A 57,671-nucleotide genomic window follows, 5' to 3' on the forward strand; every position below is an offset into this window, starting at 1 on the left:
ACCCTCCTTTCGGTTCCCTGATACTGTGGCATCCACCAGCGATTATCATCGTAGACTTGATTGAAATTAGTACTCAGGAGAAGTTCTCCGGCACATCCAGCTGATAAACAATTCAGATAAAGGTAGCGGCAATACACTCCTATGAAGTAGTCAGAGCTACAGGGGATAATAAAAAGTCCCACAGTATCTGAATGTATTGAACCACAGAATCAAAAAGAAAGGAAAATGTTGATTTAGCTTCTGGAATCATCATACAAGGAAGAAAAATGGACAGATTAAAAGGCAAAGTTGCGATCGTTACAGGCTCAACAAGTGGTATTGGTGTGGGAATTGCGAAGCTGTATGCGGCAGAGGGAGCGAAAGTTGTGATCTGCGGCAGAAGAGCGGAAAAAGGACAGGCCGTTGTGGATGAGATCGCAGCAGCAGGCGGAGAAGCTTATTATCACTTTATGGATATGACGCAGATGGACAGCATTGACAAGCTGTTTGCTGATACGGAAGAAAAGTACGGAAAAATCGATATCCTGGTAAACAATGCGGCAAACGTTGGATTAAAGGACGGACGTGTTGATGAACTGACACTGGAAATGTGGGATGCGATCTTCCAGAGCGATATGCGCGGTACATTCTATACAACGAAAGTTGCTCTTCCGTATCTGCAGAAGAATCCGGATGGAGGTTCCATTATCAATATCGGTTCCATGGCTTCCTGCGCCGGCGACCTCGGATCTACCGCGTATGCGTGCGCAAAGGCAGGCGTTAATATGCTGACTCAGGCTGTCGCAACTCAGTACGGAAAACAGAAAATCCGCTGCAACTGTGTTCGTCCGGGTCTGATCGTTACTCCGCAGAACGAGGCGCATGTTCCGCAGGCATTAAAGGATATCTTCCTGAGCAATATTATGGTAGACCGTTATGGCTGCCCGGAGGATATCGGACATCTTTGCGTATATCTTGCATCGGATGAGAGCTATTATGTGACAGGCCAGATCATCAACGTTGATGGCGGTCTGAACTCCCATGTACCGACCGTTGCCCAGTTCAGAGCGCTGAATTCCAGAACCTGGTAGGATTATCGCAGAAGCACCGGAGCGAAAGACAGATCAACAGAAAAACAATACCGTCGTGCAGACGGATATAATGCGGAGATTCCCGGAGACAGATGTGTTTTCGGGGATCTCTTTTGTGTCATAGGGAACTTTTTACCCATATGCTGTTCCGGTTCTGAGAAATGTCGTCAGATGTCGCGAAGACTGCGGGAAAAATTGTTCGGAACGCTAGGAATTTTCAGGAATATTTGTTATAACACTTCTAATCTGTGAATGAAATCGTGGACAATGCAGGGGAGAGGAAGGTGGTAAGACAGATGCCGTCATATAAGGCAGCAATGAATAAAATATATGAAGATTCTTATGGCAGATGGCGTAAAGCTGTCTTTGTCACCGGCATAATCAGCGCGGGAATTATCTTGAACATTGGGGCCAGGCCCCGGGAAGACATGCGGAGGAAGCTGTAAACAGACTTCGATACAATAAGGTAAATAATCAGGTATCATTTCACACACAAAAAGCACTGGAATATTTGAGATTTGTTGGGAGGGATCGGTATGAGTGAGATATATACCTTTAATGGGAAAGATATCACGATGAACGTGTTCATTCAGATCCGGGCAGTCGTTGATATTATTAAAGAAGCTAGGAAGATTGATTTCATAGAGGCATTGGGACAGTTTTATCATTCCGATACCTATAAGACACTGCAAAATACGGAAAACGGTCTCTGGGCAGAGTCTCCGGAATATATTGCGGACTGCTTCTTCGAAAACCGGTATTAAAGAGGGGCAGGAGGGGCCAGGCCACGGTAAGAAAGAATAAACAAATTCTAAAAAGTTTATAAACTCTGCGACGGAAATTTGGTGTGCTGATAATTGGATTGATTCGGAATGAGCATGATTTTAGGGGGTGCTGAGTAATGTGCTATCTGGTGGCAAAAGATCGTGATGCGCATGGTTGCTTTGCGCTGAAAACAACGCATGGAAAGCATCTGGTAGAATTAAAGAGGGAACTGAATCAGGTGGTTGGGTATCAGGGGGTACAGCTGGTAACGATCAGCAGACCAACGGCCTATGGGGAATATGCACCATATCACTTCGTGGATACGGAGCAGGAATTCCGGATGCTTGTAAAAGGGCTTCGGCCGTGATTTATGTAGACTGTGGGAGTCACTCTGTGGCTCTCTTTTTTTATTTTCAATATGCGTGTCGAATTTAAATGAAATCATTTACACAGTAATGTGTACAGACTATACTCTGTATGTCGAAAGTAAATGAGATGAATTGGGAGGGAGCTATGACAGAAAAGGATGAGTTGTTTTTTCGGTCGGTGGTAGATGCCTATCATGCCTGCCATGAGTCTCTTCGGGATACGGCGAAGGCGATGCAGCTTTCCAGGACGAAGGTCAGGAAGATTCTGATTACGATGGGAGCGCTCGAGTCAGACATTACGGAGAGGGCACTTCTGCTGCGAGAGAAGGGGTACGGCCGTGATGAGATTGCGGACGCGCTCGGTGTATCGGCGGCAACATTGTCCACGTATATGCCGTATGGAGAACGGGTATACAACCGGGAAGAGAAGACGAAGAACGCGATTCGGGTGAAGAACTGTCTGGCACGACAGGTGATAGCTGCGGAAAACCAGGTGGGCCGAGGCGTACAGAGAGAGGAAAAGGAAAGGATACGGGTTATGGAAGAGATGAGGGATGGGAAGGTGCTGAAGTTGCACCTGGAGCTGATGTACGAGCTGGAGGAAGCGCAGCGTGAGGTGTTGAGAAAATACGGGAAGGTTCGAGAGAGGATCAGCCGGGATATTCTGGTGCCGGCAGAGATGCCGCTTCATAATCTGCACTATGCGATCCAGAAGGCGTTCGGCTGGCAGAACAGCCATTTGCATCATTTTACATATGAAGATGAGCTTCTCGGGAACTTGTTTGGAGGAAAGTTTATATCCTGGGTGCCATTCTGTGGGCTGTATTTTCGTTTTCCGAGTGAAGACTTCGATGATCTTTACTGGGACGATGATTATGAAGAGGGCTATAGCGTGAAGTCGTGGCTAAGGTCGAAATATACCGGACCGTACTACTATGGTGGAAACAGCGAGCACTATCTGGCAGCACAGCTGGCGGCGAGATTCTTTCTGCAGGAGAACAGGACGGTGAAGGTCGGACCGAGCTTCGATGAGTATCGGAAGGGGAAGAAGGGGGCTACGAGTCATAAGATCGAAGACGTCTCCATGGATGCGATGAAGATGTATTTTGCCGCCGGTATGGATGAACTGCTGGAGCGAATCCCGGTCGGGCAGCTGATCGGACTGGAGCTGGCGGACAGCGAAGAGCTGATAGAGCTTGTGATATCCACGGCGAAGAACTTTGATGCAAATCTAAAAGAGTTAGATGATTGTCTGGGTAGAAAAGATGATAAGGCACGGTGGGGACTCATACAGAAAACGGATCTGCCGGTTCTGCCGCTCTCGGATACGCTGATTTATCGATATGATTACGGCGATGACTGGACGGTGAAGATCACCGTGGTCGAGGAAGTGGAGGGCGAACTGAAAGACCAGGTGCTGGAGACGGAGCGGCCGATCTGCGTGGCAGCGGATGGACTGCCGGTGATGGATGATGTAGGCGGGATACGCGGGTACTGTGAGCTGCTAAAGGTAGTAAAGGGAAAAGAAGAGAGCGAAGTGAGTGCGTTTGAAAGTAAAGAAGATGCGAAGGATTGGGCTCGCATGATGGGATGGACAGGACGGATGAGTAAGGCGGAGAATGTACTGTGATTCAGGTCCTGAAATGCTCTGAAAATTTGCAACATACATTGATTTACAATCAAATAAATGGTAAACTATCAATTGATAGTTAATGCGTTTGGAGGTGATGACATTTTTCTAAGTATGATATCTAAGGAATCTGAGGTCGGAGATTTCCTTGAGCGTTTAAAAGGGATTTTGGAAAAAGACGATTTTAATGTGGATCAAAATCTGATTTTAATTCAGAAGAAGAAACCGCATGATGAGGAACACTCAACACCATATACGCTTGTGGATTTGGAGTATGATTTAGAGGATGTTATTGCACGGCTAAAAGAGTTGACTATATCGGAATATTCAGAAACAAAAATTGATAAGGATAATTTGGATCCTCCGTTGCTATTCGTTTTTGGAAAGGATATTAACAGAAAGCTTGTATATGTGAAGTTGAAGATTAAGGAAAGTGATAATCAAGGGCGATGCATTCTATGCGTGTCATTCCATTATGCTAAAGATAAGATGAATTTCCCTTATGCATAGATGGAAATGAAAAGGAGGAGGAACGATGGAGGGCAGTACACTTATTAGGAAGATTCATATGGTTTGTCCATTATGCGATAGAACACATGAGGTTGAAGAAAGAAGAAGAATAGCGACGATTACCATCAAAGGCGATAAAGTGTCGTATGAAGAAAGATTTTTATACTGCGTAAATGCAGATGAAGCTGAAAATGAATTTGTGACTGGTTCAATGGCAAATGAAAATTTGCTGAATGCCAGAAATGGCTATAGAGTTAAACATGGTTTACTTACTTCTGATGAAATTGTAGCAATACGAGAAAACTATGGACTTTCGCAAGTGGACCTGGCGCGATTACTTGGATGGGGGGAAGCAACCATTTCCCGATACGAAAGCAAAGCTATACAGGATGAAGCTTATGACACGATGCTTCGGTTGATAAAAGATAATCCACTTGCTGCATTAGAGTTTTTAAAGAAAAATGCAGATAAGTTTTCTGCTATGAAAAGATTAGAAATTCGAAGCAAAATAGTTGAAAAGTTAGATACCTATGGAAAGGAATTTCTGTCTAGACAGGCCTTCGAAGCAGAATATGCTTCGTTTGACACCAAATGTGATTCAAATGGATTTGCATTACTTAATATAGATAAACTTGAAGCGATGATATCTTATATTGCCGAAAAAGTATCTCATCTATATAAAGTAAAACTCATGAAAATGCTGTGGTATGCGGATTCATTATCCTTTAAATCGAGCGGTCTGGCAATGTCAGGAATGGTATATCGGCATGAAACGATGGGGGCATTGCCTATAGGACACTATGCTTTGATGAACCTGGAACGCTTAAATGTTAAAGAAGAAGCTTGTGGCGATTACGACTATATGCTTCATATTTATCCGACTTTAGATATGGATTACTCGATTCTCACGAAGGCGGATAAAAAAATTCTGGATGCGGTGGTTGAAAAATTCAAGGATTATAAGTCAAAGGCCATCATTGATTATATGCATGAAGAAATAGCTTATACACAAACCGGACAGGGAGATATTATCCCATTTAGTCTTGCGAAAGAGATACGGGATTTTCTTTGAGCGTTAGTAAGAGTTTACGGTGACAACACAGTGAATCAATTGTGCGAAGTAATCATAAGGGCTTTTGATTTTGATAGTGATCATCTCTATGAATTCTGCATGCGGATGGCATGGAGACGGATACTCCGTGCATGGCTACGTGAAAGGAGCGACAGCGATGAGGATACTGAATATTCCTGTTGGGGTTTCGAATTTTGAAGAAATTCGTAAAAACGGGTATTACTACATCGATAAATCAGGGCTGATCGGAGAACTGCTCAGTAGAACCGGGACGAAAGTGACACTGATCACGCGTCCTCGGCGCTTCGGTAAGACGCTGGGCATGAGTATGCTGGAAAACTTTTTCGACATCCGTAAGGACAGTAGAGCGCTGTTTGAGGGGCTGGAGATTGCGAGGGATCAGGCGCTGTGCGATGCGTGGATGAATCAGTATCCGACGATTTTTGTTTCGTTTCGGCAGGTGGATGGTCTTGATTTCACCGGGGCATACGATATGCTCACCTGGGTCATCTCGGAACTGTATAAAAAGCATCGCTATCTGCTGGACAGCGACAGAATCGGTACCAGTGATAAGGAGATCGCGAAGCAGCTGGAATGGGGACAGGCTTCCTTGAAAGACACGAAAGGAAGTCTGCTGCTGCTTACCAGGATGATGCAGCAGCACTATGGTAAACCTGTGATCCTCCTGATCGATGAGTATGATGTTCCGGTGGCCAAGGCAAACAGTAACGGATACTATGCGGAAATGCTGGATGTCATGAAGGGCTTACTGCAGGCTCTGAAGGACAATCAGGCGCTTCAATTTGCAGTGGTGACAGGCTGCCTGAAGATTGCGAAAGAAAGCATCTTTACGGGCACCAATAATTTTGTGTCCGATACGATTACGAACTCTCGTCTGAATGAGTATTTCGGCTTCGTGCAGAGTGAAGTGGACCAGCTGCTGAAGGATGCGGGTGTGACGGAACAGGCGGACAGCATCCGGAGATGGTATGATGGCTATCATTTCGGAGACTTCGATGTCTACTGTCCGTGGGATGTGATGAATTACATGCTGGAGCTGCAGCGCGATCCGAAGGCGAAGCCGATCAGCTACTGGAAGAACACCAGTGACAATGCGATCATCCGTTCCTTTATCGACTATGCAGGGAGTACGATCACAAACAAGCTTGAAATCTTAATGGCTGGTGGCTGCATCGTTCAGCGAGTGGATGAAAACCTGACGTACGACTACCTGCACGCTTCAGAAGATAACCTCTGGAGCACACTCTACCTGACAGGTTACCTGACGCGGGCACGTGAAGCGGATTATAAGGGTGAAGTTCCAGATGGCATGGTTGCGCTGATGATTCCGAATGCAGAGATCCGGGAGATCTTCGAGACGACCGTCATCCGCTGGTTTGATGACAGCACGAAGAAGTGGAATCGAACTGCGCTGTTTGATGCCGTCTGGCGTGGTGACAGTGAGGGCATAACGAAAGAGATGAATGCCCTGCTCCGGCGCACCATCAGCTACCATGACTATCGGGAGGATTTCTACCATGCGTTCCTGGCGGGCATCTTCACAGGTGCAGGATACATGGTGGATTCGAATAAGGAGCATGGAGAAGGCCGCAGCGATGTGGTCGTCTATGATCCGGTGAATGCACGCGTCGCCATCTTTGAAGCGAAGTACACGAAGACCCTGGAAAATATGGAAAGAGAGTGCGATATGGCATTACAGCAGATCGATGATCGGATGTATGCTGCGGAGTACGAGGACGACTACGACCAGATTCTCTGCTATGGGATTTCATTCTTCCGGAAACGTTGCATGGTAAAGAAAAAGTGATGATCGGGGAGTCGGATGACCTTGTGAGTTGCCGGTGTGCCGTTGATTTTATGAACGTCATCGAGGCCATCCGCATCACCCGAAGATTGACAATTACCCTAGATGTGTTACTATAATCCCACACGTGAAATTGATAACTGTTTATTAGAGCCGTGCGTACAGCATGGCTCTCATTTTTTGTAGTATGCAAGTGAAAAACAGACCTTTCCTCCTGTCGCCGGCGGCCAAGGATTATATCTGGGGCGGTACGCGGCTGCGCGAGGAGTATAATAAACATATAGATGTGACGCCGCTGGCGGAGACCTGGGAGTGCTCGACGCATCCGGATGGGCCGTCGCGCGTGGCGAGTGGTGTATTTGCGGGGGAGAAGCTCGTGGATGTGCTTCGTGCGCATCCAGAGTTCATCGGGACGCATCCGAAGACGGACGGCGAGGGCGGCCTGCCGGTGCTGATCAAGTTTATCGATGCGGCGCGGGATCTGTCAGTGCAGGTGCATCCGAGTGACGAGTACGCGCGGACGCATGAGCACGGGCAGCTTGGGAAAACCGAGATGTGGTATGTGCTTGAAGCGGCGCCGGGGGCGAGCCTCGTCTATGGCTTCCGCCAGGACCTCACGAGGGCGATGCTGGCGGCTTTACTCGAGGACGACACGGTGGAGCAGTATCTCCAGAAGGTGGAAATCCATCGCGGCGATGTCTTTCTGATCGAGTCCGGCACGGTGCATGCCATCGGCGCGGGTGCGATGATCGTGGAGATCCAGGAGAGCTCGAACCTCACCTACCGGATGTATGACTATCATCGGCTCGGGAAGGACGGAAAACCACGGGAGCTGCACATCGCGAAGGCGCTGGACGTCGTGGATCTCCGGCGGAAACCGCTGCCGGAGCAGCTGCAGCGCGAGCGTGAGGAACACGACGGCTACAGCGTGGAGCTCCTCGAGCAGTGCAAGTACTTCCGGACGGAGCGGATCCACCTGGATACGATGTTAAAATCCGTCGTGTTTTCGACGGGCCCGGCGTCCTTCGAGGTGCTGCTCTGTGTGGATGGCAGCGGAACGCTCAGCGGCGAGGATGTGGAGCTTTCGTTCCGGAAAGGCGACTGCATCTTCGTGCCGGCTGACAGCATTGGCCTCGAGATCCGTGGACAGAGCGAGCTGCTGAAGGTGACGTGCTGAGACCTGGCCGGCAGCAGCTTCTGTGAAAACGCTAGACGGATGCCGGAGCGGGCGGACCGCGTGAAGGGATGCTTCCTGGCGCGTCCCCCGAGCGGGATGTTATAGATAAAAAGTGAATGAAACCATCGGAAGGAGAGCGGAATGGCGAAATATGATTATCTGGTAGTGGGTGCCGGTCTGTACGGCGCGGTGTTTGCGCAGGAGGCGCGGAAGGCGGGGAAGTCGGTGATGGTGATCGATAGGCGTCCGAACATCGCCGGCAATGTCTACACGGAGGATGTGGAGGGCATCCATGTGCATAAGTATGGCGCGCACATCTTCCACACGAACGACACGGAGGTCTGGAACTACGTGCAGCAGTTCGCGACCTTCAACCGCTTCACGAACTCGCCGGTGGCGAACTACCACGGCGAGCTGTATTCGCTGCCATTCAACATGTACACCTTCAATCGTATGTGGGGTGTGGTGACGCCGGAGGAGGCCGCGGCGAAGATCGATGAGCAGAAGCGGGACTACATCGCGCGGAAGCAGGCGGAGCGCGGGCTCGCGGCGGATGCGCCGTTTGAGCCGCAGAACCTCGAGGAGCAGGCGATTTCGCTGATCGGTGTGGATATTTACGAGAAGCTCATCAAGGGTTATACCGAGAAGCAGTGGGGCCGTCCGTGCACGGAGCTCCCGTCCTTCATCATTAAGCGCCTGCCGGTGCGTCTCACCTTCGACAACAACTATTTCAATGCACTCTACCAGGGCATTCCGGTCGGGGGCTATACGCAGATGGTGGCGAACATGCTGGACGGCATCGAGGTGGAGCTCGGCGTGGATTACCTCGCGGAGAAGGCGAAGTATGACGCGCTTGCGGAGAAGGTGGTCTATACCGGTGCGATCGACGCGTACTTCGGCTACCAGCTCGGCACGCTCGAGTACCGTTCGGTGCGCTTCGAGACGGAGCTGCTCGACCAGCCGAATTTCCAGGGCAATGCGGCTGTCAACTACACCGATCGCGAGACGCCATGGACCCGGATCATCGAGCACAAGTGGTTCGAGTTCGGCAAGGACGCGGAGGGCCGGGACCTTCCGAAGACCGTGATCTCCCGCGAATTCTCGAGCGAGTGGAAGCCGGGCGATGAGCCGTACTATCCGGTCAATGATGAGAAAAACGGCGCGCTCTATCAGGCGTATAAGAAGCTGGCAGACACCGAGACGCGCGTGATCTTCGGTGGTCGTCTCGGTGAGTACAAGTACTATGACATGGATAAGGTGATCGCATCGGCACTTGAGATGAGCCGGCGGGAACTGTAAAGGTTTTTGATTTCTAAGAGGAGGAAGAAGATATGAGCGAGAAATATGTGGCCGCAGCAGGCCGTTACAGCGAGGAGGAGAAGCTCTACCGGCGTTGTGGAAAGTCGGGACTGAAGCTTCCGAAGGTTTCCCTGGGTCTCTGGCATAACTTCGGCACGGAGGCCGACATGGACGTGATGAAGTCGATGCTGTTTACGGCATTTGACCACGGCATCACCCACTTCGATCTGGCGAACAACTACGGCCCGGAGCCGGGTGCGGCAGAGGAGAACTTCGGAAAAATCATGAGCGCAGATCTTCGTCCGTACCGTGATGAGATGATCATCTCCTCGAAGGCAGGTTTTACCATGTGGGACGGCCCTTACGGTGACTGGGGCTCCCGTAAGTATCTGATGGCATCACTCGATCAGTCGCTGAAGCGCATGCAGCTCGATTATGTGGATATCTTCTATCATCATCGGATGGACCCGGAGACCCCGCTCGAGGAGACCATCATGGCGCTCGATCAGATCGTACGCTCCGGGAAGGCGCTGTACGTCGGCATCTCAAATTACGACGGGCCGCACGCAGCCGAGGCGCGGAAGCTGGCCCGGGAGATCCACCTGCCGCTCATCATCAACCAGAATCGCTACTCGATTCTGGACCGCACCATCGAGAAGAACGGGCTCAAGGACTTCGCCCGCGAGGACGGCATGGGCGTCATCTGCTTCTCACCGCTCGCACAGGGCATGCTGTCCGAGAAGTACCTGAAGGGCATCCCGTCCGATTCCCGCATCGCGAAGGACGGTCGTTTCCTCCACGCAGACGACCTCAAGCCGGAGAAGATGGAGGGCATCCGTCGTCTCGATGAGATCGCGAAGCGCCGTGGCCAGACGCTTCCGCAGATGGCCCTCGCCTGGGACCTCCGCGATCCGGAGATCACCTCGGTGCTGATCGGCGCATCGAAGCCGCAGCAGATCCTCGAGAACCTCGGTGCCATCGAGAACACCAGCTTCTCCGCAGAAGAGCTGCGGGAGATCGACGAGATCCAGGCATCCATCGCCGGCGAACTCGACGCACGTAGACAGGTATAACAGCTTAGGCAGGGGGAACCCGGAGGGGGCGGCAACGGAGGCCATACGTAGAGACCGTGTAAAATCAAGCCGGGTCCCCTGGCTGAACTGAAAACGGCAGAGGGCTTCCCTCTGCCGTTTCGATCGTTTTATCGGTTTTCAGTGGTGACGCTGCCACCGCGGTTCGGGCCGTCGCTGTTTGTGATCACGGTCTGCGGGCCGCTCGCGCTCGAGGAGCTCGTGTTCTTCTTCGGGACGGATGGACCGAAGCCGCTGGTGGATGGTGCGGTCGTGCTCGGATCCACCCGCTCGGTGGTTGAAGCATTGGCGCTGGTACCTGTGCCGGTAGTGGTGCCATCGCCGTTTGCGTCCGTCTTACCGACGGTGATCTTATTCGTCACGAGATCCTTCTTCGACACACTCGCAGTGTTGCCGGCGTTCGGCTTATTGAGAACACTGCTGTTGTTCTTCGAGCTGGACGAAGTCGTCTTGTTCGTGGACGACGTCTTATCGTTCTTACTGCTTGAGCTGCTGTTGTTCTTTGACGACGACTTCGAACCCGTGCGACTCGTCACGAGACGCGTACCGTCCGAAGCGTAGCCATACTTCCGGAGCCCCTCGATCGGCGTCGGCGCGACATAGGTGCCGACCGGATACGTCCGGGTCACGGGCGTCACTCCGTCGAACCAGGCACCCGCCTCCCCGACGAGGTAGCCGTCCGGCGTCGTCTGATTCAGCATGAGATACCCGTTCTCGTCGAAGGCGAAGCACTGGTAGACCCCATCGCCGTCTCCGTCGATCCACTGCCACGCGTAGGTAGGATAGCTCCCATCATCATTTATGTACCAGAACCCCGTCGAGTTCGCCCTCCACTCGCCCGCAAGCGCAGGCGTGGACAGAAGTACCGCGCTGAGCAGCGCCGTGGCACCCGCGGCCAGTATGGACATCGCCCTCCCTTTCGTAACTCTTCTGAATAGCTCGAACTTACGCATAACACCTTCCCCCTCGTAGATATAGATGACCGGATGGCCGCAGGATCTCAGCATTGGCCCGCGCCCCATGAAAGAGGATAAAAAACGCAGCTGATGCATGTCTCGTGCGCATACCGGTACAACACACGTACTATAATGTATGAATAAATATACTATAGCATGCCGAGGGTGCAGAAATCCGCGGGATTCGATTGCGATTCGCTTACAGATTTTGACGAAAACGTTAAGAATTCGTCAGAAATTGAAGAAATATGAGGCGACGAGGAATTCTTGCCGCCTGAATTCTTTTCTTGTAGGCATGATCGCGAGTTAAAGCGCTTACAGTGCCTGCAATTGGAATTCTCCAGCAAATCTTAAGCAAATAACAAGAATTTAAGCGCTGTTCTTCATAATCCGCTGTGGTATAGTAGGATTATCAGCTGAATCGGTTTACCGATGGCGAGGCTGAAGCGGTTTGAAAACACCGCAGCTTCATCTGAAGCCTTTCAGAGAGTGATATGATCGTCGGGTGCCCGGCACCTCGAGTATCCTGCGGGACCTGCAGGGAAATGGAGAATGAATATGAGAAACTTCACGAAGAAAGTAGTCGCAACCACCACCGCTGTTCTGATGAGTGCATCTGTACTCGCAGGCACCGCACTCGCGGCCGGTACAGGCACCGCAAATACAGCATACCAGAGCCTGGTAGATACCGTCACCTCCACGAAGCAGGTGCGGAGCGCATTTAACGCGAAGTCCGTCGCAAGAAACGCAGCGAAGGGCACACAGAAGGCCGGCAGCACCTCTTCCCTCACAGCAAACCAGATCGTAACCAATGTCATCAAGATCAAGGGCGCAGGCGCCGCAGCAGCGAACGGAACCACCGTAAGCGATAAGGTCGCCGCATCGAAGGCGGCCGCTGCAGCCGCAAACGCAGCCTACACAAACGCTGCAAGTGCGATCGGCGAGCCGGATCTCACCCAGACCGCAGGCGCGATGTTCGGACCATCCGTACCGGCAGGCGCATACACGAACCAGATCGCACCGGTCATCGACTACACCATGATCAACGTACCGGGCCCGGACGGACAGATCTCTGACGGAAACGCCCAGGACTGGTAATCTGAAAGCTTACCGAAATCCAGATAAAATCGAGACAAAACTTTTGGAAGCTGTGCCACTTGGCACAGCTTCTTTTCGTATGCCTGCACCGCGCCTTTACACGTTATTTCCTTGATTTTATCATCCCCCTACTTTATAATGAGAAGGCTATAAAGGCCGCATTCTGCCTATTTTTCGGGTTAGAGGTCTGCAACCGGTCCACACCGGTTTATACTTATATATATTTTGAAGGAGAAAAGGCGCTTATGTTTAGAAAAGTTGATACAAACATGAACTTTGTAGAGCGCGAGGGCGAGGTCGAGGAGTTCTGGAGACAGAATCATATCTTCGAAGAGTCCATCAAGGAGCACGAGGGTGATCCATCCTACGTTTTCTACGATGGTCCGCCTACGGCGAATGGTAAGCCGCATATCGGCCATGTCGAGACGCGCGCGTTCAAGGACATGATTCCGAGATTCCACGCGATGAAGGGTGCGATGGTACCACGTAAGGCTGGCTGGGATACCCACGGTCTTCCGGTCGAGCTCGAGGTCGAGAAGCAGATCGGCATCAACGGTAAGGATCAGATCGAGAACTACGGTATCGCGCCTTTTATCGATCACTGTAAGGAAAACGTCTGGAAGTATAAGGGCATGTGGGAGGACTTCTCCTACAAGGTCGGCTTCTGGGCAGACATGGAGCACCCGTACGTTACCTACCATGACGACTATATCGAGTCCGAGTGGTGGGCACTGAAGGAGATCTTCAAGAAGAAGCTCCTGTACGAGGGCTTCAAGGTCGTACCGTACTGTCCGCGCTGCGGAACCCCGCTCTCCAGCCACGAGGTAGCACAGGGCTATAAGGAGCTGACCGAGCGTTCAGCGATCGTCCGCTTCAAGGCGAAGGATCAGGATTTCTACTTCCTCGCATGGACGACCACCCCATGGACCCTTCCATCGAACACCGGCCTCTGTGTAAATCCGGATCTGGACTACGCGAAGGTAAAGGCTGCCGACGGCTACACCTACGTGATGGCCTGCTCACTGCTGGATAAGGTACTCGGTCCGCTCGCGAAGGACGGCATGCCGGCCTACGAGATCCTCGAGACCTATAAGGGTACGGACCTCGTCGGGATCGACTACGAGCCACTCTATGCATGTGCAGCGGAGGCGGCTGCGAAGCAGCATAAGCGCGCACACTTCGTGATCGCAGACGGCTACGTAACGGCAGACGATGGTACTGGAATCGTACACATTGCCCCTGCATTCGGTGAGGATGATGCCCGTGTCGGCCGTGAGAATGGCTTCCCGCTCATCAAGTTCGTCGATGAGAAGGGTGTGATGACCGAGGAGACGCCGTTCGCCGGCATGCGCTGCAAGCCGACCGAGAAGGAGATGGCCGCGGGTGCGATCAGCGCGGATCCAGAGGTACTGAAGGATCTGTCCGCACGTAAGCTGCTCTTCGATGCGCCGAAGTTCACCCACTCCTATCCGCACTGCTGGAGATGTGATACGCCGCTTATTTACTATGCGAGAGAGTCCTGGTTCATCAAGATGAGTGCCGTAAAGGACGACCTCGTTCGCAACAACAACACCGTCAACTGGTTCCCGGCGACGATCGGTACCGGCCGTTTCGGTGCATGGATCGAGAATGTACAGGACTGGGGTCTTTCACGTAACCGCTACTGGGGCACCCCGCTCAACATCTGGACCTGCCCGTGCTGCGGTAAGCAGGAGGCCATCGGCTCCATCCAGGAGCTCCGCGAGCGTTCCACGAACTACGACGAACTCCTCGCACAGCTGAAGGCTGAGGGCAAGGGCGGCTACAGCTCCGACTATGTGGGCTACGAGCACATCGAACTCCACAAGCCGTATGTAGACCAGATCACCCTGCGCTGTCCGGATTGCGGCGGCGAGATGCACCGTGTACCGGAGGTGATCGACTGCTGGTTCGATTCCGGCGCGATGCCATATGCACAGCATCACTATCCGTTCGAGAATAAGGAGCTCTTCGAGTCCCAGTTCCCGGCACAGTTTATCTGTGAGGCCGTGGATCAGACCCGTGGATGGTTCTATTCCCTCCTCGCCGAGAGTACGATCCTCTTTAATAAGGCACCGTACCAGAACGTCCTCGTACTGGGCCATGTTCAGGACGAGAACGGACAGAAGATGAGTAAGTCGAAGGGCAATGCAGTCGACCCGATGGATGCGCTCCAGAAGCACGGTGCCGACGCCATCCGCTGGTTCTTCTACACGAACTCTGCACCATGGCTGCCAAACCGCTTCCATGATAAGGCCGTCGTCGAGGGACAGCGTAAGTTCCTGTCGACGCTCTGGAACACCTATGCATTCTTCGTTCTGTACGCCAACATTGACGACTTCGACCCGACGAAGTACAGCCTCGACTACGCGTCCCTCGGTGTCATGGATCGCTGGCTGCTCAGCAAGCTGAACACCGTGATCCGTGAAGTCGATGACGACCTCACGAACTTCCGTATCCCGGAGGCGGCGAACGCGATGCAGGATTTCGTCGATGACATGTCGAACTGGTATGTTCGTCGTTCGAGAGAGCGCTTCTGGGCGAAGGGCATGGAGCAGGATAAGATCAATGCTTACATGACGCTCTATACCGCACTGGTAACGTTCTCGAAGGTAGCGGCACCGATGGTTCCGTTCATCACCGAGTCCATCTACCGTAACCTGGTATGCAGCGTGGATCCGTCTGCGAAGAAATCCGTTCATCTCTGCAGCTTCCCGGAGGCGGACGCGTCGATGATCGACACGGCCCTCGAGGAGAACATGGATGAGGTGCTGCACATGGTACTGCTCGGTCGTGCAGCGAGAAACACCGCAGCTGTAAAGAATCGTCAGCCGATCGGTGACATGTATGTAAAGGCAGAGCACGTACTCGATCCTTTCTTCGTCGACATCGTCGAAGACGAGCTGAATGTCAAGAAGGTGACCTTCCAGGATGACCTTCGCGCATTCACTTCCTATACATTTAAGCCACAGCTGAAGACCGTCGGTCCGAAGTATGGCAAGCACTTAAACGCGATTCGTACACATCTCACCGAGATGGATGGCTCTGCAGCGATGGACGAGCTCGACCAGAACGGCGTACTGAAGTTCACCGTGGACGGTGACACCGAGGTCAGCCTCACGAAGGACGATCTCCTCATCGACGTCGCACAGAAGGGCGGCTTCGTGACCGAGGAGGACATGAGCCTCACCGTCGTGCTCGACACGAACCTGACGCCGGAACTCGAGGAAGAGGGCTTCGTCCGTGAGATCATCAGTAAGCTTCAGACCATGCGTAAGGAAGCCGGCTTCGAGGTTATGGACCACATCACGGTTTACGTGAAGGACAATGCAGAAGTCGCTGCACTTATGCAGAAGAATGAAGACGAAATCAAGCGAATCGTAATGGCCGACAGCATCGTATATGACATCATGAAGGGCTATGAAAAGGAGTGGGATATCAACGGTAAGCAGGTAAAGCTTGCGGTTGAGAAGCTGTAAAATCAGCGACCTGCAAAGGGGAAGAGCAATTCGGGGCTTTGCTTCGGCGAAGCCCTGGTAATGAAAGGATTAATATATGGTGGAAAAGTTTGACAAGGTTGCATTTAAGAAGGCTGTAGAGACCAATGCGCGTAAGCTCTACCGTAGATCTCTCGTAGATCTGAATACGAAGGAAGCATTTCACGCAGTGGCGTATGCTGTCGAGGACGTCATCATCGACGACTGGATGAAGACCCAGAAGGCTGCAGAGAAGCAGGACGCGAAGCGCGTGTACTACCTCTCCATGGAGTTCCTGATGGGCCGTGCACTCGGCAACAACATCCTGAATCTGACCTGTCATGAAGAGCTGAAGGAGGCGATCGAGGAGCTGGGACTGGATCTCAATGCACTCGAGGAGGCTGAGCCGGACTGGGCACTCGGAAACGGTGGCCTCGGTCGTCTTGCTGCCTGCTTCCTGGATTCCCTCGCAACGCTCAACTACTGGGCATGTGGCTGCGGTATCCGCTACAAGTATGGTATGTTCAAGCAGAAGATCGAGGATGGCTACCAGCGTGAGGTGCCGGACGACTGGCTGAGAGACGGTAACCCGTTCGAGCTTCGTCGTGCGGAGCTTCAGAAGGAAGTCAAGTTCGGCGGCTGGGTGGAGACACGTAACGAAAACGGCAAGCTGAAGTTCGTTCAGAAGGGCTATCAGTCCGTCATCGCGATTCCGTACGATACGCCGGTGGTCGGCTATGGTAATCATGTCGTCGATTCTCTCCGTGTATGGGATGCCGAGGCGAAGGAGACCTTCCGCCTCGAGGAGTTCGATAAGGGTAACTACCAGGCAGCCGTAGAGAACGAGAACATGGCGCGCAACATCGTCGAGGTCCTCTATCCGAACGATAACCACCTCGCAGGTAAGGAGCTTCGTCTGCGTCAGCAGTACTTCTTCATCTCCGCTTCTGTACAGACCGCCGTCAAGGAGTACTATGAGAAGCATGATGGAGACATTCACCATCTGTACGAGAAGGTCGCGTTCCAGCTGAATGATACGCACCCGACCGTAGCGGTTGCGGAGCTCATGCGTGTGCTCATGGACGACTATGGCCTCGAGTGGGATGAGGCATGGGAGATCACGAAGAAGACCTGTGCATATACGAACCACACCATCATGGCCGAGGCCCTCGAGAAGTGGCCGATTGAGCTCTTCTCGAAGCTGCTTCCGCGTATCTATCAGATCGTCGAGGAGATCAACCGTCGCTTCTGTGAGGAGATCCGTGCGAAGTATCCGAACAACGCAGAGTATAAGATCTCGAAGATGGCGATCATCTATGACGGTCAGGTGAAGATGGCGCACCTCGCGATCGTGGGCAGCCACGCCGTGAACGGTGTCGCACAGCTTCATACCGAGATTCTGAAGAAGGAGACCCTGAAGGACTTCTATGAGATGTTCCCGGAGATGTTCTCCAACAAGACGAACGGTATCACCCCGCGTAGATGGATGGTACATGCGAACCCGGAGCTTGCAGCCTGGGTAAGCAACAAGATCGGCGATGGCTGGATCACAGACCTTTCGAAGATCAAGAAGCTTGAGGTCTATGCGGATGATGAGAAGTGCCAGGCCGAGTTCATGGCGATCAAGCGTCACAACAAGGAGCGCCTCGCGAAGTACATCCTCGAGCATAACGGCATCCAGGTATCGACGGATGCGATCTTCGACGTCATGGTCAAGAGACTGCACGAGTACAAGCGTCAGCTGATGAACATCCTGCACGTGATGTACATGTACAACGAGCTGAAGGATCATCCGGATATGAACTTCTATCCGCATGTATACATCTTCGGTGCGAAGGCAGCAGCGGGCTATAAGACCGCGAAGCTGACCATCAAGCTGATCAACAGCGTGGCGAACGTCATCAATAACGACGAGTCCATCAACGGTAAGATCAAGGTGGTCTTCATCGAGGATTACCGTGTATCGAACGCCGAGATCATCATCCCGGCCGCGGATATCTCCGAGCAGATTTCGACCGCGTCCAAGGAAGCGTCCGGAACCTCCAACATGAAGCTCATGCTGAACGGTGCCCTGACCCTCGGAACCATGGATGGTGCGAACGTCGAGATCGTAAAGGAAGTCGGCGATGAGCATGCCTTCATCTTCGGTATGTCCGCAGAGGAGGTTATCGAGCTCGAGCACAACCATCAGTATGTACCGATGGAGATCTTCAACAACAACCAGAAGATCCGTCGCGTGCTGATGCAGCTCGTGAACGGCTACTATAGCCCGGAGAACCCGGAGCTGTTCCGTCCGCTCTACAACTCACTTCTGAACACCCAGGAGTCCGACGTCGCAGACCGTTACTTCATCCTGAAGGACCTCGAGTCCTATCACGACGCACAGGAGCGTGCCGTCGCGAAGTACCAGGACGAGGCATGGTGGGCGAGAGCCGCGATCCTCAACACCGCAAACGCCGGCAAGTTCTCCTCCGACCGTACCATCGAAGAGTACGTGAAGGACATCTGGGGACTCGACAAGCTGAAGGTGAAGTAAGCGAGTTTCAGATTGGAATTTCATAATGATCAAAGGAAGACCCCGGCTTTTTAGCCGGGGTCTTCGTGCGATTATTCTTTATTCAAAAAGTAGAGTACGCGCTCCGTCTCCTTATAGCCGAGGCTTTCGTAGAGGTGAACCGCGATATCATTATTGCTGGCAACCTGGAGAAGTACCTTCTTATATGGGCCGTCGGCCGGCGTGGCTTCGACCGCTTCCATCAGGGCGCGGCCATGCCCCTTCCCGAGATACGTATCATAGACGAGGAGGCCGTAGAGGTAGAGTGTGTCGGCGCTGAACGGCGTGAGATGCACTTCACCATAGCTGTTTGAGAGGCTGTCGCCCGGATCGGAGATCGGGCGCGCGAGCGTCTTCGCCATGAACAGCTCATCGTACTGATGTGTCGCCCCAAGGGCACGGAGTGTCTCGTAGCTGTCCGGTGCGACGAACGGCATCGCGGTCCGTAGCGGTCTGCCGGACATATCGGAATCACCCACTTCATGCTGGTCTTCGCAGGAGCTGCTTCCATCCCGAGCGTCCTGTGAATAATCCTCGTCCGAAAAAGATATTCGATCGTATACCGGTTCATCATCTGCGACGATCGGGCGCTTGATCATGAAACGGATGCGATAGCCGCGGAAGTCGTCGAGCAGGCTCTGGTAGCACATGCGGAACATGCCGATCTGGCGCATCCTCGGGTGGGTGAAGGCCTCGATCTCCAGCACCGGCTTCCCGTCGATGGTCTCGCCGAGAAGATAGCCGGAGAGTACGGCAAACAGTGCCTCCTCGACACCGCTCTCCTCCGGGTCATCATTTCGGATGATATAGTAGAAGTCACCGTCCAGGTCTGTGTCATACGAGGTGTGGTCGGCTGCATTGCACAGAGACACTAACGCGCTGACCGCATCCCAGGTTTCGTCATCCAGTTCTTTCAGTAATTCTGCTTCCATATCATTCATCTCCTGTATTCGCTGCTATGCAAAGCTGTATTCGTACGATGTCGGGCTGTGGGCATCCGGGTACACCTGCCCGGCACAGATCTGAGCCCGATTATACTAAACTTGCCATCATTTTTCCATTATGCTAAGATGTTGATGTTCAGAGGTCTGCAGATTTTGCATAAAAAGGCGCTTTCTATGGGGAAACGGCGTTCGAATCTGCTCGGAAGCGCGGCGCAGGGCGTCGGGCGAGGGACTCTGGAGATCTCTTAAAGATAGGAATGTATGATCGGAGATAATATGGAAAAAGTATATAAAACGATGCGAAATACGGGGGCGGGTTCGATCGCGCTCGGTGTGATCATCCTGGTGTCCGGCCTCATCATCGGCATCCTGTCGATCGTGAATGGTGCGCTGCTTCTGAAGCGGAAGAACGACATCACCTTCTAAACGGATGGCGAAGCACAGCACGAGAAACCAGCGACTGGGCTGGGTTCTTTTCGTCCTTTACCTGGGCGCGCTGTTCTACCTCATGTTCTTCGCGGACATGGCGGAGCGGGGCCTCGGCGTGAAGGAAAACTATACCTATAATCTGAAGCCGTTTGTGGAAATCAGACGGTATCTTTTTTGTGCATCGCAAATCGGATTCCGAGGCGTGTTCCTAAACCTTTACGGGAACATCCTCGGATTTATGCCGTTTGGCTTCATTCTCGGTGTGATCAGCTCACGCTGCCGGAAGTACTGGTACGACGCGGTGATCTGCACCTATCTCCTCAGCTACTCGATCGAGATGATTCAGCTGTTTTTCCGCGCCGGAAGCTGCGACGTCGACGACCTCATCCTGAACACCCTCGGCGGCACCCTCGGCTACATCGCCTTCCATATCGTCCAGCACGAACGCATCCGCCGCTACTTCCTGAAACACCCGAAGCAGTAGCGGAAGAGGACAATGCTCCCGACCTGGATGTATCCCGGGAAGCAACCGCAACCCGTCACAACCTCCCGCGAAGCCAGGGGGTCTGACCCCATCGAGGATAGAGCGACCACCTTTGGGATTTCATAATGGGGTCAGACCCCATAAACTACCGAGAAGCGACGGCGGCCCGTCACGATCTCCCGCGAAGCCAGGGGGTCTGACCCCATGGGGGATAGAGCGACCACCTTAAAAAAATCGTAATGGGGTCAGACCCCCACAAACTTCCGAGGAGGAACGAAACCTGACTATGGCCAAAAAGAAAAGATATAATTATATAAAGAAGAAGATCGCGCGTGGTACCTGGCCGTGCATCCTGACGATGCTGCTGGCGCTCGGGCTCCTGCTCGCGACCCTGGCCCTGGCGGTGCACTTCCAGGGCCAGGGACCGATGCTCCTGGGCGCGCTGGGTTTCAGCTCCATCGTGATGACCATCTTCTCGCTCTACTTCCTGATCCTGGCCCTCCACGACAGTGAGAAAAACTACGTCCCGGTTCGCATCGGTGGCATCATCGCCGCCTGCGTACTGCTGGTCTGGATCATTTTCATCGCCCTCGGCCTGAAGACGATGATCTGACGGTCCGCCACAACCTCCCGCGAAGCCAGGGGGTCTGACCCCATCGGGGATAGGGCACCCACCTTAAGAAAAACGTAATGGGGTCAGACCCCATAAACTACCGGGAAGTGACGGCGGCCCGCCACGACCTCCCGCGAAGCCAGGGGGTCTGACCCCCCCATCGAGGATAGGGCGACCACCTTAAGAAAATCGTAATGGGGTCAGACCCCATAAACTACCGGGAAGCGATGACGCCCCGTTACCACTACCAAGAAAGAAACACCATGGAACGATATGATGATGTGATTGAGCGGATCCGTAAGATCCCGGAGGAGCATGCGCTGAACGCCGCTTTCCAGGCATACTTCACGGCGGCCGCAGAATTTATTTTATTACTGGATGCGTTTATGAAAGCGCGCACAGAGGGCGAGCTGCCACTGCCAGAGCTTCAGCGCTGGAATGCGGCGCTGTACCGAGAAGCGGCGGAGCGCTACGAGGATTCCTACCTGAATCCGCGAGTGGCCGTGGCGAAGCTGGGGCCGGTCGGTGCCGAGCTGTCGGCACTGTACATGGAGCTGCAGGGGCTGATTCCGTCGGCGTACCAGCAGGATCTCGAGGACATCGTCTGTGTGCTCGAGACCTTCGTGCAGGTCTACTGCATGTTTACCTCGGCGTGGGAAGAGTATAGGTCAGCCTGTCCGCAGCCTGCAGCAGCGCCGTCGCCCGCCATGGCGGATGTGACCCCTGCCGTTTGTCGGAATTCGGCCACGAGTGACCAGACCCGAACGGACGATTGGATGGCCGGCATTCCGGAACCGAAGCAGCTCCGCGACGTTCTTTACAGCTACGCCCACGATTATTCCGAGGATTTCCTGCGTCGGAAGATGGATGCGATGTACATCCCGGCGCGTTCCTACGCGCGTCAGATTCTCCTTGACCACGATTTCCTGGAGCCGACCGACATCTGCCGCTTCGGCTACTATGTATCGGACACTGCCCTCCGGACGGCGGAATTTATCGCGAAGCTGCCAGACGACCGCATTGACCGCATGGCGCGGACCTGGTATCAGGGATTTAAGGATGGCTTCCGCATCCAGGGGAAGCCGTACGAGGAGAAGTCAGTCGTCGAGTTCAGCTACCCGGCAGGCTTCGAGCGCGTGGTGAAACGCACCGCGGCACTTTTCGCGGAGGATGGCTTCGATTTCACAATCCCGCTGCGCCCGCAGCATTTCCTGACGCGCACTCCGGGCCGGAGCCGCCAGCTCTATGAGAGCCCGAATCCGCAGATGGATTTCGATCACAGCTACGACCTCGCCCTCGTGATGGGGGACCGCATCTGCGCCCGCATGCTCGAGGAGCAGCGCCAGATTTTCCGTTCCTATGGGGACGAGATCGGCCGCTACGCGGGTCCGGTCGTGATGGAAAGCTTCGGCGCGCCTGCCTTCGAGCCGGTGGAGGAGCCTGCACGGCTTCGCTTCACGACGCACCAGTCTGAGGTGTACGGCCACTACCAGAACAGCGTGCAGCTGCTCGTGCATGAATTCGTGCTCGAGGAAGAGCGCTCGTTCACGATCATCGCCTGGCCGCTTCCGACGATCGGCCCGGATTTTGAGGCGATTTTCCGCGAGACGGAGGCGGTCAACACCCTGTCCTCTGCGGCGTACCGTCCCGTGCAGGAGTGTCTGATCGCCGCCCTGGACCAGGCGCGCACCGTTCATATCCAGGGGAAGGGCAATGCAACCGACCTGTACGTACAGCTCCACCCGCTGGCGAATCCTGCCCGCGAGACGAATTTCGAGAACTGCCTGTCGGATGTGAACATCCCGCTCGGTGAGGTCTTCACTTCGCCGCAGCTCGAAGGCACCTCCGGTATGCTGAACGTCCGCTCTGTGTTTATCGAGGGCTTCCAGTTCCGGGATCTTCGGATCCGCTTCGAGGATGGTCGCGTCGCGGACTACAGCTGTGCGAATTTCCTGGACCCGGAGCAGGGACGGGCACTCATGCGCAAGGTGATCTTCGGTGAGAAGGAGCGACTGCCGATGGGCGAGTTCGCGATCGGCACGAACACCCGCGCCTACCGGATGGCACAGCGCTACGGTATCGGTGCACTGATGCCGATTCTGATCGCAGAGAAGACCGGTCCGCACTTCGCGGTCGGCGACACCTGCTACTCCTTTATGGAGGACATGCAGCTCTATAATCCGGATGGAAAGGAACTCGTCGCGAAGGACAACAGCTGCTCGATCCTCCGGAAGACAGAGCCGGAGAAGGCTTACTTCGCCGTGCACACCGACATCACGATCCCGTATGACGAGCTCGACCGCATCACGGCGATCCGCGCCGACGGCTCCGAGATCCCGATCATTGCCGGCGGACGCTTCGTCCTCGCCGGAACCGGAGTGCTGAATGAATTTTTATGATTTTTTAGATAGGAACTTGTAAAATGTTTTATCATCATCACGGGCGATGGCGCCGAACCTGCGCTGCCGTCCTCATGACCCTTCTCATATGTACCCTGGGGACGCCGCTCCTCGCGATGCACGCGTACGCCGCGTGGAACTTCCCGTATACGGAGCTCACCGCGGGCGCCGGCGTCGTCCTCGACGCGGACACCGGGGCGGTCCTGTTTCAGAAGAACATGCACGAAAAGATGGCCCCGGCGTCGATCACGAAGGTGCTGACCGCGCTCGTGGTACTGGAGCACTGTGACCTCGACGAGCAGGTGACCTTCAGTCATGATGACGTGTACAATGTCGACGCCGGATCGTCGAATGCCCAGATCGAAGAGGGCGACGTCCTGACGGTACGGGACTGTCTCTACGCACTGCTGCTGAAATCTGCGAATGAGTGCGGCAATGCACTCGCCTGCCATGTGGCGGGTTCCCGCGAGGCCTTCGTCGACATGATGAATGCGGAGGCGACACGCCTCGGCTGCCAGGACAGCCACTTCGCAAATCCGTCCGGCCTCTATGCCGAGGACCACTACACCAGTGCCTATGATATGGCACTGATCGGTGCGGAAGCGATGAAGAACAGGGACTTCCTGGAGATCGAGTCCCATGCGTCCTACAAGATGGCGGGGACGATCCGAAATCCGGGCGGTCTGACCGTCTATATGGAGCATAAGATGCTTCGCAAGGACACTGCCTATTCGGATGCCCGTGTCATCGCCGGCAAGACCGGCTATACAAAGCTTGCCGGCAATACGCTGATTACCATGGCCGAGCAGGATGGCCGTCATCTGGTGGCGGTCGTGCTGCAGGATAAAAACCCGGCGCACTACGTCGATACGAAGGCGCTCCTGGATCTCGGCTTCAACCAGACGGAGAACCAGCCGGTTTCGGACGCGCTCTTTAATCGAGAGGAGCTTCGGAACCGTTTCGTCGCGGACACCATCGTCGACGAGAGCTGTAAGGCCTCCGATATCCATGTCGAGGGAAATGTGCTGCTGTCACTGCCGAAGGGCGCGAGCCAGGACGGCATCACATATAAGCTGAACTATAATCTTCCGTCGTCGGAGATCCCGACGCATACGATCGCGGAGATCGAGTATCTCGCGGATGGCGTGACGGTCGGCCGCTACTTCATCCAGAAGGAGCCGACCATCGAGGTTATCCTGCATGAGACCCCGACCAGTACGAAGGTCGCCGTCGCCACCTCGGTCAGTGTCCTGACCATCGTCGGCGTGATGGCCTTCTTCATCCTCGGCTCCGGCACCGCGGTCGGCCTGAAGAACGTCCATGACGACCGGAAGCTGAGTCGCCGCATGCAGGAGAAGCGCGCACAGCGCCTCCAGGAGATGGAGATGTCCGAGGAAGAGTTCCTCGCCCTCGTCGAGCGACGCCGCGAGCGGAAAGCGTCGTACAGCCGCGATGATGCATCGCGACTCAGCACCCGGCAGCGTGCCCGCATAGGGATGGATGAAGCTCCGTTGCGGGAGCAGAAGACCTCGCGCGTGAGAAGCGATGTTTCACAACGTAGCCTGAAGCAGCGCGCCCGCACGCACATGGAGGACGAGAAGCTTCGCGAGCATCAGGCCGCACACACTGTCCGCGCGGAGCGCAACCGCAGCCGCAGTCGACGAAGATAGTTGATTTTTGCAAATGACTGCGTTATTACTATGTAACATTGCTTGAGTTTGACACATTCGAACTTCTCCAGAAGTTTACATTGCCTTATTTTGACAATAGAATGATTTGAAGAAAAAAGACCAGCAAGGGAGCTGTCGCGTGAGCGGCAGCTCCCTTTTCTGTATCCCAGCCATAACCGGACGCTATGAAACGATGGATTTTATCAAACTTTAGTGAGAATTCCTCTTGCATTCATACACTGAAGTGATAAAATAAAGCAAATGTACGAGGCAAGCGGACAAACGTCCGCGACACCCGCACACGTCAAAGAAGAATGTCCAGACGGAGATGTACATCACCACTGGCACATTTCAGAGGAGGAGATTATGAAATCAGCAAAGCTCGTAGCACTTGGACTTGCAGCGGCGATGACCGCATCTCTGGCGGCATGTGGCGCATCTTCGACACCGGCAGCCGGATCGTCTTCCGGAAAGTCCGGTGGAAACGTCATCCGGATCGGTGTGTTTGAGCCGACGACCGGCGAGAACGGCGGTGGCGGATTCCAGGAGGTGCTCGGTATGCGTTACGCAAACGAGACCCATAAGACGGTGAAGATCGGCGACACCGAGTACACGATCGAGCTTGATGAGGTCGATAATAAGTCGGATAAGACCGAGGCTGTCAGCGCAGCAAACAAGCTGGTCGGCGATAAGGTCAGCGTCGTGCTCGGTTCCTATGGCTCCGGTGTTTCCATCGCAGCCGGCCAGATTTTCGCTGACGCGAAGATCCCGGCGATTGGCGCATCCTGCACGAACCCGCAGGTGACCCAGGGTAACGACTACTATTTCAGAGTCTGCTTCCTCGATCCGTTCCAGGGCACCGTTATGGCGAACTACGCCTACCAGAACGGCTATAAGAGCGCAGCTGTTCTGACACAGCTCGGTGATGACTACTCCTCTGGCTTAGGTTCCTTCTTCAAGACCGCATTTGAGAAGCTCGGCGGATCCGTCGTCGACGAGGAGCAGTTCCAGACGAACCAGACCGATTTTAAGGCAGTACTCACGAACATCAAGGCCGCGAACCCGGACATCATCTTCGCACCGTCTTCCATCACGACCGCACCGCTCATCATCAAGCAGGCGCGCGAGCTCGGTATCAAGTCCCTGATCGCCGCTGGTGATACCTGGGAGAACTCCACGATCATCGAGAATGCAGGCGCCTCTGCAGAGGGCATTGTTCTTTCCACCTTCTTCGATGAGTCCGAGCCGGCGAACGATGAGGCGAAGTCCTTCATCACCGGCTTCAAGGAGTATCTGACCGCAAACAAGCAGTCGGATGTCATCCCGGCCGTTTCTGCCCTTGGCTATGATGCGTACCTCGCAGCATACCATGCGATCGAAAAGGCGCAGTCCACCGATGGTGAGGCGATCAAGGAAGCCCTGAAGTCCGTTTCCTTCGACGGTGTGACCGGCTCCGGCATAAGCTTCGATGAGAATGGGGATGCAAACAAGGATATGGCCTTCATCAAGACCGTGAAGGACGGCAAGTTCGAGTTCCTGACCACCACAACCGTTCAGAACTGATGAAAGCTTCCGCTCCGGGCGGTGGCGTCTGTCGCCACTCCACCGGCAGCCGATGAATGCAGGAAGGACCGCTTCGAGCGACTCCTTCCTGCAATTCTGTTTATGCTCACGCATGTAACACACTCGATTCCACCCTCGCCCGAGGGCATCTTCAAAGGGGAAAAACCTATGTCTCTTACAACCTTCCTGCAGCAGTGTCTGACAGGTATCTCGCTCGGCGGTGCCTACGCACTGATCGCCATCGGCTACACGATGGTCTACGGCATCCTGCGCCTGATCAACTTCGCCCATGGAGATATCTTCATGATGGCCGGCTACTTCATGATTTTCGCCATGGCGTCACTGCCATGGTACATCGCCGTTCCGGTGACACTGATCACCACCACCGCACTTGGTGTAGGCATTGAACGCGTCGCCTATAAGCCGCTTCGTTCCGCTCCGCGTATGTCCGTCATGATCTCTGCGATCGGCGTGTCCTACCTGCTGCAGAACCTCGCGACCTACCTCTTCACCGCGCTCCCGATGGGCTATCCGGAGATCCCGGTGCTGAAGCACGTTTATAAGATCGGCGGCCTGTCGGCCTCCTTCGTCACCTTCCTGACGCCGGTGCTGACACTCGTGCTCGTGTATTTACTCATCACGCTGATCCAGCATACGAAGATGGGTATGGCGATGCGTGCAGTTTCGAAGGACTATGAGACCGCGTCCCTCATGGGTATCGATATCAATAAGACGATTTCCCTGACCTTCGCGATCGGGTCACTGCTCGCCGCGGTCGGCTCTATCCTGTATTTCACCGATCGTATGACCGTGTATCCGTATTCCGGATCCCTGCCGGGCATGAAGTGCTTCGTTGCAGCCGTATTCGGTGGGATCGGCTCGATCCCGGGTGCGGTCGTCGGAGGCTTCCTGATCGGACTCGGGGAGACGGCGCTCGTCGCCGCAGGCTACTCCACCTTCTCAGATGCCTTCACCTTCGTCATCCTGATCGTCGTGCTGCTCGTGCGGCCGACCGGACTCTTCGGTGAGAAGACCACGAACAAGGTATAAGGAGGAAGCAGCGATGAAAACAAAGGTAAACATGACGCCGGAGAAGCGCAGAAACACCATCCTGAGCCTCCTGCTGATCGTGGCGATCCTCGGGGCCTGCGCCTTCCTGGACGCGAACAAATACAGCTACAATTATGCGATTTCCATCATCGAGCGTTCGATGATCTATGCGGTCGTCGCTGTGTCCATGAACCTCGTGAACGGCTTCACGGGTCTGTTCTCGCTGGGCCAGGCCGGCTTTATGGCGCTCGGCGCGTATGTGACCGCGATCCTCACGATCCCGGTCGAGCAGCGTGCTTCCGTGTACTACATCTCCGGTATCCATCCGGCGATCGCGAACCTGCACGCACCGATCCTCGTGGCGCTGATCCTCGGCGGACTCGTAGCGGCGGCCTTTGCGGCCCTCATCGGTATCCCGGTGCTCCGTCTCAAGTCCGACTACCTCGCGATCGCGACCCTCGGCTTCGCGGAGATCATCCGTGCGCTGATCTCGGCTCCGCAGCTCGATACCATCACGAACGGCTCGTATGGCCTCAAGTCCATCCCGGGCTTCTCGAGTTTATTCCAGGTGCTTGCGCTTACGGTCGTCTGCATTGGCCTCATGGTACTCCTGATCAACTCGTCCTTCGGACGGATGTTCAAGGCGGTCCGCGAGGATGAGATCGCGGCTGAGGCGATGGGCATCAATCTGTTTAAGACGAAGGAGCTCAGCTTCGTGATTTCCTCCTTCTTCGCCGGCGTCAGTGGCGGCATGCTCGCGATGTTCATGCGCTCCATCGACAGTAAGACCTTCCAGGTGTCCCTCACCTACGACATCCTGCTGATCGTCGTTATCGGCGGGATCGGCTCTGTGACCGGCTCCGTGCTGGGGGCCTTCCTCGTGACCGCCGGCCGTGAGCTGCTCCGCTTCTTCGATGAGCCGCTCTACATCGGCAGTATCAACATCCCGCTGTTCCGTCCGGGCTTCCGAATGGTGATCTTCTCCATCCTCCTGATGGTGGTCGTGCTGTTCTACTCCCGCGGCCTCATGGGCACGAGTGAATTCAGCTGGAACGGGATCCTCGGCTTCTTCCGGGGACTCGGGAAGAAAAAAGTGAAGAAAGCGAGGGGAAAGGGATGAGTGAGATGAAAAAGCCGGACCTTCGTTTCGGCAGTGCGTATGCGTCTGCGCTTTATATAGGAAAGAAAACAGTGAAGGAAGTGGAGGAGCAGAGATGAGGGAAGTAAAAGAAAATGTCCTCCAGATGGAGAACGTCGTCATGCAGTTCGGTGGCGTACGCGCGATCGACGGCCTCTCACTCGAGGTCAACCGCGGTGAGATCGTCGCCCTGATCGGTCCGAACGGTGCCGGCAAGACGACGGCGTTTAACTGCATCACCGGTATCTATACCCCGACCTCCGGCTCCGTGAAGTTCGACGGCCGCGATCTCCGTGGCAACGCTCCGGATGCCATAACGAAGCTCGGCATCGCCCGGACCTTCCAGAACATCCGTCTCTTCTCGAATCTGACGGTCTTCGATAACGTCCTGATCGCCGAGCATCTCCGTGCGAAGGACAATGTCTTCAGCGCGACGCTGCGCCTGAACCGGAAGGAAGAGGAGCGCATGCGGGCAGAGACCGAGCAGCTTCTGCAGGAGCAGGGCCTCTATGCGTACAAGGATGATATCGCATCGAGCCTTCCGTACGGACTCCAGCGCCGCCTCGAGATCGCACGTGCGCTCGCGACGAAGCCGGAGCTGCTGCTGCTCGATGAGCCGGCGGCCGGCATGAACCCGCAGGAGACGCAGGAGCTGACCGACTTTATCGTGAAGATCCGTGACCAGTATCACCTGTCCATTTTCATGATCGAGCATCACATGGATCTCGTCATGCAGATCTCGGAGCGCATCTACGTTCTGAATTTCGGAAGGCTCATCGCACATGGCACACCGGAGGAGATCCAGAATAACCAGGAGGTTATCGACGCTTACTTAGGAGGTTCAGACGATGCGGAAGACTGAGATTTTTAAATCGTACATCCGAATCGACATCGTGGATCACTCCGGAAGAGCGGGAGAAGACATCCGTCTGCTCGCTGGGAATGTCGCAGACAGAGTGCGGATGAGAGAGAACAAGGGGGACACAACATGCTGAAAGTAGAGAATCTGAAAATTCATTACGGCGGCATCGAAGCCGTGAAGGGCATCAGCTTCGATGTACCGGATCACGCCATCGTCACCCTGATCGGTGCGAACGGTGCCGGCAAGTCCTCGACGCTGCGTACGATTTCCGGACTGGTGAAAGCGAGCGAAGGAAGCATCGTCTTCGATGGCGAGGATATCACGAGCATGCCGACCGCGAAGCGTGTGGAGAAGGGCATCGTGCTCTGCCCGGAAGGACGTCACGTCTTTCCGGATATGACCGTCCTCGAGAACATCAAAATCGGTGCATACCTCCGAAGCGACGCGCTCGACGCAGACATCGAGGAAATCTACGGCATGTTCCCGCGACTGAAGGAGCGCTCCTGGCAGCTCGCCGGCACCCTGTCCGGTGGTGAGCAGCAGATGCTCGCCGTCGCCCGCTCCCTCATGTCGAAGCCGAAGATCATGATGCTCGACGAGCCGTCCCTTGGCCTCGCTCCGATCATCGTTCGCGAGATCTTCTCCATCATCCAGCGCATCAATGAAACGCATGGCACCACGATCCTGCTCATCGAGCAGAACGCGAACATGGCGCTCAAGGTCGCACATCAGGCCTACGTCATGGAGACCGGCCGCATCACCCTCTCGGGCAGCGGTGCCGAGCTCCTCGCAAACGACGACATCCAGGCCGCCTACCTCGGAAAGAAGAAGTAAAAAGACAGGGCACAGGGAATCACCGGACTCCCTGCGCCTTGTTTTTTTCGTAAAACGGGGCTTGTATTGGGAGACCTATTTTGCTAATATAGTGAAAATTTGTGTATCGTTCAGAGCCATGCGGATTGATCGAAGACAATGTATCGTATGCTCGCATACAGCTACATTGCCTTCGATCAATCCATGTGGCGGATACGCCACACCGACGAACCATGTGTGGTTCGTCGGTTGCATGGCTCCTACACAATATATCTACAGGTTTTATTCTAAAAGGAAAAAAAGATGAAATTTACAAAGATGCAGGGTTGTGGAAACGACTATGTATATGTAAATTGCTTTTCCGAACAGGTTCAGGACCCTTCGGCGCTGGCGAAGCGCATCGCAGATCGGCACTACGGTGTCGGCGGCGACGGGTTGATCCTGATTGAGCCGTCAGACAGGGCAGATGCGTACATGCATATGTTTAACCTCGACGGATCGGAGGGCAATATGTGCGGCAACGGGATCCGTTGTGTCGCCAAATTTATCTATGATCACGGCATCATTCCCGCTGATCGAACAGAAGCAGTCATCGATACCAAATCGGGACTTAAGAACATAAAGCTTTATACAGAACATGGGGTTATGACCCGCGCGACGGTGGATATGGGCGTGGCGAAGCTGACATCAGAGCTTCCGGAAGATATCACTGTTCACGGGATGCATCTCCATTTCATCGGAATCGATGTTGGAAATCCGCATGCGGTATATTTCCTTTCAGATAATCCGGAGCTTCGTGTTTCTAAGGTCTCTGATTTGGATTTTCTTTTATATGGGCATGATTTTGAGACCCATCCGCGTTTTCCAGAGAAGGTAAACTCGGAGTTTATCCGGATCATCTCAGACACCGAGATCGACTTCCGTGTATGGGAGCGTGGTTCCGGAGAGACCCTCGCCTGCGGAACCGGTGCGACTGCGGCCGTCGCTGCGGGCTACCTCGCCGGGAAGCTTCGAAAGGATACCGAGGTCCTCGTCCACCTGGTGGGCGGCGACCTCACGATCCGCTACGACGCCGCAACCGGCCACGGCTTCATGACCGGCCCGGCCGTGGAGGTGTTCACCGGGGATTTCCCAGTGGCTTAGTGACTGTTTACGGACATAACTCGGATTCCTGCGCGGATATCGCTGAGATCGTGCGGATGACGTTCGTGCGCAGGAAATCCTCGCTATGCCCTGGCAAAGGTGCTTCGCACCTTGCCCACCCGTGGGTTTCAAGTCCAGATGAAGATATATCTTCATCTGGACTTGAAACCCACGGGTGTAAACAGATAATATATAAGAAGAAACTCAAGCAAGTAACTCAAGTTAGTAACCATTCACCATGTAATGATAGAAGGAGAAACAATGGACGCATTTTTGATTCTTGAAGATGGAACAGTGTTCAAGGGTACGTCAATTGGTGCAGAGAAGGAAGTGATCTCCGAGGTCGTATTCAACACCTCGATGACCGGCTACCTCGAAGTGCTGACGGACCCGTCCTACGCAGGACAGGCGGTCGTGATGACCTATCCACTGATCGGTAATTACGGTATCTGCTATGAAGATATGGAGTCCGCACAGCCATGGCCGGATGCCTTCATCGTGCGTGAGCTTTCCCGCATGCCGTCGAATTTCCGCTCCGAGAACACCATCCAGAATTTCCTGAAGAAGAACGAGGTTCCGGGCATCGCAGGCATCGATACCAGAGCGCTGACCAAGCGACTCCGTGACGAAGGAACCATGAACGGTATGATCACCACCCACCGTTATCATAAGGAAGAGATGCCGGCACTCCTCGAGCGCATCAAGGCCTATAAGGTCGAGGGCGTCGTAAAGAAGACCAGCACGAAGGAGGTCTATGTCGCACAGGCGGAGAATCCGGACGGCTCCCGCTACACCGGTGACCGCGAGCCGAAGCGCGTCGCTTTCCTCGACGTCGGTGCGAAGAGAAACATCATCCGCTCCCTGCAGCGGCACGGCTGTGATGTCACGGTATACCCGTCCGACACCAGCGCAGAGACCATCCTCAGCCAGAATCCGGACGGCATCATGATTTCGAACGGTCCTGGCGACCCGAAGGAGAACGTGGCGGTCATCGAGGAGATCAAGAAGCTCTACGCTTCCGAGACCCCGATCTTCGCGATCTGCCTCGGCCACCAGCTGATGGCCCTTGCGACCGGTGCGGACACTTACAAGCTGAAGTATGGTCATCGCGGTGGCAACCATCCGGTGAAGGACCTCTCGAACGGTCGTGTTTACATCACGTCCCAGAACCACGGCTATGCGGTCGATCCGAAGACGATCGATCCGGCGATCGCGGAAGAGGCGTTCGTCAATGTCAACGACGGTACGAATGAGGGCCTGCGCTATAAGGGCAAGAACATCGTGACGGTACAGTACCATCCGGAGGCCTGCCCGGGTCCACGTGACAGCGCATACCTGTTTGATCGCTTTATGAAGATGATGGAGGGCTGAACATGAGAGATACAAGTATTAAGAAGGTCCTGATGATCGGTTCCGGTCCGATCGTCATCGGTCAGGCTGCGGAGTTCGACTACGCCGGCACCCAGGCCTGCCGTTCACTGAAGGAAGAGGGCGTCGAGGTCGTACTGCTGAACTCGAACCCGGCGACCATCATGACGGATAAGGATATCGCGGATCATGTATACATTGAGCCGCTGACCGTAGATGTACTGGAGAAGCTGATCGAGAAGGAGAAGCCAGACTCCATCCTGCCGACCCTCGGTGGTCAGGCGGGACTGAACCTGGCGATGGCACTGGACGAGTCCGGTTACCTCGCCTCCCATAACGTGCGCCTCATCGGTACCACGGCCCTCACCATCAAGAAGGCCGAGGATCGTCTCATGTTCAAGGAGACCATGGAGAAGATCGGTGAGCCGGTAGCGAAGTCAGAGGTCGTTCATGATCTCGAGCGTGGTCTCGAGGTCGCTGAGGAGATCGGTTATCCGGTCGTGCTGCGTCCGGCCTACACCCTCGGCGGTTCCGGTGGTGGTATCGCAGAGAACCGTGAGCAGTGCCAGGAAATCCTCGAGAACGGTCTCCGTCTCAGCCGCGTACACGAGGTTCTGGTCGAGCGCTGCATCGCCGGCTGGAAGGAAATCGAGTACGAGGTGATGCGTGATTCTGCGGGCAATGTCATCACCGTATGTAATATGGAGAACCTCGACCCGGTTGGCGTCCACACAGGTGACTCCATCGTCGTGGCTCCGTCCCAGACGCTGTCGGATAAGGAGTACCAGATGCTCCGTACCTCCGCGCTCAACATCATCACTGAGCTCGGCATCACTGGCGGCTGTAATGTACAGTATGCTCTGAACCCGGAGAGCTTCGAGTACTGTGTCATCGAGGTAAACCCTCGTGTATCCAGATCCTCCGCCCTCGCATCGAAGGCGACCGGTTACCCGATCGCGAAGGTGGCCGCGAAGATCGCACTGGGCTACACCCTCGATGAAATCAAGAACGCCGTTACCGGTAAGACCTACGCATCCTTCGAGCCGATGCTCGATTACTGTGTCGTCAAGATGCCACGTCTTCCGTTCGACAAGTTCATCACCGCAGAGCACATCCTCGGTACCCAGATGAAGGCGACCGGTGAGGTGATGGCGATTGCAAACAACTTCGAGGGCGGCCTCATGAAGGCCATCCGCTCCCTCGAGCAGCACGTCGATTCGCTGATGTCCTATGACTTCACGGATCTCGACGACCATGATCTTCATAAGCTGCTTCACCGCATCGATGACCGTCGTATCTGGGTCATCGCCGAGGCACTCCGCCGTGGCTACAGCTACGAGGAGATCCACAGCATCACGAAGATCGATGAGTGGTTTATCGATAAGCTGAAGATCATCGTAGACATGGAAAACAGACTCCACAGCGAGTCCATGAACGAGACCCTGCTTCGTGAAGCGAAGCGCATCGAATTCCCGGACAACGTCATTGCCCGCCTCAGCGGCTACAGCGAGGACGAGATTCGCGAGATGCGTGATAAGTGGGACATCCACGCTGCGTTCAAGATGGTGGATACCTGCGCCGCAGAGTTCGAGGCCGAGACCCCGTACTACTACAGCGTATTCGGCTCAGAGAACGAGGCGACCGGTGCCTTCCGCGATCCGAACAAGAAAAAGAAGGTACTCGTCCTCGGCTCCGGCCCGATCCGTATCGGCCAGGGTATCGAGTTCGATTTCTGCTCTGTACACAGTACATGGCAGTTCGAGCGTGAGGGCTATGAGACCATCATCATCAACAATAACCCGGAGACCGTTTCCACGGACTTCGATATCGCGGATAAGCTCTACTTCGAGCCGCTGACACCGGAAGATGTACGGAACGTTGTAGATGTGGAGAAGCCGGACGGAGCGGTCGTTCAGTTCGGTGGACAGACCGCTATCAAGCTGGCCGATGCCCTCCAGAAGATGGGTGTACCGATCCTCGGAACCCAGCAGGACGACGTCGATGCCGCAGAGGACCGTGAGCGTTTCGATGAGATTCTCCAGGAGACCGGTTGCCAGCGTGCCGCAGGTCAGACCGTATTTACGGCAGAGGAAGCGAAGGAAGCGGCCCATGTGCTGGGCTACCCGGTACTGGTACGTCCTTCCTACGTACTCGGTGGTGCCGGCATGCGTATCGCGATCAGCGATCAGGATATCGACGAGTACATCGGCGAGATCAACCAGATCGCACAGGAGCACCCGATCCTCGTCGATAAGTACATCCGTGGTACCGAGCTCGAGGTCGATGCGATCTGCGACGGTCAGGACATCCTGATCCCGGGCATCATGGAGCATATCGAGCGTACCGGTATCCACTCCGGCGACTCCATCTCCGTATACCCGCAGCGCAGCCTGACCCCGAAGGCGAAGGAACGCGTCATCGAGTATACTGAGCGTCTCGCGAAGGCCCTGCACGTCATCGGTATGGTCAATGTTCAGTTCATCGCAGATGGTGACGAGGTGTACATCATCGAGGTCAACCCTCGTTCCTCACGTACCGTTCCGTACATTAGTAAGGTAACCGGTATTCCGATCGTGCCGCTCGCCACACAGATCATCTGCGGCCACACGATCCGTGAGCTCGGCTACGAGCCGGGTCTCCAGAAGGAAGCCGACTACTACGCAATCAAGATGCCGGTATTCTCCTTCGAGAAGATCAAGGGTGCCGACATCAGCCTCGGACCGGAGATGAAGTCGACCGGTGAGTGCCTCGGTATCGCAAAGAGCTTCAACGAAGCACTGTACAAGGCATTCCAGGGCGCTGGCATCCAGCTTCCGAAGTATAAGAACATGGTCATCACCGTACGTGATGAGGATAAGGAAGAGATCACCCCGATCGCGAAGCGCTTCGAGCAGCTCGGCTACCGTATCTTCGCGACCCACGGCACCTACCAGGCACTCACCGAGGGCGGCGTCAAGTGCTTCCAGGTACGGAAGGTAGAGCAGGAGTCTCCGAACATCCTCGACCTCGTACTCGGCCATGAGCTCGACATCGTCATCGACGTTCCGAAGGAGGGCGCAGAGGCCTCCAAGGACGGTTTCGTGATCCGTCGTAATGCGGTCGAGACCGGTGTAAATGTACTGACAGCAGTGGATACGGCAAGAGCGCTTGCCACATCCCTCGAAAATAAGTCATCCGAGCTGCATCTCATCGATATCGCAGCTCTCGATGAAGAGAAGAATTAAGAGGAGGTACAGCATGAGCAAAAAGCGAATGGTCATTGCGCTCGGACATAAGGATCTGGGCTTTACCCTTCCGGAGCAGAAGGCCGCCGTTGCACGTACCGCAACGATGATCGGCGATTTCGTTGAGGACGGATACCAGGTGGCCCTGGTATTCTCCAACGCACCGCAGGTAGGTATGATCCACACTGCGATGAAGAATCTTACGGAGTCGAATCCGGAGCAGTATGTAAACACGCCGCTTCATGTATGCTCCGCGATGAGCCAGGGCATGATCGGCTACGACCTGCAGAACGCAGTGGGTGCCGATCTCGTGAAGAGGGGCATCTATAAGACGGCATCCACCATCATCACCCAGGTGATGGTTGATCCGTATGACGAGAGCTTCTACAATCCGATCAAGTGTGTCGGTAAGCTGATGAATGCCGAGGAGGCACGGAAGGAAGAGGAGAACGGTAACCATGTGGAGATGATCTCCGACGGCGTATTCCAGCGTGTCGTTTCCTCCCCGACCCCGAAGTCCATCGTCGAGATCGACGCCATCAAGGCACTCCTTGACGCGGATCAGGTCGTCATCGCCTGCGGCGGTGGCGGTATTCCGGTGCTTCGTCAGGGCAATAACCTGAAGGGGGCAGCCGCCGTCATCGAGAAGGACCGCACCGCAGCCCTCCTCGCAAAGGACGTCGACGCCGACATCCTGCTGATTACGACCGCCGTGGATCATGTATCCCTGAACTACGGTCAGGCGGATGAGAAGGCGATCGAAACCATGTCGATCGAGGATGCGAAGCAGTACATCCGCGACGGCCACTTTGAGTTCAAGTCCATGCAGCCGAAGGTAGAGGCCGGTGTCGACTTCGTCGAGTCCGGGAAAGACCGCAAGGCCATCATCACCTCGATGGAGCTCGCAGAGAAGGCCGTAGACGGCCTCGCAGGCACTACCATCCGGTAACAAGTTCAGCTATGGGGCCTCCGTTGCCGTCCCTCCAGGTCCCTCTGCCTGAACTGCTACGACCACCAGGAGAAGTCCCAAGCGGGGCTTCTCTTTTCTGTTTGTCATGTTTTGCATGGCGTGGTAGAATGAGCTCAATTATGGGAACTGATGGATAGCTGCGGGAACGCGTCCGGTGATCGGAACTGCCGGGCGGTGCAGCAGCGATAGTACAGGATATCCTGCGATATCCTGAGAAAAGAGGAAACATGAAGCTTGTCAGCTTTGCTATACCATGCTATAACTCTGCCGCCTATATGCGGAAGTGTATCGAGTCGATCCTTCCGGGTGGGGACGAGGTGGAGATCATCGTCGTTGACGACGGCTCGCAGAAGGATGACACCTTCGAGATTGCGAAGGAGTACGAGGCGAAGTACCCGGGAATCGTGAAGGCGGTGCATCAGGAGAACGGCGGCCACGGGGAGGCGGTCAATACCGGTCTCCGCAACGCGAGCGGCCTCTTCTATAAGGTCGTCGATTCTGACGACTGGCTCGATGACGAAGCCCTCCCGAAGGTGCTGGAGAAGCTCCGGGAGCTCATCATGGCCGGTACCCCGGTCGATATGTTCATCTGTAATTTCATTTACGATAAGGTCGGCCAGACCCATAAGAAGGTTATGCGCTACGAGTCGGCGCTCCCGAAGGACCGCATCTTCGGTTGGGACGAGGTGAAGCACTTCCACCTCGGACAGTACATCCTGATGCACTCCGTCATCTACCGCACACAGATGCTGCGTGACTGCGGCCTCGTGCTGCCGAAGCACACCTTCTACGTCGACAACATCTTCGTATACCAGCCGATTCCGAGCGTAGAGAAGATGTACTACATGGACGTCAACCTCTATCACTACTTTATCGGCCGCGATGATCAGTCGGTCAATGAAAGCGTCATGATCGGGCGCATTGACCAGCAGCTGAAGGTCAACCGGATCATGATCGACTGCTGTGACCTCACGAGGCTGAAGAGCCGCAAGAAGCGCCACTATATGTTCAGCTACCTCGAGATCATCACCACCATCTCCTCCGTGCTGGCCATCAAGTCCGGTGACCCGGAGAACATGCAGAAGAAAAAGGAGCTCTGGGACTACCTGAAGACAAGCAGCTTCCAGACCTGGCTCAAGATGCGCTTCTCCTTCCTCGGACAGGGCTGCAACTTCCGCCTGAAGGCCGGCAACGAACTCACGATCCTCTGCTACAAGCTCGCGCAGAAGTTCTACGGATTCAACTGATACATAGCAGGACCGCTTCGGCGGTCCTGAACGGTTACGGCCTGAAAATTTCCTTCAAAAAAAGTTTGGAAAAGCTGTTGACAAAGTTTGGCCGATTTAGTAATATACAGAGGTCGCAAAACGAGCGACACACGAACGGGGTCTTAGCTCAGCTGGGAGAGCATCTGCCTTACAAGCAGAGGGTCACAGGTTCGAGCCCTGTAGGCCCCACGTCTTCGGTCTGGGCTGCGTGTATACGCGGTCTGGGTCGGACATATGGCGAGATAGCTCAGTTGGCTAGAGCACGCGGTTCATACCCGCGGTGTCGAGAGTTCAAGTCTCCCTCTCGCTATCATTAAGCATCATGCGTAAGCATGGTGCTTTTCTTTTTGTAGTCCTGCAGCATTCCATTCAACGGATGTGTTTGAAAAAAATATCGTTTCTTCGGACCCCGCGCTGGCATCTATGACGACGAGAACTATATTCTTAAGAAATAGTTTTATGAAAAGATGCTGCAATTGTGTCCTTTTTGTTAAATCTTCCGAAATTAAATCCATCCTATTGAATCCGATTTTTCACGGTGCTAGTATTTCTAAATTGATAAAGTGAAACTTTGCGTATTTCTGAATTCGCCCGTTTCGGTAGCTCTGCAGTCCGACGAGAGTGGGACCGTGGATATACTTGGATTCGAACGTAAAACGTTCCGGAGGCCAGTGGATGGATAAAATCAAAAAGTTTATACAGCGCTATCGTCACGCATGGATTCTGTCGTATGCGCTGATCTATATTACCTGGTTCAGCTACCTTGAAAAGACGATCAATCATCAGGTCAGCTTCCATGTCATGCATGCAGCGCTTGACGATAAAATCCCCTTCTGTGAGTATTTCATCATCCCGTACATGCTGTGGTTTGCTTATGTCGCCGTCGCGGTTCTGTACTTCATGTTTAAGAACAGGGATGATTTTTACCGCCTCTGTGCCTTCCTGTTCAGCGGCATGACGATCAGCCTGATCATCTGCTCGGTTTTCCCGAACGGCACGGATTTTCGCCCCATCCTCGACCCGGCGAAAAACATCTTCACGCGGATCGTCGCCTGGCTCTATCGTACCGACACCTGCACGAACGTCTTCCCGAGCATTCACTGCTATAACTCGATCGGCGTCGCCATCGCTGTTCTCCACTCGCAGGACATCGCGGCCTCGAAGCATGGGCGTCTGGTGAAGTTTGCGTCCACGATCCTCGCGATCCTGATCTGCATGAGCACCATGGCACTCAAACAGCACAGCGTGTATGACGTCGCCGGCGCCATCATCCTCGCCTCCATCGTGTTCGAGTTCACCTACGGCTACCCGCTTCTTCAGCGCAGCCCGCAGGACCGCCACGCACAGCGCGAGCATGCAACGGAACGTTACTGGCGCTGAATCTTGAATCCCTCGTGTGACGAAGTGGTCACGCGAGGGTTCTTTTTATGAAATGATAGGGTATAATCTGAGCATAGAAGAGAAGAGGTGAAGACGATGGAGAAGAATCATAAGACAGTGCAGACGGGCCTTCCGCGCTATCTCTGGAATGCGGTACATCACTTCCGAACGATCAACCGTCATAAGCGCGAAGTCATGAAAAACTGCTTCCGCGTAGGCCTCTATAAGCAGGGGCTGCTTCATGACCTCTCGAAGTACAGCTGGACCGAGTTTAAAACCGGTGTGAAGTACTATCAGGGCTATCGCAGCCCGAACACGGCAGAACGCCTCGAAACGGGCCTGTGTGAGGCCTGGCTCCATCATAAGGGTCGGAATAAGCATCACTTCGAGTACTGGGTCGATTACGACACGAAAAAGAAAGCCACGATGGTCGGCTGCCGCATGCCATACCGCTATGTCGCCGAGATGTTCTGCGACCGTGTCGCGGCCTCGAAGGTCTACAAAGGCGCGGATTATGACGACAGCTGTCCGTGGGCGTATTTCCAGCCGTGCAAGGATTCCCCGCTCCTCGAGCCGGAAACCCGGCGTGAAATCACCGAGCTTCTGTGGATGCTGAAAACCGAAGGCGAGGAAAAAACCTTCGCCTATCTGAAGAAGGAGATCGCCCGTCGCCGCCGCGAAAAGGACCATTTCTAATGAATATCACGTGGCGCGCCTGCAGGTGAGTGGGTCCCGGTGATGTCTTCGTGGCGAACGTATGTGAAGCTGTGCCTTAAGGCACAGCTTCTTTGAAATCAGGGGGCGTTCGGAGGGTTGCCCCTATCGCCTCGACTTGATTAAATTCTAGCTGCGTGGTAGGATTAATGAAGTATCGACAGAATGTAGAGACTTGAACAGTATGAGGTGAGAGGAACATGATGATTTCAACCAAGGGCCGCTATGCCCTGACAACCCTGATAGATATCGCGCAGAACTTCGACGGTGTGACTCCGGTCAGCATCAAGGAGATTTCAGATCGCCAGAAGATCTCGATGAAGTACCTCGAGCAGATCATCTCCCTGATGGTGAAGGGCGGCTTCCTGAAGTCCATCCGTGGTGCGAAGGGCGGATATCTTTTTACCCGTCCGATTGATCAGATCAAGGTCGGTGAGATCCTCGACGCCGCAGAAGGTACCCTCGCCCCGGTAGACTGCGTAAACGGTACGAGCACCTGTGCGAAATCCGCCAGCTGCCCAACCTTCCCCCTCTATAAGGAAATCGACAACGCCATCTACGAAGTCGTGAACCGCTACACCCTGAAGGACCTCGTCGACCAGTCGAGTGCTGAAAGCAGCTCCTGCACGACGTAAAAAAATTCAAATTTATGCTTGACATTTGCTCTTCTCTTCTGTAATATAACACTTGCGTTTGAGAGAAACGCTTATGCGCGCGTAGCTCAGCTGGATAGAGCGTCTGGCTACGGACCAGAAGGTCGCGAGTTCGAATCTTGTCGCACGCATGATCGTGTATGAGCACAAACGAAAGAGCCCGGAAACAAGTTTACTTGTTTCCGGGCTCTTTCGTTTGTGCTCATATAGGAGCATCGCTCCTAATCGGGGCACGACTGTGCCCCGATTGCACGATCAAGTGCGCCAAGAGTGTAGTGCGAAGCCGGGCATCGTTCCCGATCCACAGCCGGCCCGACGGGCGTCGTCACCGGCTTTCCGGGCCGTCTGCATTGTCCTCATGTTCTAATTAGAAAACATCGAAAATTTAATAGTTAAATCGTTGACGAATCTGCCCTCTATGCTTTATATTAGCACGCGTAAAGAGTATTGAATCCTGTATACAAAGACAACATGGTAGAAAGAGGAGAAGATATGAGAGAAGAATGGAGAGGCTTTAAAACCGGACATTGGGTAAAGGACGTCAATGTTCGTTCATTCATCCAGGAGAATTACACCGTTTATGATGGTGATTCCAGCTTCCTTGCTGGTCCGACCGAAGCGACAGAGAAGCTTTGGAACGAGGTACAGGCACTTCAGAAGGAAGAGCGTGCAAAGGGCGGCGTGCTCGATATGGAGACCAAGGTCGTTTCCGGCATCACCGCTTACGGCGCAGCATATATCAACGAGGCAGAGAAGGATCTCGAGCAGGTCGTAGGTCTTCAGACTGATAAGCCGCTGAAGAGAGCATTCATGCCATACGGTGGTATCAAGATGGCAGAGCAGGCCTGCTCCACCTATGGTTACACACCGGATCCTGAGCTTCACAAGATCTTCACCGAGTACCACAAGACCCACAACCAGGGCGTTTTCGATGCGTACACACCGGAGATGATGAAGGCTCGTCATAACAAGATTCTCACTGGTCTTCCAGATACCTACGGCCGTGGTCGTATCGTCGGCGACTACAGAAGAGTGGCGCTCTACGGTATCGATTTCCTGATCCAGGAGAAGATGGCTGATTATGCCAACACCGGTGACGGAACCATGACCGATAACGTCATCCGTCAGAGAGAGGAGATCTCCGATCAGGTGCGTGCCCTCAAGCAGATGAAGGAGATGGCACAGAGCTACGGTTATGACATTTCCGTACCTGCAAAGAACGCGAAGGAAGCCGTTCAGTGGCTCTACTTCGGTTACCTCGCAGCGATCAAGACCCAGAACGGTGCTGCGATGTCCGTTGGTCGTGTATCTACATTCCTTGATATCTATATCGAGCGTGATCTTAAGGAAGGTACACTTACCGAGAAGCAGGCACAGGAGCTCATCGACCACTTCGTTATGAAGCTTCGTATGGTCAAGTTCGCACGTATCCCGTCCTACAACCAGCTCTTCTCCGGTGACCCGGTTTGGGCTACCCTTGAGGTCGGTGGTATGGGCCAGGATGGCAGATCCATGGTTACGAAGAGTGACTACCGTTTCCTGCACACCCTCGAGAACATGGGCCCGGCTCCAGAGCCAAACCTTACGGTTCTTTACACGAAGAGACTTCCGGAGAACTTCAAGAAGTACGCTGCAGAGATTTCTGTTCGCACTTCCTCCATCCAGTACGAGAACGATGATGTCATGCGTCCGGTATGGGGCGACGACTACTCCATCTGCTGCTGCGTATCTGCGACACAGACCGGTAAGGAGATGCAGTTCTTTGGTGCACGTGCTAACCTTGCAAAGTGCCTTCTCTACGCAATCAACGGCGGTATCGATGAGAAGAGCAAGCAGCAGGTAGGTCCGGAGTACCGTCCGATCACTTCTGAGTACCTCGATTATGATGAGGTGATGGCGAAGTACGATCGTATGATGGACTGGCTCGCAGGCATCTACGTAAACGTTCTGAACCTGATTCAGTACATGCACGACAAGTATTACTATGAGGCAGCGGAGATGGCCCTCATCGACACTGATGTTCGTCGTACCTTCGCAACCGGTATCGCCGGCTTCTCACACGTGGTGGACTCTCTTTCCGCGATCAAGTATGCACGCGTAAAGACCGTACGTGATGAGGATGGTCTCGTAACCGATTATGTTGTAGAGGGCGATTTTCCTCGTTATGGCAATGATGACGACCGTGCCGATGATATCGCGGTTGATCTTCTTCGCACCTTCCTCACGAAGATCAAGAAGCACCACACCTACCGTGATTCCGAGCCGACCACATCCATCCTTACCATCACATCCAATGTCGTTTACGGTAAGGCAACCGGTGCTCTTCCGGATGGTCGTCCGGCAGGCGCTCCGCTTTCACCGGGAGCAAACCCAAGCTACGGTGCAGAGAAGTCCGGTCTTCTGGCTTCCCTGAACTCGGTTGCGAAGCTTCCATACGAGTATGCACTCGATGGTATCTCCAACACCCAGACCATCAACCCGAGCGCACTCGGCCATACCGAGGACGAGCAGTCGAACACCCTCGTTCGCGTTATGGATGGTTACTTCGCAAAGGGCGCACACCATGTGAATGTAAACGTCTTCGGCGTAGAGAAGCTGAAGGATGCGATGGAGCACCCGGAGAAGCCAGAGTACGCAAACTTCACGATCCGTGTATCCGGCTATGCGGTTAAGTTCATCGACCTTACGAGAGAGCAGCAGCTCGACGTAATCTCCAGAACAGAGCACAAGTCCCTGTAATACAGCACTATAAAGACAGGATGAGGGAGTGGACAGCACTCCCTCATGTTTTTTAAGGAGGAACTATGGCAGAATCCATCAAAGGTGCAATTCACTCCATCGAGACCTTCGGCGCCGTGGACGGTCCGGGCATCCGATATACGATCTTTCTGAAGGGCTGTCACATGCGCTGCCGCTACTGCCACAATCCGGACACCTGGACCCTGCAGAGCGACGACATGCGCACCGCGGACGAGCTCCTCGACCACGCAGAGCGCTACCGCGAGTACTGGGGCGAGCAGGGCGGCATCACGGTCAGCGGCGGCGACCCGCTCGTGCAGATCGACTTCGTGCTCGAGCTCTTCCAGAAGGCGAAGGCGCGCGGTATCAGCACCTGTCTCGACACCTCGGCGCAGCCGTTCACCCGCGAAGAGCCATTTATCTCGAAGTTTGAGGCATTGGCCCAAGTGACGGACACGGTCCTCTTCGACATCAAGGAAATCGACGACGAGAAACATAAGGCCCTGACCGGTTGGACGAACCGGAACATCCTCGACTGTGCGCATTATCTCAGCGACCACGGCGTCGCGATGTGGATCCGCCACGTCCTCGTGCCGGGCCTCACCGACTCGGATGAAGAGCTCATCGCGACCCGGAAGTTCATCGACGAACTGAAGACCGTGCAGAAGGTCGAAGTCCTGCCGTACCACACCCTCGGCACCTTCAAGTACGAAAAGCTCGGTATCCCATACACCCTCGAGGGCGTAAACCCGCCGACGAACGAAAGCGTACAGCACGCAAAGGAAATCCTCGGCGCGGTATGAAAGCATAAAAAAACAGCAGGGCGATGTCGTCGCCCCGCTGATTCTTCAGAGACGTCCTCACGGGCGTCTCTTTCGCTGTGCTGGATTTATAATCATGTAACATTTTATGAAAAAATAACCGTCCAGCCGGGTGGATGTAATCCTCCTGGCTGAACGGCCATTCCATCAAATAGAAATCAGGTCGGAACAGAGTTTATTTCCCAAACAGTGTATCGAGAATGCCACGACCGAGCGCTGCACCGACGTTGCCGCCGACGCGCTTTCCGAAGCTGCCCATGAAGCTTTTTCCGACGGCACCGCCGACTTCACGGCCGAGGGTGCCGGCGGTGGTGCGGCCGACGGATTTCACGATGCGTTCCTGATCCTTTTTCGCTTTTTCTTCGGCTCTCGCTTTTGCGAGGGCCTCTTTTTCTGCGAGCTTCGCCTGCTCCTTTGCTTCCTTCTCCGCGAGCTTTGCGGCTTCCGCTTCCTCCGCTGCGCGCGCAGCATTTGCAGTAGCTTCATCAGTCAGGCGCTTCAGGAATTCATAGGCCGAGTCGCGGTCGATGGTCTCGTCGTATTTTCCGCAGAGATCTGAGGAGACGATCGCAGCGAGACGCGCTGTCTCATCGATGGTGCCCATCCGGGAGGCCGGTGGGAGCACCGCACAGCGACGGACGACTTCCGGCTTGCCATCACGGTCGAGGAAGGAAATCAGCGCTTCACCGGTGCCGAGGCTCTGAAGCGCCTCGATGGTGTCGAAGCTCGGGTTTACACGGAAGGACGCTGCTGCGGCCTTCACCTTCTTCTCCTCGCTCGGGGTATACGCATGAAGTGCATGCTCTACCTTATGGCCGAGCTGCGCGAGCACAGCATCCGGGATGTCGCTCGGGTTCTGGGTGATAAAGTACACGCCGATGCCCTTCGAGCGGATGAGCTTCACCACCTGCTCGATCTTCTCGATGAGCGCCTTCGGTGCGCCATTAAAAAGAAGGTGCGCCTCATCGAAGAAGAAGACCATCTTCGGCTTCTCCGGGTCCCCGACCTCCGGCATCTGCTCGAAAAGCTCGCTCAGCATGAAGAGCATGAAGGTCGAGTAGATCAGTGGATTCTGAATCGTCGACTCCGCGTCGAGGATATTGATCATGCCACGGCCGACACTGTTCGTACGGAGGAAATCCGCGATGTCGATCGCCGGTTCACCGAAGAACGTATCACCACCGGCGGTTTCAAGCGCGACGACGGAACGCAGAATCGCATTCAGCGAGGCCGTCGCCATATTGCCATACTCGGATGAGTATTTCTTATTATTTTCTGCGACGTACTGTACCATCGCCCGAAGATCCTTCGTGTCGAGCAGAAGCAGATTCTCTTCATCCGCGATACGGAAGATGATCGTCAGGATATCGGTCTGCAGCTGTGTGAGGCCGAGGAGCCGTCCGAGCAGGGTCGGTCCGAACTCACTGATGGTCGTGCGAAGCGGAAGGCCCTTCTTCCCATCGATATCCCAGAACTGTGTCGGGTAGGCCTCGTACTGGAAGCCCGCCGGTGTGAGGCCGAAACGCGCGATGCGATTCTGCATGTTTTCAGAATCGACGCCCGGCAGGATCATACCAGCGAGGTCGCCCTTTACATCCGACAGAAAGACCGGCACACCCATGTCACTGAAGGACTCCGCCAGTACCTTCAGGGTGATGGTTTTACCTGTGCCGGTAGCACCCGCGATCAAGCCATGGCGGTTCGCCATCTTCGGCAGGATATAGACCTTCTCCTGCGTATCCATGTCCACTGCTGCCCAGACTTTTTCGTTATAAAACATAAAAAGAACCTCCTCCGGAGAATATTCAAAGCTGTTCGGCAGCGCTTTCGCCCACTGCCTGTCTGATGTCAGAACACCGTTCTGACATCAGACTATAATTAAATATATTCTACCATGGATGGGGGGTCTTTGGAATGATTTTCCATTGTTTGCCTTTTGCCCTGGTCTTTCCTAGTAACAGTTTAGCCGGGACTTCCTCACCCCCAGCTTGACGAAAAGCCTCCTCTGTGGTATACACATGGTATATACTAACAGAGGAGGTTTTATATGCAGGCACAAGTGAAGGCATGGGGAAACAGTCAGGGAATCAGAATTTCCAAAGACATTCTGAATGAAGCACATATATCCGTAAATGATATCCTGGAAGTGAAAGTCAGCGATGGACAAATTCTGTTGGCAAAGCCATTCCGTCATAGAACGCTCGAAGAGCGCGCGAAGGAATATGGCGGAAAACTAAATCTGGATGGTGAATTTGACTGGGGCGAGCCATTAGGAAGAGAGGCATGGTGATGGCGGAAACTGTTCATCAGGGAGATGTACTGAAAGTCGATAAGATCAAACTCCCCGTACTTGTCGTGAGCAAAGATTTCTTTAATCAGACGGGCGAAATAATAGCCTGTCCTGTCTACAATGCGGGAAGAGATGATGCTTTGCACATTCATATTCAAACCCAGAACATGGACGGATATGTTCACTGTGAAAAGCTGGCATTACTCGATCTTAACGCCAGAGGTTTTGTGAAGTTAAACAGTTTACATATGAATGACATCATGAATATTACAGATGCTATCCAGGGAATATTTGATTATATTTGAAATAGAAGATAAATATAGATACTGATATCAATGGGTTCATACGAGGATGCCCGGAGGGGCCGCGCCAGAAACCATACAGAGAGTTCGTGAATAAATCCAAATTGGGCCCTTAGAACCAGTTAGTTATAATTTCCTTAGCACCCTCTGCAACGCTGAGTTTTCATAAAGAAAACTCAGCGATTGCAGAGGGCTTACTGGTTCTTAGGGCCCAATTTGTGATTTTTCCGAACTCGGAGTACTGTGTTTCTGGCACGGCCCCTCCGGGCGTCCTCGCAGTTATTATAGTGTCTCACTCGAAAATACTGAGGATGGTGAGTCCGATGAAAAGCAGGTTAACGACGATGACAGCGGGTGTCGTGAACCAGGCCCTCACCATCGCTGGAAAGCTGTGTTCGCTTCGACAGAAGCTGCACAGCTTTTTAAAGTTTCGAAGCAGTGTTACGGCGGTCACGATCATCCCCCCGTAGATGAACACGAGATAAATGAGACTTACGAGCGTACTGTCCCCGCCGAGATTATTGAAGAAGAGCGCGAAGGCGTTGTTGCTGAGATGCATGAGGATCGCGCAGGCGAAGCCGTAGCGCTCCCGGATGAAGGCGAGCAGCGCCCCGACGAAGAGCGCTGTCAGAAGCTGCATCAGATTCCCGTGCATGAGCCCGAAGAGCAGCGCACTGATGACGATCGCGAAGAGCTGCCCACAGTGCCGGAGCTGATTATAGATGAGCCCGCGGAACAGGCACTCCTCCACGAAGGGCGCGACGACCACGGCATACAGAATCATCCAGAAGCCGGTCATCCGCCCACTCGCGACCTCCGTCGCATACTCCATCGTGAAGCCCTGCTGGTGCAGAAATGCCTCCACCGGAGTCAGCAGGATCGAGCTGAAGGCCTGCAGCCCGTAGATCATCATCAGCAGCCAGAGATACGTAAGTGGCCCGAAACGCGCATGCGTCGTCCGCGGGATCCCATCGCCTCCGAGCAGGAGCAGCACGAGCACCAGCCCGAACAGACTCACCGCGATCATCGTGAAGTCCTCCTGCTGATAGACCGCCGACCCATACTGGATCAGAAAACCACTGCCCACCTGGAACAGAAATTCATATAGAAGAAGCGCGAGCGCGACCTTCGTGAAACGCCGCTTCGCCGGATATTGAAAACTCATCTGTCTGCTAAACCCTTCTTTTATGCTATACTGATTAAGTTACGTAACAGTTCGGTTAAGGGGGCTCCCTGCCTGAACTGTAGCTAAATTACTAATATACACCAAAAACCTGAAGGACAACACATGAAAAAATGGTTCATCTATAACAAGAAGGCGGATTTCAAGGCGGTCGCGGCAGCACACCACATCGATCAGGTGACGGCGCGTATCCTCCGTAACCGTGAGATCAACTCGGATGCGCAGATCGAGCAGTACCTGCATGGCTCCCTCGAGGAGCTTCACTCGCCGCTCCTCCTGCCGGATGCGATCCGCTGCATGAATCATCTGAACCGCGCGATCCAGGAGGACCGCCATATCCGTATCGTCGGTGATTACGACGTCGATGGCGTGTGCGCGACCTACATCCTCTATACCGGCCTCCAGCGCCTCGGCGCGCAGGTCGACTACGTGCTGCCGGATCGCATCCGGGACGGTTACGGCATCAACGTGCACATCATCGACCAGGCGAAGGCGGACGGCGTCAGCGTGATCCTCACCTGCGACAACGGCATCAGCGCCATCGAGGAGATGAAGCATGCGCGTGACCTCGGCCTCACCGTGCTGATCACGGACCACCATGACATCCGCCAGCGGGACGACGAGGACTACGGCTGCGAGTCGCGGGATATCCTGCCGCCGGCGAGTGCGGTCGTCGACGCGAAGCGCGAGGACAGCCGCTACCCGTATACCGAGATCTGTGGCGCGGTCGTCGCCTGGAAGATCATCACCCTGCTCTACCAGAACCGCGGGCTTCCGCAGGACGCGTACCTCGATTTCCTCGAGTTTGCCGCCATCGCGACCGTCTGCGACGTCGTCGAGCTCCAGGATGAGAACCGCATCATCGTGAAGTTCGGCCTCCAGCAGATTCGGCAGACGACGAATCCGGGCCTCCGCGCACTGCTCGACGTGCAGGGCCTCCTCGAGAAGGAGCATATCACGAGTTACCACATCGGCTATATCATCGGCCCGTGTATCAATGCAGGCGGCCGGCTCCGCAGTGCCGAGATCGCACTGTCGCTCTTTACCACCACGGACCCGTCGGAGGCCCTTGCAAAGGCGGTGAAGCTGAAGGAGCTGAACGATGTCCGAAAGGATATGACGATCGAGGCGACGAAGGAAGCCTATGCGCAGGTAGAGCAGCAGTATATGTCCGATCCGGTACTCGTCATCTACCTTCCGAAGCTGCATGAGAGCCTCGCCGGCATCGTCGCCGGTCGCCTCCGCGAGAAGTATTACCGTCCGGCTTTCGTGGTCACCGACGCCGAGGATGGAGAAGACGGCACCCTCATGGCGAAGGGCTCCGGTCGAAGCATCGATGCCTATCCGATGTCGGAGCGCCTCGCCGAGGTGGCGGAGCTTCTCACGAAGTTCGGCGGCCATCCCCTTGCGGCCGGGTTCAGCCTCCCGCGCGACAACATTGACCGCTTCCGTACGGCTCTCAACGCGCGCTGCGGTCTTCAGCTCGACCAGCTCGTAGATAAGCTCTGGATCGATGTACCGATGCCGGTAAGCTATGTTACGGAGGAGCTGATCCATGAATTCGATCGCCTCGAGCCGTATGGAAAGGGCAACGAAAAACCGTGCTTCGCCGAAAAGAACCTCCGCATCCTCGAGGCCCGCGTGCTCGGTAAGGGGCGGAACGTCGTGCGCCTGCAGCTCCTCTCGCTGCAGGGAACCTCGATCTCCGGTATCCTCTTCACGGATGGCGATGCCTTCATGCGAAATAAGGGCACGAAATCCCTGATAGATGTGGTTTACTACCCGGAAGTGAATGAATATAATGGATTTAAAAGTCTGCAGATCGTCATCGAGGATTATCAGCTGAGGGCGTGAGCAGGCCGGCATGAAGACAGAAAGAGGAGGCAGATTATGATCAAGGAAGTAATGAACTACATCGCACAGGCAGATCCGGAAATCGGCGCGGCGATTCTTCGCGAGTATGACCGCCAGATGCACAACATCGAGCTCATCGCATCAGAGAATATCGTATCCGGCCCGGCCATGATGGCCATGGGCACCGTGCTGACCAACAAGTACGCCGAGGGTTACCCTGGCAAGCGCTACTACGGTGGCTGCGTCAATGTCGACGAAATCGAGACCATCGCGATCGAGCGTGCGAAGAAGCTGTTCGGCTGTGAGTATGCGAACGTGCAGCCACACTCCGGTGCACAGGCAAACATGGCCGTCACCATGGCGATCTGCGAGCCCGGTGACACGATCATGGGCATGTCCCTCGACGCCGGCGGACACCTCACCCACGGTTCACCAGCGAACTTCTCCGGCCGCTTTTATAACATCGTCCCGTACGGCATCAACGCCGACGGCTACATCGATTATGACGAGGTCGAGGCCCTCGCGATGAAGCATCATCCGAAGATGATCATCGCCGGTGCCTCCGCATATCCGCGTATCATCGACTTCAAGCGCTTCCGTGAAATCGCCGACAGGTGCGGTGCCGTGCTCTGGGTAGATATGGCCCACATCGCCGGACTCGTCGCAGCCGGCCTTCACCCGTCACCGATCCCATACGCGGACGTGACGACCACGACGACCCACAAGACCCTTCGTGGACCACGTGGCGGCCTCATCCTGTCCAGTGCAGAGACCGCTGAGCGCTTCAAGTTCAACAAGAATGTCTTCCCGGGCAGCCAGGGCGGCCCGCTCGAGCACGTCATCGCCGGTAAGGCCATCTGCTTCGGTGAAGCACTGAAGCCAGAGTTCAAGACCTATCAGGAGCAGATCGTGAAGAACTGTAAGGCACTCGCCGACGCCATGATGGCGAAGGGCTTCAAGCTCGTTTCCGGCGGTACCGACAACCACCTGATGCTGGTGGATCTCACAAACATCCCAGACCTCACCGGTAAGACCCTGCAGAACAACTGTGATGAAGTACACATCACCCTGAACCGCAACGCCATCCCGAACGACCCACGCTCCCCGTTCGTCACCTCCGGCGTCCGCATCGGTACCGCGGCTGTCACCACCCGTGGCTTCACCGAAGCCGACATGGCACCGATCGCCGACTGCATCTGGAACGTCGCTACAAACTTCGAAGCGACAAAGGACGACGTCACCGCAAAGGTACTTGAGCTCACAAAGGCACACCCGATCTACGAAGGATAAGCAAAAAGCCGAGGCAATTGCCTCGGCTTTTTGCTTACTTCGACTTTAAATTATTCTGCGCAACCGTCAGCATCAGCTTGATACGATTCAGCTGATTCACCTCCGACGCACCCGGATCGTAATCCACCGCGATGATGTTCGCATCCGGATGATGCCGCTTCAGCTCCTTGATGACGCCCTTCCCCACGATGTGGTTCGGGAGACAGCCGAACGGCTGCGTACAGATGATATTCTCGACACCCTCGCCGATCAGCTCGAGCATCTCACCCGTTAGGAACCAGCCCTCACCGGTCTGATTACCCAGCGACACATATTCCCGCGCCATCTTCGCGAACTCATGGATATCGCCAGGCGGCGTGAAGCGTGCAGACTGCGCAAACGCCTTCCGTGCGGTCTTCCGGAAGAACTCAAGCAGCGTGATCGCCGCATTGCAGAGCGTCTTGCCCTTCCAGCCGGCCCCCAGATTCTCGTACTTGAAATTCTGGTTGTAGAAGCAGTAGAGCAGGAAGTCCATGAGATCCGGCATGACGGCCTCCGCCCCCTCGCGCTCGAGCAGCTCCACGATATGGTTGTTCGCGAGCGGCGAGAACTTGACGAGGATCTCGCCGACGATCCCGACCTTCGGCTTCCGGAGGCCCTCCTGCAGCGGCAGCACATCGAAATCATGGATGATGCCGCGCACGTTCCGTGAGAACGCACTCATCGAGGAGGATTTCTTCTGGAATGATGTGATGCAGGTCTTCACCCACTTCTGGTGCAGCGCCTCGGCAGCACCCGGTGTCTGCTCATACGGCCGTGTCGCATAGAGACAGCGCATGAAGATGTCACCATAAACGACCGCCTGCATAGCCTTCGTCAGCAGCGGGAGTGTGATCTTGAAGCCCGGTGTAGTCTCCATGCCGTTCGCATTGAGCGAAATCACCGGAATCTGCGCCATACCGGCATGCTCGAGGGCACGTCGGATGAAGCCAATGTAGTTAGACGCACGGCAGCCGCCACCCGTCTGGGACATGATGACCGCAGTGTGATCGAGGTCGTACTTTCCAGAGTTCAGCGCATCCATGATCTGACCGACCACGATGATGGAAGGGTAGCAGGCATCGTTGTTCACGTACTTGAGACCCGTATCGATCGCTGTCCGGTTTGCGTTGTTCAGGACTTCGACCTTATAACCGCAGGCGCGGATGGCCGGCTCGATCAGCTCGAAGTGGATCGGGGACATCTGCGGGCAGAGGATGGTGTAGCCCTCGTCCTTCATGTCCTTCGTGAAGAGCTTACGATCATAGCTGGCCGGACGCAGCGTACGCTCGTAGTGCTTCTCCTCCCGGACACGGATTGCCGCGATCAGCGAACGCACACGGATACGTGCCGCGCCGAGGTTGTTGACCTCATCGATCTTCAGCACGGTGTAAATCTTATCAGAACCGTTCAGAATATCCCGTACCTGATCCACGGTGACGGCATCGAGGCCGCAGCCGAAGGAGTTCAGCTGGATGAGATCGAGGTCCTCACGGGTCTTCACGAAGGAAGCCGCGCGATAGAGGCGGGTATGGTACATCCACTGGTCGGTGACGATCAGCGGACGCTCCACCTCGCCGAGATGGGAGATGGAATCCTCGGTCAGCACCGCGAAGTTGTAGCTCGTGATCAGCTCCGGGATACCATGGTTGATTTCCGGATCCACGTGGTATGGACGACCCGCCAGCACGATGCCGCGGTGGCCGGTCTCCTTCATCCAGCGGAGGGTTTCCTCACCCTTCTTCTCCATATCCTGATGCGCACGCTCGAGCTCTGCCCAGGCCTCATGCGCCGCCGAGCGGATCTCCTGCTCGGTGAAATTCCACTTCTTAAACTGCTCGCCGATCTTCTCGAGGGTGAGCTCGCCGACCGGACGGATCGAATCCTCGATGCGGTCCGGATGGACGAAGACCTTCACGAGCTGGTCCGTGCAGATCTTCTCGTTCGTCAGCGCGAGGAACGGCTTCATGAAGAGGACGGAGTTGTTCTGCAGGTCCTCGACATTGTTAACGATATTCTCTGCATAGGAGGTGACCATCGGGCAGTTGTAGTGATTGCCGGCATCCGGCGTCTCGTTCCGCTCGTATGGGATGCACGGGTACCAGATGAACTTCTGCCCGTGCTTCATCAGCCACTCGATGTGGCCGTGTGCGATCTTCGCCGGGTAGCACTCAGACTCGGACGGGATCGTCTCGATGCCGAGCTCGTAGATCTGACGTGTGCTGGCCGGGGACAGTACGGTCCGGAACTTCAGCTCACGGAAGAAGGTCGCCCAGAACGGATAGTTCTCGTACATGTTGAGGACGCGCGGGATACCCACCTCGCCACGCTCGGCGAGATCGATCGGGAGCGGCTCGTAATCAAACATGCGCTTCATCTTATAAGCGAAGAGGTTCGGAATGTCCGACTTCGCCTTCGCCTTTCCGAGACCACGCTCACAGCGGTTACCGGAGATGAAGTTCCGGCCGGCACCGAACTGGTTGATGGTCAGGACGCAGTGGTTGTTGCAGCCCTGGCAGCGTGCCATGCGGGTCGTGTACTGGAGGTGGATAATATCATCGATCGGAAGCATGCTGGTCTGCACGCGTCCGTAAGCGGTGAGCGGAACATCCTTTTCCTCACCCGGCTTCATCGCACGAAGATGTTCGTTCTTCAGCTGATAACGCTCGCGTGCGATCAGTGCTGCGCCGAAGGCACCCATGATGCCGGCGATATCCGGACGGGTGACATGGGCGTCGAGGAGGTTCTCGAAGGCACGGAGGACGGCATCGTTATAGAAGGTACCACCCTGTACGACGATGTGCTGGCCGAGATCCTTCGCATCTGTGACCTTGATGACCTTATAGAGTGCGTTCTTGATGACGGAGTAGGCGAGGCCGGCAGAGATATCGCCGACGCTTGCCCCCTCCTTCTGCGCCTGCTTGACGTTCGAGTTCATGAACACGGTACAGCGGGAGCCGAGGTCGGTCGGGTTCGCTGCATAGAGTGCCTCGTGCGCGAAGTCGATCACGGAGTAGTCCAGTGAGCGCGCGAAGGTCTCGAGGAAGGAGCCACAGCCGGACGAGCAGGCTTCGTTAAGCTGCACCGAATCGACGGTGCCATCCTTGATGCGGATGCACTTCATGTCCTGGCCGCCGATGTCGAGGATACAGTCGACCTCCGGCTCGAAGAACGCAGCTGCATAGTAGTGGGAGATGGTCTCCACCTCGCCCTCGTCGAGCTGGAAGGCGGACTTCAGGAGTGCCTCACCGTAACCGGTGGAGCAGCTGTAGGCGATGCGTGCGTCGGAAGGCAGCAGGTCCCGGATTTCCTTCATGGACTTGATGGCCGTTGCGATCGGCGATCCCTCGTTGTTTGCATAGAACTTGTAGAGAAGCTCACCCTGCTCGGAAACGAGGGCCAGCTTCGTCGTGGTGGAGCCGGCATCGATGCCGAGGAAGACATTGCCGTGATATGTACTGAGGTCGGCTGTCTTTACGCGCGCCTGCGCATGACGTTGCGTGAATTCCTGATACTCAGCCTCGCTATGGAAGAGCGGGTCCATACGCTTGATCTCGGTATCCATCTGGATGCCGTGACGGAGCTGCTCGATGAGAGACGTGATGGATACAGCTTCCGCGTCCTCCGGGCAGTTCAGACAGGAGCCGATCGCCGCGAAGAGATGGCTGTTCTCCGGCTCGATGATCTCATCACCCTGCAGATGGAGGGTACGGATGAAGGCCTTGCGGAGCTCCGGCATGAAGTGAAGCGGGCCGCCAAGGAAGGCGACGTGACCACGGATCGGCTTGCCCTGTGCGAGGCCGGAGATGGTCTGGTTGACGACCGCCTGGAAGATAGACGCCGCGAGATCCTCGCGCGCCGCACCCTCGTTGATCAGCGGCTGGATATCCGTCTTTGCGAAGACACCACAGCGTGCGGCGATCGGGTAGATCATCTGATAACCGGCGGCGAGATCGTTGAGACCGGCCGCGTCGGTATGAAGGAGGGAGGCCATCTGGTCAATGAAGGAGCCCGTACCGCCGGCACAGATGCCGTTCATGCGCTGGTCGATCCCACCCTTGAAATATATGATTTTTGCGTCCTCGCCGCCGAGCTCGATGGCGACGTCCGTATCCGGACGGTAGTCCTTGAGCGCGGTTGCGACCGCGACGACTTCCTGACAGAAGAAAACATGCATGTGCTTGCTCAGCGTCAGTCCACCAGAACCGGTGATGACCGACGCGAGGCGGATTTCACCCAGCGTCTCCTTCGCTTCCTCGAGAATATCTGCCAGCGTGCCCTGGATATCCGCGTGATGACGGCGGTAGTCCGAGAACAGAAGCTGTTTCGCCTGATCGAGGATGGCGATCTTTACGGTTGTAGAACCAATGTCGATTCCGAGTCTATACTCTTGCATGATATAACCTCTTATTACCTATATACTTTCCTGGCACCTGATTCTTAATTATTAGAAAGATCAAAGTGTTCTGAATAGCTACCTATATTTATATAGAATAACAAAGTAGCATTGTAGCATTTAAAAAATGGGGGTTCAATCGGCATAATCATAAAACTTTTGTTAAATCAGTAACGTTTTCATCGCTTTTATTATATTTTCTGAGCATATCTTGTGAGGTGTATGGCATCCGTTGCCCTCCCTTTCGTATCCCCTGCCTGAACGGTCAGCAGAACGCTGCGTGGAGTGCTCGCCTTTACATATATTTCTCTTGAAAAAGAAGGGCGTAACACGTATACTTCTAGCGTATTTCACGTTCATGATGGGTTACTAGTATCTGAATGTCGAAATTGATAATTTAATAACTGTGTGATGAACTGAAAGGAGTATATATTGACTTTTTATCAGAAGCTGGAGCGGAGATTCGGGAAGTATGCAGTGCCGAATCTTATGAAGTATATCTGCGTGATCTATGTGGTGGGTTACCTCATCCAGATGTTTAATCCACTTCTTTATTTTTATTATCTGGATCTGGATGCGGAGGCGATTCTGCATGGTCATATCTGGCGGATCATCACCTTTATTTTCTATCCGCCATCGACGAGCTTCCTGTGGATGATCGTCGCGCTGTTCGTCTACTACAGTCTGGGGATGACGCTGGAGCGCGTCTGGGGGACATTTAAGTATAATTTCTTCTATTTTACAGGCGTGATTCTGCTGGTACTGGCGGCGATCCTGATTTATCTGGTGACCGGTTATTCAGTACAGCTGTATCCGACCTACATGACCTTCAGTATCTTCCTGGCGTATGCCCTGACGTTTCCGGAGACGACCTTCCTTCTGTACTTCATCATCCCGATCAAGGCGAAGTGGCTGGCGATCGCAGAGGTGGTCCTCTATCTATTCTATTTTGTGGCCCTTCCGGGCCTCGGCAACAAGGTGGCGATCCTTGTGAGTCTGCTAAATGTAGCGTTGTTCTTCCTTCTGACGAATCAGCGACCGAAGAACAGAAACATCTATAACATGCGGGATTTCCGCTGACGCACGGCGGCGATCGATATGCGCGAAGTTGTCGACCTGCAGGGCAGCAGGAGGGGCGGTGGTCATCCGAACGTCAGGCGAGAGGCCATCGGCCTTCCGACCGG

General features: G+C 54.7%; 43 protein-coding genes and 3 tRNA genes. 41 read left to right on the forward strand and 5 right to left on the reverse strand.

From position 1 onward, the window contains the following. Nucleotides 1-266: 266 nt before the first annotated feature. From ACK8P7_RS07590 to ACK8P7_RS07635, 10 genes are all read left to right on the forward strand, one after another. Nucleotides 267-1,070 (forward strand): SDR family NAD(P)-dependent oxidoreductase, encoded by an 804-nt coding sequence (locus ACK8P7_RS07590; protein ID WP_410043614.1) that lies wholly within the window; start codon nt 267-269, stop codon nt 1,068-1,070. 536 nt (nt 1,071-1,606) lie between these two features. Then, complete coding sequence (locus tag ACK8P7_RS07595; protein ID WP_410043615.1) at nt 1,607-1,834, forward strand: hypothetical protein; 228 nt, start codon at nt 1,607-1,609, stop codon at nt 1,832-1,834. Nucleotides 1,835-1,971: 137 nt separating this feature from the next. Next, on the forward strand, nt 1,972-2,202 hold the full coding sequence (locus tag ACK8P7_RS07600; protein WP_410043616.1) for a DUF6718 family protein: 231 nt from the start codon (nt 1,972-1,974) through the stop codon (nt 2,200-2,202). 146 nt (nt 2,203-2,348) lie between these two features. Then, nucleotides 2,349-3,833, forward strand: coding sequence for an IS1096 element passenger TnpR family protein (locus tag ACK8P7_RS07605; protein WP_410043617.1), 1,485 nt, complete (start codon nt 2,349-2,351; stop codon nt 3,831-3,833). 114 nt (nt 3,834-3,947) lie between these two features. Next, entirely contained in the window at nt 3,948-4,343 is a 396-nt protein-coding gene (locus tag ACK8P7_RS07610) for a hypothetical protein (protein ID WP_410043618.1), read from the forward strand. Between the two features lie 25 nt (nt 4,344-4,368). Next, nucleotides 4,369-5,415: a type II TA system antitoxin MqsA family protein gene (locus ACK8P7_RS07615; protein ID WP_410043619.1), complete on the forward strand. Its 1,047-nt coding sequence runs from the start codon at nt 4,369-4,371 to the stop codon at nt 5,413-5,415. A 157-nt stretch (nt 5,416-5,572) separates the two neighbouring features. Next, complete coding sequence (locus tag ACK8P7_RS07620) at nt 5,573-7,243, forward strand: AAA family ATPase (RefSeq protein ID WP_410043620.1); 1,671 nt, start codon at nt 5,573-5,575, stop codon at nt 7,241-7,243. 184 nt (nt 7,244-7,427) lie between these two features. After that, nucleotides 7,428-8,417, forward strand: coding sequence for a type I phosphomannose isomerase catalytic subunit (locus ACK8P7_RS07625; RefSeq protein WP_410043621.1), 990 nt, complete (start codon nt 7,428-7,430; stop codon nt 8,415-8,417). A 141-nt stretch (nt 8,418-8,558) separates the two neighbouring features. After that, nucleotides 8,559-9,716 (forward strand): UDP-galactopyranose mutase, encoded by a 1,158-nt coding sequence (gene glf, locus ACK8P7_RS07630; RefSeq protein ID WP_410043622.1) that lies wholly within the window; start codon nt 8,559-8,561, stop codon nt 9,714-9,716. Nucleotides 9,717-9,748: 32 nt separating this feature from the next. Beyond that, nucleotides 9,749-10,789: an aldo/keto reductase gene (locus ACK8P7_RS07635; RefSeq protein WP_410043623.1), complete on the forward strand. Its 1,041-nt coding sequence runs from the start codon at nt 9,749-9,751 to the stop codon at nt 10,787-10,789. Between the two features lie 128 nt (nt 10,790-10,917). On the opposite strand, the gene ACK8P7_RS07640 is transcribed toward ACK8P7_RS07635, so the two are convergent. Beyond that, nucleotides 10,918-11,715 carry a hypothetical protein gene (locus ACK8P7_RS07640; protein ID WP_410043624.1) on the reverse strand — a complete coding sequence of 266 codons (798 nt, stop codon included), beginning with the start codon at nt 11,713-11,715 and terminating at the stop codon, nt 10,918-10,920. A 600-nt stretch (nt 11,716-12,315) separates the two neighbouring features. On the opposite strand from ACK8P7_RS07640, the gene ACK8P7_RS07645 reads away from it, so the two are divergent. From ACK8P7_RS07645 to ACK8P7_RS07655, 3 genes are all read left to right on the forward strand, one after another. Beyond that, nucleotides 12,316-12,861 carry a hypothetical protein gene (locus tag ACK8P7_RS07645; protein WP_410043625.1) on the forward strand — a complete coding sequence of 182 codons (546 nt, stop codon included), beginning with the start codon at nt 12,316-12,318 and terminating at the stop codon, nt 12,859-12,861. A 245-nt stretch (nt 12,862-13,106) separates the two neighbouring features. Continuing rightward, nucleotides 13,107-16,358 carry an isoleucine--tRNA ligase gene (gene ileS / locus ACK8P7_RS07650; RefSeq protein WP_410043626.1) on the forward strand — a complete coding sequence of 1,084 codons (3,252 nt, stop codon included), beginning with the start codon at nt 13,107-13,109 and terminating at the stop codon, nt 16,356-16,358. A 76-nt stretch (nt 16,359-16,434) separates the two neighbouring features. Then, nucleotides 16,435-18,891, forward strand: a complete 2,457-nt coding sequence (locus ACK8P7_RS07655; RefSeq protein WP_410043627.1) for a glycogen/starch/alpha-glucan phosphorylase — start codon at nt 16,435-16,437, stop codon at nt 18,889-18,891. A gap of 71 nt (nt 18,892-18,962) precedes the next feature. Here ACK8P7_RS07655 and ACK8P7_RS07660 read toward each other — a convergent pair whose 3' ends face one another. Further along, nucleotides 18,963-19,841, reverse strand: a complete 879-nt coding sequence (locus tag ACK8P7_RS07660) for a GNAT family N-acetyltransferase (RefSeq protein ID WP_410043628.1) — start codon at nt 19,839-19,841, stop codon at nt 18,963-18,965. Nucleotides 19,842-20,129: 288 nt separating this feature from the next. Between ACK8P7_RS07660 and ACK8P7_RS07665 the strand changes: the two genes are divergently transcribed. The 23 genes from ACK8P7_RS07665 to pflA all read left to right on the forward strand — a co-directional run bounded on the left by ACK8P7_RS07665 (nt 20,130) and on the right by pflA (nt 45,136). Next, on the forward strand, nt 20,130-20,279 hold the full coding sequence (locus ACK8P7_RS07665) for a hypothetical protein (RefSeq protein ID WP_410043629.1): 150 nt from the start codon (nt 20,130-20,132) through the stop codon (nt 20,277-20,279). A gap of 4 nt (nt 20,280-20,283) precedes the next feature. After that, a complete protein-coding gene (locus ACK8P7_RS07670) occupies nt 20,284-20,766 on the forward strand; it encodes a VanZ family protein (RefSeq protein WP_410043630.1) in 483 nt (160 codons plus the stop codon). A gap of 286 nt (nt 20,767-21,052) precedes the next feature. Further along, on the forward strand, nt 21,053-21,379 hold the full coding sequence (locus tag ACK8P7_RS07675; protein WP_410043631.1) for a hypothetical protein: 327 nt from the start codon (nt 21,053-21,055) through the stop codon (nt 21,377-21,379). 263 nt (nt 21,380-21,642) lie between these two features. Continuing rightward, nucleotides 21,643-23,778 carry an aminopeptidase gene (locus ACK8P7_RS07680; RefSeq protein WP_410043632.1) on the forward strand — a complete coding sequence of 712 codons (2,136 nt, stop codon included), beginning with the start codon at nt 21,643-21,645 and terminating at the stop codon, nt 23,776-23,778. A gap of 74 nt (nt 23,779-23,852) precedes the next feature. Beyond that, entirely contained in the window at nt 23,853-25,448 is a 1,596-nt protein-coding gene (locus ACK8P7_RS07685) for a serine hydrolase (RefSeq protein WP_410043633.1), read from the forward strand. 366 nt (nt 25,449-25,814) lie between these two features. Continuing rightward, nucleotides 25,815-27,011 carry an ABC transporter substrate-binding protein gene (locus ACK8P7_RS07690; protein ID WP_410043634.1) on the forward strand — a complete coding sequence of 399 codons (1,197 nt, stop codon included), beginning with the start codon at nt 25,815-25,817 and terminating at the stop codon, nt 27,009-27,011. A gap of 168 nt (nt 27,012-27,179) precedes the next feature. Further along, on the forward strand, nt 27,180-28,061 hold the full coding sequence (locus ACK8P7_RS07695) for a branched-chain amino acid ABC transporter permease (RefSeq protein ID WP_410043635.1): 882 nt from the start codon (nt 27,180-27,182) through the stop codon (nt 28,059-28,061). A 13-nt stretch (nt 28,062-28,074) separates the two neighbouring features. Next, nucleotides 28,075-29,181: a branched-chain amino acid ABC transporter permease gene (locus ACK8P7_RS07700; protein ID WP_410043636.1), complete on the forward strand. Its 1,107-nt coding sequence runs from the start codon at nt 28,075-28,077 to the stop codon at nt 29,179-29,181. Nucleotides 29,182-29,275: 94 nt separating this feature from the next. Next, nucleotides 29,276-30,061 (forward strand): ABC transporter ATP-binding protein, encoded by a 786-nt coding sequence (locus tag ACK8P7_RS07705; RefSeq protein ID WP_410043637.1) that lies wholly within the window; start codon nt 29,276-29,278, stop codon nt 30,059-30,061. A gap of 126 nt (nt 30,062-30,187) precedes the next feature. After that, the gene (locus ACK8P7_RS07710; protein WP_410043638.1) at nt 30,188-30,895 is read left to right on the forward strand and encodes an ABC transporter ATP-binding protein; all 708 of its coding nucleotides are present in this window, start codon (nt 30,188-30,190) and stop codon (nt 30,893-30,895) included. Between the two features lie 282 nt (nt 30,896-31,177). Continuing rightward, complete coding sequence (gene dapF, locus ACK8P7_RS07715; protein WP_410043639.1) at nt 31,178-32,017, forward strand: diaminopimelate epimerase; 840 nt, start codon at nt 31,178-31,180, stop codon at nt 32,015-32,017. A 261-nt stretch (nt 32,018-32,278) separates the two neighbouring features. Further along, nucleotides 32,279-33,388 carry a carbamoyl phosphate synthase small subunit gene (locus tag ACK8P7_RS07720; protein WP_410043640.1) on the forward strand — a complete coding sequence of 370 codons (1,110 nt, stop codon included), beginning with the start codon at nt 32,279-32,281 and terminating at the stop codon, nt 33,386-33,388. A 2-nt stretch (nt 33,389-33,390) separates the two neighbouring features. After that, the gene (gene carB / locus ACK8P7_RS07725) at nt 33,391-36,609 is read left to right on the forward strand and encodes a carbamoyl-phosphate synthase large subunit (RefSeq protein ID WP_410043641.1); all 3,219 of its coding nucleotides are present in this window, start codon (nt 33,391-33,393) and stop codon (nt 36,607-36,609) included. Between the two features lie 13 nt (nt 36,610-36,622). After that, nucleotides 36,623-37,558, forward strand: coding sequence for a carbamate kinase (gene arcC, locus ACK8P7_RS07730; RefSeq protein WP_410043642.1), 936 nt, complete (start codon nt 36,623-36,625; stop codon nt 37,556-37,558). Nucleotides 37,559-37,806: 248 nt separating this feature from the next. Beyond that, a complete protein-coding gene (locus tag ACK8P7_RS07735) occupies nt 37,807-38,826 on the forward strand; it encodes a glycosyltransferase family 2 protein (protein WP_410043643.1) in 1,020 nt (339 codons plus the stop codon). A 137-nt stretch (nt 38,827-38,963) separates the two neighbouring features. After that, a tRNA-Val gene (locus ACK8P7_RS07740) sits at nt 38,964-39,036 on the forward strand. Between the two features lie 47 nt (nt 39,037-39,083). Then, nucleotides 39,084-39,157 (forward strand) — tRNA-Met (locus ACK8P7_RS07745). 365 nt (nt 39,158-39,522) lie between these two features. Beyond that, nucleotides 39,523-40,227: a phosphatase PAP2 family protein gene (locus ACK8P7_RS07750; protein ID WP_410043644.1), complete on the forward strand. Its 705-nt coding sequence runs from the start codon at nt 39,523-39,525 to the stop codon at nt 40,225-40,227. A 96-nt stretch (nt 40,228-40,323) separates the two neighbouring features. Beyond that, nucleotides 40,324-40,923 (forward strand): DUF5662 family protein, encoded by a 600-nt coding sequence (locus ACK8P7_RS07755; RefSeq protein ID WP_410043645.1) that lies wholly within the window; start codon nt 40,324-40,326, stop codon nt 40,921-40,923. 218 nt (nt 40,924-41,141) lie between these two features. After that, entirely contained in the window at nt 41,142-41,576 is a 435-nt protein-coding gene (locus tag ACK8P7_RS07760; protein WP_410043646.1) for an RrF2 family transcriptional regulator, read from the forward strand. A gap of 75 nt (nt 41,577-41,651) precedes the next feature. Further along, a tRNA-Arg gene (locus ACK8P7_RS07765) sits at nt 41,652-41,725 on the forward strand. 361 nt (nt 41,726-42,086) lie between these two features. Further along, the gene (gene pflB, locus ACK8P7_RS07770) at nt 42,087-44,333 is read left to right on the forward strand and encodes a formate C-acetyltransferase (protein ID WP_410043647.1); all 2,247 of its coding nucleotides are present in this window, start codon (nt 42,087-42,089) and stop codon (nt 44,331-44,333) included. 65 nt (nt 44,334-44,398) lie between these two features. Continuing rightward, nucleotides 44,399-45,136 carry a pyruvate formate-lyase-activating protein gene (gene pflA / locus ACK8P7_RS07775; protein ID WP_410043648.1) on the forward strand — a complete coding sequence of 246 codons (738 nt, stop codon included), beginning with the start codon at nt 44,399-44,401 and terminating at the stop codon, nt 45,134-45,136. Nucleotides 45,137-45,329: 193 nt separating this feature from the next. On the opposite strand, the gene ACK8P7_RS07780 is transcribed toward pflA, so the two are convergent. Further along, nucleotides 45,330-46,934 (reverse strand): helicase HerA-like domain-containing protein, encoded by a 1,605-nt coding sequence (locus ACK8P7_RS07780; protein ID WP_410043649.1) that lies wholly within the window; start codon nt 46,932-46,934, stop codon nt 45,330-45,332. Nucleotides 46,935-47,201: 267 nt separating this feature from the next. Here ACK8P7_RS07780 and ACK8P7_RS07785 point away from each other — a divergent pair, with 267 nt between their 5' ends. Beyond that, nucleotides 47,202-47,444: an AbrB/MazE/SpoVT family DNA-binding domain-containing protein gene (locus tag ACK8P7_RS07785; RefSeq protein ID WP_410043650.1), complete on the forward strand. Its 243-nt coding sequence runs from the start codon at nt 47,202-47,204 to the stop codon at nt 47,442-47,444. Continuing rightward, on the forward strand, nt 47,438-47,749 hold the full coding sequence (locus ACK8P7_RS07790; protein WP_410043651.1) for a type II toxin-antitoxin system PemK/MazF family toxin: 312 nt from the start codon (nt 47,438-47,440) through the stop codon (nt 47,747-47,749). Before ACK8P7_RS07785 ends, ACK8P7_RS07790 begins: the two co-directional genes overlap by 7 nt. Nucleotides 47,750-48,038: 289 nt before the next feature. Here ACK8P7_RS07790 and ACK8P7_RS07795 read toward each other — a convergent pair whose 3' ends face one another. Next, the gene (locus ACK8P7_RS07795; protein WP_410043652.1) at nt 48,039-48,911 is read right to left on the reverse strand and encodes a CPBP family intramembrane glutamic endopeptidase; all 873 of its coding nucleotides are present in this window, start codon (nt 48,909-48,911) and stop codon (nt 48,039-48,041) included. Between the two features lie 123 nt (nt 48,912-49,034). Between ACK8P7_RS07795 and recJ the strand changes: the two genes are divergently transcribed. Both recJ and glyA read left to right on the forward strand, forming a co-directional pair. Continuing rightward, entirely contained in the window at nt 49,035-50,783 is a 1,749-nt protein-coding gene (recJ, locus tag ACK8P7_RS07800) for a single-stranded-DNA-specific exonuclease RecJ (protein WP_410043653.1), read from the forward strand. Between the two features lie 36 nt (nt 50,784-50,819). Further along, entirely contained in the window at nt 50,820-52,073 is a 1,254-nt protein-coding gene (gene glyA, locus ACK8P7_RS07805) for a serine hydroxymethyltransferase (RefSeq protein WP_410043654.1), read from the forward strand. A gap of 34 nt (nt 52,074-52,107) precedes the next feature. Here glyA and ACK8P7_RS07810 read toward each other — a convergent pair whose 3' ends face one another. Continuing rightward, the gene (locus ACK8P7_RS07810) at nt 52,108-56,487 is read right to left on the reverse strand and encodes an acyl-CoA dehydratase activase-related protein (protein ID WP_410043655.1); all 4,380 of its coding nucleotides are present in this window, start codon (nt 56,485-56,487) and stop codon (nt 52,108-52,110) included. Between the two features lie 432 nt (nt 56,488-56,919). Here ACK8P7_RS07810 and ACK8P7_RS07815 point away from each other — a divergent pair, with 432 nt between their 5' ends. Beyond that, nucleotides 56,920-57,567 (forward strand): hypothetical protein, encoded by a 648-nt coding sequence (locus ACK8P7_RS07815; RefSeq protein WP_410043656.1) that lies wholly within the window; start codon nt 56,920-56,922, stop codon nt 57,565-57,567. The last annotated feature ends 104 nt before the right edge of the window (nt 57,568-57,671 follow it).

Source organism: Oribacterium sp. P9 (assembly GCF_046365365.1).
GTDB lineage: Bacteria > Bacillota > Clostridia > Lachnospirales > Lachnospiraceae > Oribacterium.

Bases quoted from the DNA above. Each gene is read 5' to 3' on its own strand.
- ACK8P7_RS07675 (WP_410043631.1), top strand. From the start codon at position 21,053: ATGGCCAAAAAGAAAAGATATAATTATATAAAGAAGAAGATCGCGCGT.
- ACK8P7_RS07595 (WP_410043615.1), top strand. From the start codon at position 1,607: ATGAGTGAGATATATACCTTTAATGGGAAAGATATCACGATGAACGTG.
- ACK8P7_RS07590 (WP_410043614.1), top strand. From the start codon at position 267: ATGGACAGATTAAAAGGCAAAGTTGCGATCGTTACAGGCTCAACAAGT.
- pflB (WP_410043647.1), top strand. From the start codon at position 42,087: ATGAGAGAAGAATGGAGAGGCTTTAAAACCGGACATTGGGTAAAGGAC.
- ACK8P7_RS07780 (WP_410043649.1), bottom strand. From the start codon at position 46,934: ATGTTTTATAACGAAAAAGTCTGGGCAGCAGTGGACATGGATACGCAG.
- ACK8P7_RS07785 (WP_410043650.1), top strand. From the start codon at position 47,202: ATGCAGGCACAAGTGAAGGCATGGGGAAACAGTCAGGGAATCAGAATT.
- ACK8P7_RS07755 (WP_410043645.1), top strand. From the start codon at position 40,324: ATGGAGAAGAATCATAAGACAGTGCAGACGGGCCTTCCGCGCTATCTC.
- ACK8P7_RS07710 (WP_410043638.1), top strand. From the start codon at position 30,188: ATGCTGAAAGTAGAGAATCTGAAAATTCATTACGGCGGCATCGAAGCC.
- arcC (WP_410043642.1), top strand. From the start codon at position 36,623: ATGAGCAAAAAGCGAATGGTCATTGCGCTCGGACATAAGGATCTGGGC.
- glyA (WP_410043654.1), top strand. From the start codon at position 50,820: ATGATCAAGGAAGTAATGAACTACATCGCACAGGCAGATCCGGAAATC.
- ACK8P7_RS07625 (WP_410043621.1), top strand. From the start codon at position 7,428: ATGCAAGTGAAAAACAGACCTTTCCTCCTGTCGCCGGCGGCCAAGGAT.
- ileS (WP_410043626.1), top strand. From the start codon at position 13,107: ATGTTTAGAAAAGTTGATACAAACATGAACTTTGTAGAGCGCGAGGGC.
- ACK8P7_RS07655 (WP_410043627.1), top strand. From the start codon at position 16,435: ATGGTGGAAAAGTTTGACAAGGTTGCATTTAAGAAGGCTGTAGAGACC.
- glf (WP_410043622.1), top strand. From the start codon at position 8,559: ATGGCGAAATATGATTATCTGGTAGTGGGTGCCGGTCTGTACGGCGCG.
- ACK8P7_RS07605 (WP_410043617.1), top strand. From the start codon at position 2,349: ATGACAGAAAAGGATGAGTTGTTTTTTCGGTCGGTGGTAGATGCCTAT.
- carB (WP_410043641.1), top strand. From the start codon at position 33,391: ATGAGAGATACAAGTATTAAGAAGGTCCTGATGATCGGTTCCGGTCCG.
- ACK8P7_RS07645 (WP_410043625.1), top strand. From the start codon at position 12,316: ATGAATATGAGAAACTTCACGAAGAAAGTAGTCGCAACCACCACCGCT.
- ACK8P7_RS07635 (WP_410043623.1), top strand. From the start codon at position 9,749: ATGAGCGAGAAATATGTGGCCGCAGCAGGCCGTTACAGCGAGGAGGAG.
- ACK8P7_RS07705 (WP_410043637.1), top strand. From the start codon at position 29,276: ATGAGGGAAGTAAAAGAAAATGTCCTCCAGATGGAGAACGTCGTCATG.
- ACK8P7_RS07600 (WP_410043616.1), top strand. From the start codon at position 1,972: ATGTGCTATCTGGTGGCAAAAGATCGTGATGCGCATGGTTGCTTTGCG.
- ACK8P7_RS07795 (WP_410043652.1), bottom strand. From the start codon at position 48,911: ATGAGTTTTCAATATCCGGCGAAGCGGCGTTTCACGAAGGTCGCGCTC.
- ACK8P7_RS07670 (WP_410043630.1), top strand. From the start codon at position 20,284: ATGGCGAAGCACAGCACGAGAAACCAGCGACTGGGCTGGGTTCTTTTC.
- ACK8P7_RS07615 (WP_410043619.1), top strand. From the start codon at position 4,369: ATGGAGGGCAGTACACTTATTAGGAAGATTCATATGGTTTGTCCATTA.
- ACK8P7_RS07735 (WP_410043643.1), top strand. From the start codon at position 37,807: ATGAAGCTTGTCAGCTTTGCTATACCATGCTATAACTCTGCCGCCTAT.
- ACK8P7_RS07720 (WP_410043640.1), top strand. From the start codon at position 32,279: ATGGACGCATTTTTGATTCTTGAAGATGGAACAGTGTTCAAGGGTACG.
- ACK8P7_RS07640 (WP_410043624.1), bottom strand. From the start codon at position 11,715: ATGTCCATACTGGCCGCGGGTGCCACGGCGCTGCTCAGCGCGGTACTT.
- ACK8P7_RS07680 (WP_410043632.1), top strand. From the start codon at position 21,643: ATGGAACGATATGATGATGTGATTGAGCGGATCCGTAAGATCCCGGAG.
- ACK8P7_RS07660 (WP_410043628.1), bottom strand. From the start codon at position 19,841: ATGGAAGCAGAATTACTGAAAGAACTGGATGACGAAACCTGGGATGCG.
- recJ (WP_410043653.1), top strand. From the start codon at position 49,035: ATGAAAAAATGGTTCATCTATAACAAGAAGGCGGATTTCAAGGCGGTC.
- ACK8P7_RS07750 (WP_410043644.1), top strand. From the start codon at position 39,523: ATGGATAAAATCAAAAAGTTTATACAGCGCTATCGTCACGCATGGATT.
- ACK8P7_RS07610 (WP_410043618.1), top strand. From the start codon at position 3,948: ATGATATCTAAGGAATCTGAGGTCGGAGATTTCCTTGAGCGTTTAAAA.
- dapF (WP_410043639.1), top strand. From the start codon at position 31,178: ATGAAATTTACAAAGATGCAGGGTTGTGGAAACGACTATGTATATGTA.
- ACK8P7_RS07685 (WP_410043633.1), top strand. From the start codon at position 23,853: ATGACCCTTCTCATATGTACCCTGGGGACGCCGCTCCTCGCGATGCAC.
- ACK8P7_RS07790 (WP_410043651.1), top strand. From the start codon at position 47,438: ATGGTGATGGCGGAAACTGTTCATCAGGGAGATGTACTGAAAGTCGAT.
- ACK8P7_RS07810 (WP_410043655.1), bottom strand. From the start codon at position 56,487: ATGCAAGAGTATAGACTCGGAATCGACATTGGTTCTACAACCGTAAAG.
- ACK8P7_RS07665 (WP_410043629.1), top strand. From the start codon at position 20,130: ATGGAAAAAGTATATAAAACGATGCGAAATACGGGGGCGGGTTCGATC.
- ACK8P7_RS07700 (WP_410043636.1), top strand. From the start codon at position 28,075: ATGAAAACAAAGGTAAACATGACGCCGGAGAAGCGCAGAAACACCATC.
- ACK8P7_RS07760 (WP_410043646.1), top strand. From the start codon at position 41,142: ATGATGATTTCAACCAAGGGCCGCTATGCCCTGACAACCCTGATAGAT.
- ACK8P7_RS07620 (WP_410043620.1), top strand. From the start codon at position 5,573: ATGAGGATACTGAATATTCCTGTTGGGGTTTCGAATTTTGAAGAAATT.
- pflA (WP_410043648.1), top strand. From the start codon at position 44,399: ATGGCAGAATCCATCAAAGGTGCAATTCACTCCATCGAGACCTTCGGC.
- ACK8P7_RS07690 (WP_410043634.1), top strand. From the start codon at position 25,815: ATGAAATCAGCAAAGCTCGTAGCACTTGGACTTGCAGCGGCGATGACC.
- ACK8P7_RS07695 (WP_410043635.1), top strand. From the start codon at position 27,180: ATGTCTCTTACAACCTTCCTGCAGCAGTGTCTGACAGGTATCTCGCTC.